Source organism: Rhizobium sp. AC27/96 (assembly GCF_001692325.1).
Lineage (GTDB): Bacteria > Pseudomonadota > Alphaproteobacteria > Rhizobiales > Rhizobiaceae > Rhizobium.
Genome location: NZ_LXKN01000033.1, coordinates 1 through 43,053 on the forward strand (window position 1 = coordinate 1; position 43,053 = coordinate 43,053).

The 43,053-nt window shown below is 60.3% G+C and carries 41 protein-coding genes; 22 read left to right on the forward strand and 19 right to left on the reverse strand.

Going from position 1 to position 43,053, the window contains the following annotated elements; genetic code table 11:
• Positions 1 to 257: 257 nt before the first annotated feature.
• A complete protein-coding gene (locus A6U86_RS23865; RefSeq protein ID WP_068396142.1) occupies positions 258 to 1,025 on the reverse strand; it encodes a metallophosphoesterase in 768 nt (255 codons plus the stop codon).
• Positions 1,026 to 1,153: 128 nt separating this feature from the next.
• On the opposite strand from A6U86_RS23865, the gene A6U86_RS23870 reads away from it, so the two are divergent.
• Positions 1,154 to 1,936 (forward strand): helix-turn-helix transcriptional regulator, encoded by a 783-nt coding sequence (locus A6U86_RS23870; protein ID WP_068396146.1) that lies wholly within the window; start codon positions 1,154 to 1,156, stop codon positions 1,934 to 1,936.
• On the opposite strand, the gene A6U86_RS34865 is transcribed toward A6U86_RS23870, so the two are convergent.
• On the reverse strand, positions 1,897 to 2,157 hold the full coding sequence (locus A6U86_RS34865; RefSeq protein ID WP_083196967.1) for a hypothetical protein: 261 nt from the start codon (positions 2,155 to 2,157) through the stop codon (positions 1,897 to 1,899). The two genes, A6U86_RS23870 and A6U86_RS34865, sit on opposite strands and share 40 nt — an antisense overlap.
• The gene (locus A6U86_RS23875; protein ID WP_068396148.1) at positions 2,157 to 2,954 is read right to left on the reverse strand and encodes a thioredoxin family protein; all 798 of its coding nucleotides are present in this window, start codon (positions 2,952 to 2,954) and stop codon (positions 2,157 to 2,159) included. The genes A6U86_RS34865 and A6U86_RS23875 overlap by 1 nt, the downstream gene beginning before the upstream one ends.
• A 119-nt stretch (positions 2,955 to 3,073) precedes the next feature.
• Here A6U86_RS23875 and A6U86_RS23880 point away from each other — a divergent pair, with 119 nt between their 5' ends.
• Positions 3,074 to 4,294 (forward strand): DNA-binding protein, encoded by a 1,221-nt coding sequence (locus tag A6U86_RS23880; protein ID WP_068396150.1) that lies wholly within the window; start codon positions 3,074 to 3,076, stop codon positions 4,292 to 4,294.
• 46 nt (positions 4,295 to 4,340) lie between these two features.
• Positions 4,341 to 4,973 carry a PQQ-binding-like beta-propeller repeat protein gene (locus A6U86_RS23885; RefSeq protein ID WP_068396221.1) on the forward strand — a complete coding sequence of 211 codons (633 nt, stop codon included), beginning with the start codon at positions 4,341 to 4,343 and terminating at the stop codon, positions 4,971 to 4,973.
• A 90-nt stretch (positions 4,974 to 5,063) separates the two neighbouring features.
• Here the strand turns inward: A6U86_RS23885 and A6U86_RS23890 are convergent, their stop codons facing one another.
• Positions 5,064 to 5,945: a MurR/RpiR family transcriptional regulator gene (locus tag A6U86_RS23890; protein ID WP_068396151.1), complete on the reverse strand. Its 882-nt coding sequence runs from the start codon at positions 5,943 to 5,945 to the stop codon at positions 5,064 to 5,066.
• Between the two features lie 122 nt (positions 5,946 to 6,067).
• Positions 6,068 to 6,796, reverse strand: a complete 729-nt coding sequence (locus A6U86_RS23895; protein ID WP_068396152.1) for an HAD-IIA family hydrolase — start codon at positions 6,794 to 6,796, stop codon at positions 6,068 to 6,070.
• Between the two features lie 159 nt (positions 6,797 to 6,955).
• Here A6U86_RS23895 and A6U86_RS23900 point away from each other — a divergent pair, with 159 nt between their 5' ends.
• The 5 genes from A6U86_RS23900 (at position 6,956) to A6U86_RS23920 (ending at position 13,201) form a co-directional block, all read left to right on the forward strand.
• Positions 6,956 to 7,825, forward strand: coding sequence for a metallophosphoesterase (locus tag A6U86_RS23900; protein ID WP_068396156.1), 870 nt, complete (start codon positions 6,956 to 6,958; stop codon positions 7,823 to 7,825).
• The gene (locus A6U86_RS23905; RefSeq protein ID WP_068396159.1) at positions 7,818 to 8,741 is read left to right on the forward strand and encodes an ABC transporter permease; all 924 of its coding nucleotides are present in this window, start codon (positions 7,818 to 7,820) and stop codon (positions 8,739 to 8,741) included. Before A6U86_RS23900 ends, A6U86_RS23905 begins: the two co-directional genes overlap by 8 nt.
• Positions 8,738 to 9,658: an ABC transporter permease gene (locus A6U86_RS23910; RefSeq protein WP_068396161.1), complete on the forward strand. Its 921-nt coding sequence runs from the start codon at positions 8,738 to 8,740 to the stop codon at positions 9,656 to 9,658. The genes A6U86_RS23905 and A6U86_RS23910 overlap by 4 nt, the downstream gene beginning before the upstream one ends.
• A 112-nt stretch (positions 9,659 to 9,770) precedes the next feature.
• Positions 9,771 to 11,324 carry an ABC transporter substrate-binding protein gene (locus A6U86_RS23915; RefSeq protein WP_068396163.1) on the forward strand — a complete coding sequence of 518 codons (1,554 nt, stop codon included), beginning with the start codon at positions 9,771 to 9,773 and terminating at the stop codon, positions 11,322 to 11,324.
• Positions 11,325 to 11,392: 68 nt separating this feature from the next.
• Positions 11,393 to 13,201, forward strand: coding sequence for an ABC transporter ATP-binding protein (locus A6U86_RS23920; protein WP_068396166.1), 1,809 nt, complete (start codon positions 11,393 to 11,395; stop codon positions 13,199 to 13,201).
• Between the two features lie 153 nt (positions 13,202 to 13,354).
• Here A6U86_RS23920 and A6U86_RS23925 read toward each other — a convergent pair whose 3' ends face one another.
• The gene (locus tag A6U86_RS23925) at positions 13,355 to 13,558 is read right to left on the reverse strand and encodes a cold-shock protein (protein ID WP_068396169.1); all 204 of its coding nucleotides are present in this window, start codon (positions 13,556 to 13,558) and stop codon (positions 13,355 to 13,357) included.
• A gap of 369 nt (positions 13,559 to 13,927) precedes the next feature.
• Here A6U86_RS23925 and A6U86_RS34870 point away from each other — a divergent pair, with 369 nt between their 5' ends.
• Complete coding sequence (locus A6U86_RS34870; protein WP_077467589.1) at positions 13,928 to 14,074, forward strand: DUF1127 domain-containing protein; 147 nt, start codon at positions 13,928 to 13,930, stop codon at positions 14,072 to 14,074.
• Positions 14,075 to 14,267: 193 nt separating this feature from the next.
• Here A6U86_RS34870 and A6U86_RS23935 read toward each other — a convergent pair whose 3' ends face one another.
• A complete protein-coding gene (locus A6U86_RS23935) occupies positions 14,268 to 14,834 on the reverse strand; it encodes a response regulator (protein WP_244510075.1) in 567 nt (188 codons plus the stop codon).
• Between the two features lie 227 nt (positions 14,835 to 15,061).
• Between A6U86_RS23935 and glgX the strand changes: the two genes are divergently transcribed.
• The gene (glgX, locus tag A6U86_RS23940; protein ID WP_068396223.1) at positions 15,062 to 17,137 is read left to right on the forward strand and encodes a glycogen debranching protein GlgX; all 2,076 of its coding nucleotides are present in this window, start codon (positions 15,062 to 15,064) and stop codon (positions 17,135 to 17,137) included.
• Positions 17,138 to 17,207: 70 nt separating this feature from the next.
• Here the strand turns inward: glgX and A6U86_RS23945 are convergent, their stop codons facing one another.
• The 6 genes from A6U86_RS23945 to A6U86_RS23970 form a co-directional block, all read right to left on the reverse strand.
• Positions 17,208 to 17,468: a DUF2188 domain-containing protein gene (locus A6U86_RS23945; protein ID WP_068396179.1), complete on the reverse strand. Its 261-nt coding sequence runs from the start codon at positions 17,466 to 17,468 to the stop codon at positions 17,208 to 17,210.
• 380 nt (positions 17,469 to 17,848) lie between these two features.
• Positions 17,849 to 18,610 carry an SDR family NAD(P)-dependent oxidoreductase gene (locus A6U86_RS23950; protein ID WP_068396182.1) on the reverse strand — a complete coding sequence of 254 codons (762 nt, stop codon included), beginning with the start codon at positions 18,608 to 18,610 and terminating at the stop codon, positions 17,849 to 17,851.
• Between the two features lie 13 nt (positions 18,611 to 18,623).
• Positions 18,624 to 19,436, reverse strand: coding sequence for an ABC transporter permease (locus tag A6U86_RS23955; RefSeq protein ID WP_068396184.1), 813 nt, complete (start codon positions 19,434 to 19,436; stop codon positions 18,624 to 18,626).
• Positions 19,436 to 20,302, reverse strand: a complete 867-nt coding sequence (locus A6U86_RS23960) for an ABC transporter permease (protein ID WP_068396186.1) — start codon at positions 20,300 to 20,302, stop codon at positions 19,436 to 19,438. The genes A6U86_RS23955 and A6U86_RS23960 overlap by 1 nt, the downstream gene beginning before the upstream one ends.
• 85 nt (positions 20,303 to 20,387) lie before the next feature.
• Positions 20,388 to 21,551, reverse strand: coding sequence for a PotD/PotF family extracellular solute-binding protein (locus A6U86_RS23965; RefSeq protein WP_068396187.1), 1,164 nt, complete (start codon positions 21,549 to 21,551; stop codon positions 20,388 to 20,390).
• Positions 21,552 to 21,573: 22 nt separating this feature from the next.
• Positions 21,574 to 22,665, reverse strand: coding sequence for an ABC transporter ATP-binding protein (locus tag A6U86_RS23970; RefSeq protein WP_068396188.1), 1,092 nt, complete (start codon positions 22,663 to 22,665; stop codon positions 21,574 to 21,576).
• A gap of 192 nt (positions 22,666 to 22,857) precedes the next feature.
• On the opposite strand from A6U86_RS23970, the gene A6U86_RS23975 reads away from it, so the two are divergent.
• The 5 genes from A6U86_RS23975 to A6U86_RS23995 all read left to right on the forward strand — a co-directional run bounded on the left by A6U86_RS23975 (position 22,858) and on the right by A6U86_RS23995 (position 26,030).
• Positions 22,858 to 23,670: a helix-turn-helix transcriptional regulator gene (locus A6U86_RS23975; protein ID WP_068396189.1), complete on the forward strand. Its 813-nt coding sequence runs from the start codon at positions 22,858 to 22,860 to the stop codon at positions 23,668 to 23,670.
• A gap of 221 nt (positions 23,671 to 23,891) precedes the next feature.
• Positions 23,892 to 24,536 (forward strand): YdcF family protein, encoded by a 645-nt coding sequence (locus tag A6U86_RS23980; RefSeq protein WP_198929087.1) that lies wholly within the window; start codon positions 23,892 to 23,894, stop codon positions 24,534 to 24,536.
• Positions 24,537 to 24,819: 283 nt separating this feature from the next.
• The gene (locus tag A6U86_RS23985; protein WP_068396191.1) at positions 24,820 to 25,185 is read left to right on the forward strand and encodes a response regulator; all 366 of its coding nucleotides are present in this window, start codon (positions 24,820 to 24,822) and stop codon (positions 25,183 to 25,185) included.
• Between the two features lie 197 nt (positions 25,186 to 25,382).
• A complete protein-coding gene (locus tag A6U86_RS34875; RefSeq protein WP_083196973.1) occupies positions 25,383 to 25,478 on the forward strand; it encodes a DUF2934 domain-containing protein in 96 nt (31 codons plus the stop codon).
• A gap of 303 nt (positions 25,479 to 25,781) precedes the next feature.
• Positions 25,782 to 26,030: a hypothetical protein gene (locus A6U86_RS23995; protein WP_068396194.1), complete on the forward strand. Its 249-nt coding sequence runs from the start codon at positions 25,782 to 25,784 to the stop codon at positions 26,028 to 26,030.
• A gap of 122 nt (positions 26,031 to 26,152) precedes the next feature.
• On the opposite strand, the gene A6U86_RS24000 is transcribed toward A6U86_RS23995, so the two are convergent.
• On the reverse strand, positions 26,153 to 27,442 hold the full coding sequence (locus A6U86_RS24000) for an ROK family transcriptional regulator (protein ID WP_068396196.1): 1,290 nt from the start codon (positions 27,440 to 27,442) through the stop codon (positions 26,153 to 26,155).
• A 649-nt stretch (positions 27,443 to 28,091) separates the two neighbouring features.
• Between A6U86_RS24000 and A6U86_RS24005 the strand changes: the two genes are divergently transcribed.
• The 7 genes from A6U86_RS24005 to A6U86_RS24035 all read left to right on the forward strand — a co-directional run bounded on the left by A6U86_RS24005 (position 28,092) and on the right by A6U86_RS24035 (position 36,120).
• Positions 28,092 to 29,093, forward strand: coding sequence for an ABC transporter ATP-binding protein (locus A6U86_RS24005; protein ID WP_068396199.1), 1,002 nt, complete (start codon positions 28,092 to 28,094; stop codon positions 29,091 to 29,093).
• A gap of 14 nt (positions 29,094 to 29,107) precedes the next feature.
• Positions 29,108 to 29,980, forward strand: coding sequence for an ABC transporter permease (locus A6U86_RS24010; RefSeq protein ID WP_068396202.1), 873 nt, complete (start codon positions 29,108 to 29,110; stop codon positions 29,978 to 29,980).
• The gene (locus tag A6U86_RS24015; protein WP_068396205.1) at positions 29,977 to 30,786 is read left to right on the forward strand and encodes an ABC transporter permease; all 810 of its coding nucleotides are present in this window, start codon (positions 29,977 to 29,979) and stop codon (positions 30,784 to 30,786) included. The genes A6U86_RS24010 and A6U86_RS24015 overlap by 4 nt, the downstream gene beginning before the upstream one ends.
• Positions 30,787 to 30,825: 39 nt before the next feature.
• Positions 30,826 to 31,863 carry an extracellular solute-binding protein gene (locus tag A6U86_RS24020; RefSeq protein ID WP_068396226.1) on the forward strand — a complete coding sequence of 346 codons (1,038 nt, stop codon included), beginning with the start codon at positions 30,826 to 30,828 and terminating at the stop codon, positions 31,861 to 31,863.
• 107 nt (positions 31,864 to 31,970) lie between these two features.
• The gene (locus A6U86_RS24025) at positions 31,971 to 33,947 is read left to right on the forward strand and encodes a primary-amine oxidase (protein WP_068396208.1); all 1,977 of its coding nucleotides are present in this window, start codon (positions 31,971 to 31,973) and stop codon (positions 33,945 to 33,947) included.
• A gap of 26 nt (positions 33,948 to 33,973) precedes the next feature.
• Entirely contained in the window at positions 33,974 to 34,780 is an 807-nt protein-coding gene (locus A6U86_RS24030) for a DUF2182 domain-containing protein (RefSeq protein WP_083196971.1), read from the forward strand.
• Positions 34,781 to 34,902: 122 nt separating this feature from the next.
• Positions 34,903 to 36,120, forward strand: coding sequence for an MFS transporter (locus A6U86_RS24035; RefSeq protein WP_068396228.1), 1,218 nt, complete (start codon positions 34,903 to 34,905; stop codon positions 36,118 to 36,120).
• A gap of 26 nt (positions 36,121 to 36,146) precedes the next feature.
• Here the strand turns inward: A6U86_RS24035 and A6U86_RS24040 are convergent, their stop codons facing one another.
• From A6U86_RS24040 to A6U86_RS24060, 5 genes are all read right to left on the reverse strand, one after another.
• Positions 36,147 to 37,892 (reverse strand): GMC family oxidoreductase, encoded by a 1,746-nt coding sequence (locus A6U86_RS24040; protein WP_068396213.1) that lies wholly within the window; start codon positions 37,890 to 37,892, stop codon positions 36,147 to 36,149.
• Positions 37,893 to 37,951: 59 nt separating this feature from the next.
• On the reverse strand, positions 37,952 to 39,100 hold the full coding sequence (locus A6U86_RS24045) for a substrate-binding domain-containing protein (RefSeq protein WP_244510076.1): 1,149 nt from the start codon (positions 39,098 to 39,100) through the stop codon (positions 37,952 to 37,954).
• 64 nt (positions 39,101 to 39,164) lie between these two features.
• The gene (locus A6U86_RS24050; RefSeq protein WP_244510078.1) at positions 39,165 to 40,163 is read right to left on the reverse strand and encodes an ABC transporter permease; all 999 of its coding nucleotides are present in this window, start codon (positions 40,161 to 40,163) and stop codon (positions 39,165 to 39,167) included.
• Positions 40,160 to 41,104 carry an ABC transporter permease gene (locus tag A6U86_RS24055; RefSeq protein WP_068396233.1) on the reverse strand — a complete coding sequence of 315 codons (945 nt, stop codon included), beginning with the start codon at positions 41,102 to 41,104 and terminating at the stop codon, positions 40,160 to 40,162. Before A6U86_RS24055 ends, A6U86_RS24050 begins: the two co-directional genes overlap by 4 nt.
• A gap of 41 nt (positions 41,105 to 41,145) precedes the next feature.
• A complete protein-coding gene (locus A6U86_RS24060) occupies positions 41,146 to 42,705 on the reverse strand; it encodes a sugar ABC transporter ATP-binding protein (RefSeq protein ID WP_068396218.1) in 1,560 nt (519 codons plus the stop codon).
• Positions 42,706 to 43,053 lie beyond the last annotated feature (348 nt).

Genomic DNA, 43,053 nt, shown 5'->3' on the forward strand with positions numbered 1-43,053 from the left:
GATCGGCATCGGCGTCATGGGCGGCATGATCTCCGCCACCGTCCTCGGCGTCTTCTTCATCCCGCTGCTCTTCGTCTCCGTGCGCCGAATCTTCAAGGGGAAGAAGACGCCAGAGGCTACAAACCAACAGTCGGAGATTGTTGCTGCGACCCCCGATATCGCGCAGTGACAATTCGGTCGCCGGCGCAGCAACATTGCTGCGCCGGCGCGAAGGACATGGATGGCTCTGGGGGCGTCGAACTATCTTGGAACGAAGCCTAAGTTCTGGCCAGGGATACCACCCGGGTTCCAATCTCGGTGCCGTCTATCTCCAGGATGCGATAGCCGGATGTTCCCGTATCGACGCGAAGCTCATTGGACTGTTTGACAATCTGATAGGAAACCGCCGGCGTGGTGAATTGGCGGATATTGGCGTCGCTGAGATCGTCGATCATGTGATAATGGCCGCAAAATACCGATATCTCGCAATTGAAGCCAAGCAGTAGCGACCGGGCTTCATCCCGGTCGCGCAGGGCAGCGCCGGCTTGATCCACGGGCGTGTCGATCGTCAGGATCGGATGGTGCACGAAGAGTATGGCCTTGCCCACGCCATCCAGCTCGCTTGCGAGCCACGCACGCTGGCCAGCGCCCAGCTCGTTAGCGGACGAGTCGAGGAAGATGTGCTTCAGATCTCCGTCGGTATGTGAGAAACACAGCTTTCCGCTCACGGCATTGTCGCCGGCGTTCCAATATTGCGTGACATCGGCATAGTCATCGTGGTTGCCGAGGATGACGCTTACAGCGAAATCATACTCCTTCAGAAGCGCGAAGAAGCCTCGAACCGATTGCGCCGTGCCGATGTCGCCGCCAAAGACCACGCTCGAGACACCCTTGGCCGCAATGTCATCGAGGACCAGCCGCAGGCGGTCCTCGTGTTCTTTGGGCGCATTGTCGTAGCGCATCTTGCTGCCGGCTATTTCACTCTTCATGACCAGCTTCTGGCCGAGATGGGTATCGGTGAAATAGGCAATCGTGGTCTTCGTCATTTACTGGCTCCATGGCATGCATCCACCACCGCACCTTAGCGTGCTGGCCGGAAGGGATGTTTCGATGCGTGTCGAAACATGCGAACATCTTTCGTGCTATTCTCGGCCTGAAACAGGGAGCCAGACACATGGGTTCGCAGCCGAACATCGCCTCCGCAGCTGCTTTGATTGCCGATCCTGCCCGAGCCATGATGCTCGTGGCTCTGCTTGATGGTCGAGCGAGACCGGCCGGGGAGCTCGCCTATTGTGCAGGCGTGACTGCGCAGACGGCCAGCTCCCATCTCGGCAAGCTGTTGGCGGGCGGCCTGCTGGCGGTCGAAACCGAGGGAAGGCATCGTTATTATCGCCTTGCCGGCCCGCATGTCGCGCTGGCGCTCGAAAACCTCGCGTCGATAGGTCCGGTCGAAATCGTGCGCAGGAAGGCGTTGACGCGTGAGGCGCAGAAACTGCAATTCGCCCGCTGCTGCTACGATCATCTGGCGGGTCGCCTCGGCGTCGCGGTTACGAAGGGACTGCTTGATAAGGGATGTCTCTTGGCCACTGACAACAAGCGGTTCGAAGTTACCTCGGTCGGTGCCGAGTGGTTTGCAGGCATCGGTCTTGACGTCGCGAAAATCAAACCCGCCCGCGCGGGACTTGCCCGCCAGTGCCTCGATTGGACGGAGCGGCAGCATCATCTCGCCGGTCCGCTTGGCGTGCAATTCACCCATCTGCTCTGTACGGAGGGATGGATACGGCGGGAAAAAGCGTCGCGCAGTGTCGAGGTGACGCCGAAGGGCTGGCGGAATTTCAAAGAGCATTTCGGCATCGAGGAGCGAGTGTTGATGGAGCCGGTTCCATTGGACGCGCCGGCTCAACGCTCGCTCGCCTCTCAATCCCTTGAAAACAATCGCAGCCACGGGCCCAGGTGAAACAGGCTCATCAACAGATACATCGGCACCATGCCGCCTAGCATCGAGCCGCCCTGCGCCGAGCACATCATGTCGGCCGCGGGATCGTGTGCCGTGAGCAATGCCATGCCGGCAAAGACGGGCGCTGCGGCGAGTTGAAGCCAGCGAGCGGCGCTTACTGATTGAAGCAGGCCGGCGGCATGCGCGCCGGCCCTTGCACGTGTTTCGGACAATCTGGACATCAGGCCACTCCGTAGCGATCGTGATGGCGCCACCAGACACCTGTTTCGTTGCGGCCGAGCGGTGCCCGGTCGAGCCATTGATACATGCCCCAAAGGCCGTCGAGCCCGCGGGCATAGGATGAATAGGTGTGATAGATTTCACCGTCCTGGATCGCGAAGGCGCTAACGCCCGGCCGGTCGCGCGTATAGGTTGCGACATCCGTTCCCGTCATCGAGGCGATCTGGGCGACGGGGCCTTCGCTGCCGCGCAGCTCCCATTGCTGCACCGTCTTGCCGGCCAGCGGCTCGGGCATTGGCGGCTCGCGGCGGTAGTTGTATTCGATGCTGCCGTCGCGTTGTTCTTCCGGCGTGAACCAGACATTGAAGTCGTGATTGAAATCGCTGTCTGCCGACGAAGCCCAGTCGAAGGTCCAGCCCATGCGGTTTTTGAATTCCTGCAGTTTTTCGAGCGGTGCCCGGGAGACTGCTGAAAAGGCGACGTCATGGTTTTCGAGATGGACGGCAATGCCGTCGAAACCGTCGGCAATCGACGAGCACGATGGGCAGCCGGCCGTATACTCCGGGCCGAACATGAAGTGATAGACGAGAAGCTGCGAACGTCCCTTGAAGAGCGCCGAGAGCGGAACCGTCCCCTCTTCGGTCTCGAGCCGATAGTCCTTCTCTACCCTGACCCAAGGCAATTCCCGGCGGTGTTCGGCAATTTCATCGCTGCGCCGTGTCAGCTCCTTTTCCTGCTCCAGCAGGGAAAGCCGGGCCGAAAGCCACTCCTTGCGCGCTCCTGTCCTGTGCGTTGTCATGGATCTTCTCCTTCGTCTGCGGGTTGGGTTACGGCGGGGGCAGCATCTTGCCGCCCGATGAGGAATAACTTACCGCTAGGGGTCGGACGGGTGGGAGTTACAAGTGTGACGGGATTTCGATGGACTCGCTGATCGTCGCGGCCGCACAGGCGCTTGCATCAGGCGATGCGCTGGGAGCCATGAAGCGCGTGGCGCTGCGCGACGATGCTCCGGCGCTGGCGCTTCGCGGCATTGCCATGGCCCAGCTCGGTGATTTTGACCGGGCCAAGGCGCTGCTGAAGAGTGCCGCGCGTGCTTTCGGCCCCCGCGAGACCGTAGCCCGTGCCCGTTGCATCGTGGCCGAAGCGGAGATTGCCCTCGTCTCGCGCGATCTCGGCTGGCCCGAAAAAGTGCTGGAGACGGCGCGCGCCGTTCTCGACAGGCATGGCGATCGCATCAATGCCGCCCATGCCCGCAACCTGCAGATCCGCCGCCTGCTGCTTGTCGGCCATCTCGACGAAGCAGAGCGGCTGGTCGCCAAGTTTGACTCCTCACCGCTACCGCCGGCTGCAAGGGCAAGCCATGAGCTCGCGGTTGCCGGCATTGCCATCCGCCGCATTCGCACAGCGCCGGCCCGTGCTGCTCTGGTGCGTGCAGCCGAAGCGGCGCGGAAGGCCGGTATTCCGGCCCTCAGCGTCGAAGTACGCGACGCAACGCATGCTCTCGAGGTGCCAGTCGCGCGGTTGCTTACGAGGGGCACGGAACGTTTGCTGTCACTCGGCGAGGTGGAGGTGCTATTATCGTCCGGCGCATTGGTCGTCGACGCCAGCCGCAACGTCGTGCGCCGCGGCAATGACATCGTTTCCTTGGCAAGCCGGCCGGTTCTATTTGCGCTGGCGCGCGTGCTCGCCGAAGCGGCCCCGGCCGATGCATCGCGCGAGACGCTGCTCTCCCATGCCTTCCGTGCCCGTCACGCCGACGAATCCCACAGGGCGCGGTTGAGGGTCGAGATCGGGAGGCTGCGTGCAGCGCTGGAGCCGCTGGCCGATATCGGCGCGACGGCGCGCGGCTTTGCACTGACCGCGCATGGGAAACGCGATATCGTGGTGCTGGCGCCACCCATAGAGGCGGAGCATGCACCGGTACTGGCCTTGCTGGCGGATGGCGAGGCCTGGTCAAGCTCGGCGCTGGCGATTGCACTTGGGATAAGCCCGCGCACGGTGCAGCGCGCGCTTGATGGCTTAGCGAACAGCGGCAAGGTGCAAGGTGTTGGCAATGGCCGCGCCCGCCGCTGGATGATGCCGCCGGTCGTCGGCTTCCCGACGACATTGTTACTCCCGGGACCTCTGCCGAGCGACTAGGATTGGGCCATCGAATTCAACAGCTTCTGAGTGGAGGATGGATACAATGAAAAAGTCTCAAGCCGAGGTCATTCGCGAATATGGCCCCTTCGACAATGCGCCCCGCGTCAATGGCGTCACCTTCGATGGCCGGCACGTCTGGTTCGCCTCCGGCGAAAAGCTGCATGCCCTTGACCCGGAAACCGGTGCGCAACTGCGCTCGATCGACGTCGCCTCGCATGCAGGCACTGCTTTCGATGGGCGCTATCTCTATCAGATCGCCGAAGACCGGATCCACAAGCTCGACCCGGAAACCGGAAAGATAGTCTCGACCATTCCTGCGCCCGGCAATGGCGGCGATTCAGGCCTCGCCTGGTGCGAGGGCAGCCTGTGGGTCGGCCAGCATCGCGGCCGCAAGATCATCGAGATCGATCCCGACACCGGCGCTATCAGGCGCACAATCGAATCCAACCGCATTGTCACTGGTGTTACATGGGTCGATGGCGAGTTGTGGCATGGCACCTGGGAGGGCGATGAAAGCGATGTCCGCCGCATCGATCCTGTCACCGGCGAAGTACTGGAGCGGTTGGAAATGCCCGAAGGTGCCGGCGTTTCAGGCTTGGAATCCAACGGCGGGGATCGCTTCTTCGCCGGTGGCGGCGGCAGCGGCAAGGTGCGGGCAATCCGCCGTCCACGCTGAAGCAGCCTTGGGGTGACCTGCTGGAGAACGCAAAGTCTTTCCTGCCACAAGCTGCATGAGGCTCGACAAGGGTTGGTCGTGGTCTTTCACTCAAACGCGTTTTGTCGAGAGCACGTCGAATGTCTTTGCGATGGTCTGGGTGGCCCGCTCATAGTCGGCAAGGGCAAGACAGGCGATGAGGGCGTCGACGATGGCGAGCTGTGCGATACGGCTGGTCATGGCCTCTGTGCGGAACTGGGTCTCGCGGGCGAGTGTGTTCAGGACGATATCGGTATGAGCTAAGAGGGGGGATTTGCCGAAATTGGTGATGGCGATGGTGGTTGCGCCGGCCTCCTTGGCAAGGCGCGTTGCCGTCAGGGTTTCCACCGTGCTGCCGGAATGGGAGATGGTGATGACGGCGGTCGAGGTGTCCGCCAGGGATCCGACAATGGCCTGCACATGGCTGTCGACGCTTGCGCGGGAGAGAATGCCGATGCGCAGCAGACGATAATTCATGTCCTCGGCGATCGGAGCGGCGCTGCCGATCCCGAACACCTCGACGCGGCTTGCCTTGCGGATGGCGTCGACCGCGCGCGATAGGGCAGCAATGTCGAGGGCCTTTTGCGTGTCTTGAAGCGCCTGCAGGTCGGACTGAAATACTTTCTCGACGACCGAGGCGATGTTGTCACTCGGGGTCAGGTCCTCATGGATGAACTGGACCGGCTGAACGAGATCGCGGGCGAGCGAGATCTTGATCTGCTGAAAGCCCCTGGCGCCTATCGTCTGACAGAAGCCAATGACGCTCCCCTCGCTGGCACCGGCCTTTTCGGCGACTTCCGTGACGGACATATGGATCACGTCCGAGGCGTGCTGCGTGATGAAGTCGGCAATCCGGCCGGCCGTCGGCGCCAGATCCTTGCGCACCGCGCGGATACGATCGATGACGCCGGAAAACTCCTGCGTGCTGGGTGCCTTGTCTCGTTCCACCGCCATGCGAAAACTACCTCACCTTATCTTGGAGCATGTCCGTTCTAAATGGAGAGACGGAAATGCTCTATTCCTTTGCTTTCACACAATTCCCTATACAAAACGCTGCGCATTTTGCTGGAATTGTCCTAGACCACCGCAAGCTGCGGCGTATGTCTTATGCTGCCATCATGCACCTGCCAGAAGCGCATGCCGAGGCGTCGGGCGCCTAGCCCATCGGTCTGGGGATTGTCGCCGATCATGACGGCATCGGAAAAGTCGATGCCGAGGCGGCGGCATCCCATCTCGAACAGCGCCCGTTCCGGTTTGCCGATGACGGTGTAGTCGCGCGTGCCGGCGCAAGCAATGATGGCGGCGGCCAATGCTCCGGTTTCCGGAACAGGCCGGCCGTCGGCGCCAGGGTGGCTGAGATCCGGCGCGGCGACGACAAGTCGAGCGCCATCCGCAAGTGCCGAGACCGCAGCTGCGAGTTTCGCATAGGAGAACTGCCGGTCGCGGGCAACGAGCACGACGTCCGGACGAGCGGCGTCCAGATAGAAGCCCTTGCGCCTTGCGTAAGAACGAAGTGCCGGACTGGCAAGCAACAGCAAAGAGGCGCCGGGTTGCTCGGCAGCGATCCTGTCGATCGCGCTTGTTCCCGCGAGAATAATGCTGTCGGCATCGACAGCAAGACCGATGGTCTGCAGCATCCTGGAAAGCTGAGCCGGCGTGTGTTCGGCGTTGTTGGAAACGAGAACGAACCGGCCGGCGACGGCATTCAGCAGCCACCGCGCGTCTTGCAAGACGGTTTGGCCGCTTATCAAAGTTCCATCGAGATCAATAAGATAACCTCTTGCATCGATATCGAGATCAGGCACGTCCGCTCCTCTGTTGTCATCGATATGTGAATTGAGGAAAACTCAATGTCAATGATAAATAATATTGAGATTAGTTCATGAAACTGTCATCGATCCAGCGTACTCCTGCTGTCGAAGACGGGGTCGAAAGCCCCAAACGACCAGCGCAGGAGCATCTCCATGAAGATCGCAATCATCACCGATATCCATCACGGCCCCCAGTCTCACACGAAGGAAGCCGGTTGGGATGGCCTGCCTGTGGTGAGGCAGTTCATTGATCGTGCCATCGAGCGGAATGTCGATCTGGTCCTCGATCTCGGCGACCACATCTCTGATACGACGTATGAAAACGACTATCGTTTCGCCTCGGAACTTGCCGCGATCTTCTCCACTTTTCCCGGCAAGCGCGTCCATGTGCTCGGCAATCACGACGTCAACAATCTGAGCATTACCGATAATGAAGCGATCTTCGGTCAATCGATGCAGAGCAGCGTCCACGATCTCGGCGAATTCCGGCTGATCGCCTGGCAGCCGGACGTGAAGATCGACATGGAGACAGGTTTCAACAGCACCGGTGCTCATCTGGAATGGCTGGTGGAAGCTCTCAAGGCGGATGAGCGCTCAGCCATTATCGCGACACATGTCCCGCTCTCCGGCCATTCGCAGATCGGCAATTATTATTTCGAACGCAATGCCGGATATTCGACCTATCCCGACCATGCGGCTGTCCGCAAAGCGGTGGAGGAAACCGGTAATGCCGCACTCTGGCTCGCAGGCCATGTTCACTGGAACACCATCACCAATGTCGGCAACATCCAGCACGTGACGATCCAGTCGCTGAGCGAGCGCTTTACCACCATGCCATTGACGGCAGCTGCCTATGCCGATCTCGAGATCAAGGATGGCGAGCTCACCATCGACGTCCATGGCAACGATCCGTTCCACGTTCGCGTCCCCTTCCGTAAATCTGGCGAGCGCCCGTGGGTTGCGCCGATGCAGCCTTTCTCCGAGATCGATTGGGCGGAGAGAAGGAAGCAGGCTCGTGCTTGATTTCCTGACCCGGCGCACGATCGGGGCGATCATCACGCTGTGCGTCGTGATCGCTGCCGTTTTCGCGGCAACCCGGCTTTCGGGCGATGCGATGGACTATCTGCTCCCGCCCGGAACCGATGCGGCAACCCGCGCGGCGATGGTTCAACAGCTGGGTCTCGACCAGCCGATCTGGGTGCAGTTCTTCCAGTTCGTGCGCGGGTTGCTGTCGGGCGATTTCGGCCTTAGTCTCTACGAGCGGCGGCCGGTCGCCGACATCTATGCCGAACGCCTGCCCAATACGCTGATCCTGTTTGCCTATGCGCTGTTCTTCTCCATCGCCGTTGGCGTGCCGCTCGGCATCGTCGCTGCGTTGAAACGGGGAAAGGGGATCGGGTCTATCATCATGGGGGTGGCCTTTATCGGCTATGCGACGCCGAATTTCGTCCTCGCTATCCTGATGATCCTGGTCTTTTCGCTGAGGCTGCATTGGTTTCCAAGCTCGGGCTCGGCAACGCCGCTGCATTTCGTCATGCCGGCGCTCGTGCTGTCGGCGCTCATGGTGGCCGAAATCCTGCGCTTTACCCGCAACGCCATGCTCGACGTGATGAGCCAGGACTATATCCGCACTGCCCGTGCCAAAGGCCTGCCGAAGTTGCTGGTCATCGGCAAGCATGCGCTGCGCAATGCCGCGATCCCTGTCGTCACCATCATCAGCCTGCAGGTGGCCGGCATGGTCGGGCGCTGCGTGCTGGTCGAGGCAGTCTTTGCCACCAAGGGCATCGGTGACCTCGTCGTCTATGCGGCCATCGGCCGTGATTATCCGGTGCTGCAGTTCGGCGTCATCTTCATTGCCAGCCTGGTGGTCATCACCTCCGTCGTCATCGACGTCATTTATGCCCTGATCGATCCTCGTGTGAAGGTAGCCGCATCATGAGCGACATCGCCACATCCCCGAAAACGATAGCGTTGAAACCAGCCGCCAAGGCGCCGCGACGCACGGCCAAGAGCGGTGTCGGGCGTCTCTTGGCGAAAGCCGGGCTGATGCCGTGCGTTTATCTCGCCGCCCTTGCCGTTGTTCTTGCTTTGGCGCTCGCAGGCCCCGCGATTGCACCATTCGATCCCAATGCGCAGACGCTGCTTGCCCGTCTTCGTCCGCCTGTTGGTTTCGACCGGGCGATGGCAACCCACCTGCTCGGCACGGATGAGCTCGGACGCGACGTTCTTTCGCGTACCCTGTCCGGCCTGCAATTGACGATGCTGATCGCGCTTGCCGGCAGCTTCATCAGCCTCCTCGTCGGTGTCGCTTTCGGGGTGGTCGCCGGATATTTCCGCGGCCGGCTCGGTGCCTTCCTGATCGCCATCGTCGATGTTCAGATGGCCGTTCCCTTCACGCTGATCGCGCTTCTGACGATTGCCATGCTTGGGAACTCGCTGGCGGTGCTGATTTCCGTCATCGGGCTTTCCGGCTGGGAAGTCTATGCCCGTGTCGTGCGCGCTCAGGTGCTGTCTGTCTCGCGGCAGCCTTTCATCGAAGCGTCGAGGGCAGCCGGTGCCTCGCATGCGCGCATCCTCTTCCGTCACATTCTCCCGAATGTGACGTCGCCGATCATCGTTATCTGGACCATGACCTTCTCCGCCTTGATCCTCCTGGAATCGTCGCTGTCGTTCCTCGGTCTCGGCGTCCAGCCGCCGACCGCGACGCTGGGTTCGATGGTGGGGGCTGGCCGAGATTATCTTGCCACAGCTCCCTGGGTCGCTTTGGCGCCATCGCTGATGATCATGGTCGTGTCGTTGCTGGTGCTGTTGATCGGCGACTGGCTGCGCGATGCGCTCGACGTAAAACTGAAATAGGTCGCCCGCGGCCGGGCCGCTGGCGACCTCGCATTCAAGCCCCTTTATCTCATGCCCTGCCGCGCCGCGCGCCGGACGGAAGGGGAAACCTTGCTCTCAAGAGGGACACGTCATGACATCGAAAACAACGCTCGCGCTGACCGCGGCGCTGCTGTTCTCCACCTCGGCCATGGCCGCCGATCTGCGGGTCGGCGTTCAGAACCTTCCGCCATTCCTGGATCCCGGCAAGGACTTCAGCAATACGGGCTCGCAAATGTACTACAACGCCTTCGATCCGCTGATCGAGAAGGATTATTCCAAGCCGGAAGCAGCCTTCAAGCCGGGGATTGCAACTTCGTGGAAGCAGGTCTCTCCGACCGTATTCGAAGTCAAGATCCGCAACGACGTCAAGTTTCAGAACGGTGACCCGCTGACGGTCGACGATGTCGTCTTCACCTTCGAGCGCCTGCTCAAGGACATGACGCCGGAGTTTGCCGGCATCCATCGCCAGTTTTTCGCCAATTTCGTCAAGGTCGAAGCCATTGACGAGAGCACCGTCCGTTTCACGACGGAGAAGCCGGAACCGCTCTTCGAGACGCTCCTCAACACCTCGGAAGGATCGATCGTTCCGAAGAAGTACATTATGGGCCTTTCGGGCGATCCGAATGCGCTTGAGAAATCCGACTTCGACGCTTTCGCGCTGAAGCCGATCGGCACCGGCCCCTACAAGATTACCCAATACACGCCGAATGAAAGCCTGACCTACACGCGCTTCGACGGCTTCTTCGGTGAGAAGGCGCCGTTTGAAACGGTCTCCATCCGTCGTGTCCCGGAAATGGCCGCGCGCACAACGGCGCTTGCCAATGGTGAAGTCGATCTCATCACCAACGTACCGCCGGACCAGCTCGACGCGATCGCCTCCAATCCGCAGCTCAAGATCGAAGGCGCCGTCACGCCGCTCTTCCACGTCGTCATCTTCAACACGAAGAACGGCGTGCTGAAGGACAAGCGGATCCGCGAGGCGCTGAGTCTGGCGATCGACCGCGACCTGCTCAACGAGTCGCTGTGGCTCGGCAAGGCCGTCGTTCCCAGCACCCATACCTATCCGCAGTATGGTGCGCTTTACATGCCGGAGCTGAAGACCTTTGAATACAATCCGGAGAAGGCAAAGCAGCTCTTGAAAGAGGCCGGCTATGACGGCTCGCCCGTGCGCTACGATACCGACGCCACCTACTATACCAACGGGCTTTTGGCGGCGCAGGCGATCAAGGAAATGTGGGCAGCCGTCGGTGTTCCGATGAACATCAACGTCACGCCAAAGTGGACGGCCGCCAATCCCGACATGGACGCGCGTAACTGGTCGAACCCGATGTACTTTGCCGACCCAGCCGGCTCCTTCGGCACGATGTGGGCTCCCAAGGGCGCAGGTACGGAAGCCTCATGGTCGTCCACGCCAGCCTATGATGCCATGTGGGAGCGGTTCCGCTATTCCACTGACGTCAACGAGCGCAAGAAGGCCTATGCCGAAATGATGGAGCATGTGAAGGACGAAGCGCCGTTCATCCCGCTCTATCGGCCGTACGAGTCTTACGGCATGAGCCGGAAGATCGACTGGAAGCCGCTGCCCGGACATATTCCCTATGTTCTCGACTTCCGCGCCGGCGCCGTCTCAATCGCCACCAATTGATCGCATTGTGCCACCGGGTTGTTCCGCAACCCGGTGGCCTCCTCCCATTCGTCCATTTGAGGCCCACGATGGCTACGGCACCGCTTCTTTCCGTCGAAAATCTCCGCGTCAGCTTTCAGACTGACAATGGCAAGCTCATTGCGGTCGACGATCTTTCGTTTGGTATCGAAGCGGGCGAGTGTGTTGCCGTCGTGGGGGAGTCCGGATCAGGGAAGTCAGTGACCGCGATGGCGATCCTCGGCCTCACCGCCTTCAACGGCGGTCATATCGACCATGGCGCCTTGAAATTCTCAAGGCGCCATGGAAGCGTCAGCGATCTCGCAACCCTGCCCGAGGTGGAGCTTGAGAGGGTACGCGGCGACGAGATCGCCATGATCTTCCAGGAGCCGATGACCAGCCTGAACCCCGTCTTCACCATCGGCGAGCAAATCGCCGAAGTCGTCAGGCATCATAGGAACCTCGGCAGCAAGGAGGCCGCGGCGCGAGCGCTCGAACTGCTGAAGCGCGTCCGCATTCCAGAAGCCGAGACCCGCTTTCGGCAATTTCCGCATGAGCTATCGGGCGGCATGCGTCAGCGCGTCGTCATTGCCATGGCGCTTGCCTGTTCGCCGCGGCTTCTGATTGCCGATGAACCGACGACGGCGCTGGACGTGACCATCCAGGCGCAGATCCTCGATCTGTTGAAGGAGCTCGCCCGGCAGGACGGAATGTCGCTGCTGTTCATTACCCATGACATGGGCGTCGTCGCCGAAATTGCCGATCGGGTCGTCGTCATGCGCCAGGGGCGTAAGGTCGAGGAGAACCTCACGGCTGATTTGTTTGCAGCACCGACAGAAGCCTACACACGCCAACTGCTGAATGCTGTTCCAAAACTTGGCTCGATGGCCGCCTTTACCGGACCCCGCGCCTTTGGCGACGAGACGCCGGATTTACCGGTGGGCCAGGAAGGAACCAAAGCGGAGAAACAGCCGCTTCTGCGCGTACGCGATCTGGTGACCCGTTTTCCGGTCCGAAAGGGGGTATTCCAGCGGCACGTCGCCAATATTCATGCCGTCGAGAATGTCTCGTTCGACCTGCGTGAAGGTGAAACGCTGGCTCTGGTCGGCGAGTCCGGTTGCGGTAAATCGACGACCGGCCGCTCCATCCTGCGTCTGATTGAGCCGACATCCGGGAATGTCGAGCTTGCCGGGGAAGATCTTCTTTCTCTTTCAGGGCCGAGGCTGCAGGCGCGCCGGCGCGACATGCAGATCGTCTTTCAGGATCCCTATGCGGCTCTCGATCCGCGCTTGACGGCATTCGACCAGGTGGCGGAGCCGCTGATCGTCCACCGCGTCGAAATGGGCACGGCGTTGCGTGACAGGGTGGTGAATCTGTTGGAAAGAGTCGGTCTGTCAGCCGACCATCTCGACCGCTACCCACATGAATTCTCCGGCGGCCAGCGCCAGCGCCTATGTATCGCTCGCGCCTTGACGCTCTCACCGAAGATCATCGTTGCCGACGAGCCCGTCTCGGCACTTGACGTCTCCATCCAGGCGCAGGTGGTCAACCTGATGATCGAGCTTCAACAGGAGTTCGGCCTCTCCTATCTGTTCATCTCGCATGATATGGCGGTGGTGGAACGAATGAGCCATCGGGTGGCGGTCATGTGCATGGGCCGGATCGTCGAGATCGGCACGCGCGCCGATGTCTTCGGCAATCCCAGTCACGCCTATACACGTGCGCTGTTGTCGGCTGTGCCGAATCCGGATCCGGCGAGAAGGCGGGTCAATGCGGTTGTTGCCGATCCGTCAGGATCTCCGCTGAAGCCGGTCGGACATGTAGCCCCTGAGGCAATCTACCAAAAGGTTTCAGACGACCACTATGTGCTCTCGGATTGAGGCTCGCTGGAGCTCCGCCAGCGCAAATAAGTCAATCGTCGGCTGCGCCGACGCCCACGGTCCCAATCCCATGAGACATGGGATTGGTTTAGCCCGGCCCAATTTCTTATATTGAATCAGGCTAATCCGTAGACATTCGTCTAACCGATACGATCAGAGTACGCTGACGTTTTCGGCCTTCGACTTGCCGGTCTTGCGATCCTGGCCCAATTCGTAGCTGACCTTTTCACCTTCTCTGAGCGAACCGCCCCGCTGCAAGGCAGACACATGAACGAACACATCCGCTCCCCCGTTCTCGGGGGTAATGAAGCCAAAACCCTTGTCTTCATTGAAAAACTTTACGGTCCCTGTAGGCATAACACTTCCTCTTAATCTTCGACGGCCATCTAGCTCGCCCGACGACCTTATAGCTCGTAAGCTTCATGATCAACAATACGCCATGTTTCTGTAGTTTCGGCATTCACCGGAAATCTGGGCATTGAGCCGGACTTTGGCGAGCGACCGCCTCGAACACCAGTCTCAAGGTGGATCGGTAGCGTCGGTCACCCGGAGCCTAAAAAACGATCACCTCTTTCTGATCCACGAGAACCCATGCATTCAATGCATGGGTGGAATGATGGATTGTCTCTGTTTTAAATCGATTGAAATGGCTATATCTCAATCATCGAAACGACGCCGGAGCCAAGCAAGGTTGCTGACGTCATAGCCCTCAGAAAGGGGATTATCATGAACGTAGCACGCTCTTTCAACAACTGGCGCCGGTTCCGTCAGACCGTTAACGAACTTGGTCGCATGTCCAGCCGCGAGCTGGAAGACCTTGGCATCGACCGGGCTGATATCCGCACCGTCGCCCGCGCATCGCTTGCGCGTTAATTGCATAGCATTTAATCTTCCTGATTGCTCAACGCCCGCTCATGACGCGGGCGTTTTTGCGTTTCGGCTTCGGATCGAAGCCGGTTTGCACGGCAAGCCGTTGCCGAGCGGCGACCTCAATCCAAGCCCGATAATTGCGGTCGATATCGCTTTGGGTTCGAAATTCGAATAGTTTGGCTGGTCGCACCTCCCATTATGGAGAGGCATCCGCCGTTCCGCGTGCTGATACCAACCTCACGAGCGTTGCCGCCGAAACAGGTTTTGCGACGAAGGCCATCCCCCGGGCAAGGTCCGAACGGGCCATCCGGACAAACCCCGATACGATGATGATCCTGGTCTTCGGCCACAGAGACAAAACTCTCCTGGCAAGGCCGAGACCATCCATCGATCCCGACATGTTGATATCCGTGTAGAGGGTATCGATCCGGTTTTGCTTAAAGAGCACCAGGGCTTCATCGGCATTGGTTGCTTCAAGTGTGTCGAAACCGGCCCCCTTGAGAATATCGATAGCGTCAAGACGCAGAATTGGCTCGTCCTCGACGATCAGCACTCGATGGCGTCGGTTCGTTTCCCGCGCATCGGCCTGGTTGCGCGCCAAGATTTCGGCGCCGTCATGGGATGCCCGCGTCTGTTCCATCAAATCGCGTTCCGCGACAGCCTGCAGCCAATGCTCATGGTCCTTGCCCTGAGGTCGCCCCGCGTGCTGCCACAGGTCATAGGCGCGCGCGTTGATCCAAGCCATTCTTTCATCCGTCATCATATTCCTCCGTTATCGCCTCTAACGTCGACGGACGGGCGCGGTTCCGGGCCAATATGAAAGTTTCGAAAAAGTGACCGGACGGTGCGAGTTCACTGCTCGTTGGTCCCATCGCGCCCCTCATCGCTAGTGGCTGAGTGGCGGCCGCGCTATTGGCAGAAGTGTCCCGATCCGACGGAACAAAGCGCGCCATTACCGTGTTTCTGGTGCGCATTAACGATGAGGGTTCCATGACAGACGAGGCAAGGCGGCATTCGGTAGAGCCGGGTGATTTCACGCGGCTCGGCGCCAATTACGATGGACTTGGCGTCAATTTCGCACTCTTCAGCGCCCATGCCGAGAGGGTTGAGCTGTGCCTCCTCGATGAGACCGGCAGCCGGGAAATAGAGCGGATCGAATTGCCCGAATATACCAACGAGATCTGGCATGGCTATATTCCGGGATTAAAACCCGGCGCCTTGTACGGCTACCGTATCCACGGGCCATTCGATCCGGAGAAGGGTCATCGTTTCAATCCGAACAAGTTGCTGATTGATCCCTACGCTCGCGAGCTGGTGGGCGATATCAAGTGGTCGCAGGCGCAGTTCGGCTACAGGCTGGATGACGACCAGAAAGATCTCTCCTTCGACGAGACCGATAGCGCCGCGCAGATGCCGAAGTGCCGTGTCATCGACCTTGGTGAGGAAGGGAAATCGGCCCGCCAAAAGCCATCCGTGCCATGGTCGCAGACGATCTTCTATGAAGCCCACGTCAAGGGAATGACGATGCTTCATCCTGCAATTCCCGAGGACCTGCGCGGGACGTTCGACGGACTGGGTCAGAAAGCGATCGTCGACTACGTCAAAAGCCTTGGGATCACCTCGATCGAGCTGTTGCCGATCCACTTCTTTCCCGATGACAGCCATTTGCTGGACAAAGGCCTGCGCAATTATTGGGGCTACAATTCGCTTGCCTTTTTCGCACCGGTCTCGCGCTATTACGGGCCGAAGGGGCTTTCGGGTTTCCGTGAGATGGTGCGCGCTTTCCACGATGCCGGCATCGAGGTGATCCTCGACGTCGTCTATAACCACACGGCCGAGGGCAACGAGCTCGGTCCGACTTTGTCGTTCAAGGGCATCGACAATTTCTCATACTATCGAACCATGCCGGACGAGCCCCGTTACTACATCAACGATACCGGCACGGGTAATACCATCAACACGTCGCATCCGCGCGTGCTGCAGCTGGTGACGGATTCGCTTCGCTACTGGACTGAGGAAATGCATGTAGACGGCTTCCGCTTTGACCTCGGCACCATTCTCGGCCGCGAGCCGAACGGCTTCGATCAGCGTGGCGGCTTTTTCGATGCGGTGGGGCAAGATCCGGTGCTTTCCAAGGTCAAGCTCATCGGCGAACCTTGGGATATCGGCCCCGGCGGCTATCAGGTCGGCGGCTTTCCGCCGGGCTGGGCGGAATGGAATGACAAGTATCGCGATACGATACGTGATTATTGGAAGGGCACACCCGGCACAACAGGAGATTTCGCGGCGCGGGTTCTGGGCTCGGGAGATGTCTATGACCTGCGCGGGCGCAGGCCATGGGCGAGCGTCAACTTCATCACGGCCCATGACGGGTTTACGCTCAACGACCTCGTCTCCTACAACGACAAGCATAATGAGGCGAACGGTGAAGGCGGCGAGGACGGCCACAACGACAACCGCAGTTTCAACTACGGGGCCGAGGGTCCGACCGAGGATGAGGGCATCATCCGGACGCGGGATCGGCAGCGGAGGAACCTGCTGGCGACCCTGTTCCTGTCGCATGGGACGCCGATGCTGCTTGCCGGCGATGAATTCGGACGCAGTCAGATGGGCAACAATAACGGCTATTGCCAGGACACCGAACTAAGCTGGCTGAATTGGCAGCATCCTTATGAGAGCACGGAGGCCTTGCAGGCATTCACCAGGCGCCTGATCGCACTGCGCCAGGACCATTCCATTTTCAGACGGGAGAGCTGGCGCGATGGCCTGAGGGTCGTTTGGCTCAATCCCGATGGCGGCGAGCAGACGGAAGAACGCTGGAAAGACGATGAGAGCACGACCATAGCGCTGCGTTTATCGCGCGAGCAGCCCTTCGAGGCGGGATGGGACGACGTATTACTTCTATTTAATCCGCGGGAAGAAGAGACCAGTTTCAATCTTCCTGGCGACAAGCGCTGGATCGTGGAGCTCACGACATCGGATTCGGCAGCCACGACAGACGACGCAACTAGCGAGCAAGGCCTGCGGGTCGAGGGCCGGAGCCTGACGGTTTTGCGTGTCGGCTAGACCCTCTGGAGGGTCGAGTAGCTAGTCGTTCTCATGTTCCCGTTCATTTCCGGGGCGCAGCGCTGTCAGCCTATCTATGATGCCGGTCCTTTTCGTCGTCGATCACTTCGGTATCAGGACGATCTCCTCCGCCGACATGTTCCGTCTGCCAATGCCCATCGGGAAGCTGGTACGATATCTCGGCATCGCGCCCTTCGACATGCTGCCGCTGTGCGGCAGACTTGGCTGCAGCGAGTGCACTGTCGTGGTTCGGAAATGTCTCCGACCAAACATCGCCAAGCCGATATGCGTATCCGCCGTCATGCTTGCCCACATGATAGGTAACCGTCATCCCATTTCCTCCTGCAAGTAATAGGAAGGTAGGGCGTGGCGGCTCCATTCCAATATGCCTGCGAGCATCAGCGCGATGATGAACCATATAGGGCGCACTTGCGCGCCCTTCGCGGAGGCAGCCGCCGATCAGCGAAGCCAGCTCCTGGCCGGATGAACGGCATTGAATAGGTCGTGCTACCTTGAGATCGGCTTGCACAGCGACAGGGTTCCGATCGAGCCGAAAGGCGCCCGTGATGGTTTTGATTGTCGTGAGGTGGGCCGCGGTATGGGTAGTCCTACCTATGCGTCTGTTAGATTGGATGGTTTGTGCTATCGCAGCCGTTCACCCGCCATGGAAAGCGCCTTGGCTTTATTTCAGCGGATCGCTTGCGGCGTCGCCTAGACGACCGTTTCGCCGCCATCGACGACGAGGATCTGGCCCGTCATGTAGGAGGATCGGTCTGAGACGAGGAAGAGGATCGGCTCGGCAATTTCCGAAACGTCGGCCCATCGTCCGAGCGGCACTTTCTCGGCGATATAGCTTTCGATCGCGCCACGGCCACCCATCTGCGCGATGAACGGCGCATTGAACGGCGTGTCGACCCAGCCGGGGCAGAGCGCGTTCACGCGCACGCCGAACCGGGCGTAATCGCCGGCCATCTGGCGGGTCATGGCGATGACGGCATGTTTGCTCGTCGTATAGGCGATCATCTCGCGGTCATAGAGTACGCCCGATGAGGACGAGGTGTTGAGAATGACCCCTTTACCCGCTTTCTTCATGACCGGCATGACGAAGCGGGACGCCATGAAATGAGAGCGGACGTTCAGGTTCCAGGAGGTGTCGAAGCCTGCGACTGCAACGTCTTCGAGACTGCCCGCCACCTGCGATCCCGCGTGATTGTGCAGGATATCGATGCGGCCGTGACGGGCGGCAATCGCAGCAATTCCCGCCTCGAGCGCGGTGTCGTCGGTCACGTCGACGACGAAGACTTCTCCACGGCCGCCCGTAGCCGCAATCTGGCTGGCGGTCTCCTCGGCATTGTCCAAATCAATGTCGGCGACAACCACATGCGCGCCTTCGCGCGCCATGATGAGCGCGCCAGCGCGACCGATGCCGGAGCCAGCTCCGGTGACGATTGCGACCCGGTCCTTGAGTATCATGATGTTTCCCCGGTCAGTTTGTCGTTGTCTTTTCGCGCATCAGGAAGCGCGCGATGAAAATGAGGATGAGTGAGGCGATCAGCACCATTGTCGCGATCGCATTGATCTCCGGTGTCACGCCACGGCGGATGGAGGCGAACACATAGATCGGCAGCGTCGTGTTCGATCCGGCGACGAAGAAGGCGATGATGAAATCGTCGAAGGAAAAGGTGAAGGCGAGCAGGAAGCCGGCGAGGATCGACGGCATGATCTGTGGCAGGACGATCTGCCGGAACGTGGTCAGCGGCGTGGCATAGAGATCGCTGGATGCCTCAACGATGTCGCGTCCGAGGCCGGCAATGCGCGCCTTCACGATCATCGTCACCAGCGCCATGGTGAAGAGACCGTGTGCCGCGATGATCGAGCCATAGCCGAGCGCGAATTTTGGCGGCTGGTCGCCGGGCCACACCGCCGCGATCAGCGGATTGATGACGCCGAAGACTTCCACCAGCGCCACCAGCGTCGCGATGCCGATGACGACGCCCGGCACGACGATCGCGGCGGCAAAGAGCCCGTCGAAAATGGCGCGGGTGCGGGCGCCGAGCCGTTCCATGCCGATTGCCGCCATCGTGCCGAAGATCGCCGCCAGCGCCGCGCTGGTGAAGGCGATGATCAGGCTGTTGCGCAGGGCTTCCATCAGGAAGGTGTTGGAGAGCGCCCGTCCATACCATTGCGTCGAGAAGCCGGTGAACTCGCTCGCGTTGCGGCCCGCATTGAAGGAAAACAGCACGACGAGCGCGATCGGCGTATAGAGAAACAGATAGACGAAAGTAACGAGCGCGCGCATCAGACGAGATCCACCTGGCGGGTGCCCGCAACGCGCCAGGCGATGCGCATGGCGACAAGCAAGACGATGACGACGACGGCAACGAGGGTCACGGCGATCGCCGATCCGAACGGCCAGTTGCGCGACTGCAGGAAGAGATCGACCAGCGCATTGCCGATAAAGAACACCTTGCCGCCGCCGAGAAGCTGCGGAATGAGGTATTCGCCGAGCAGCAGGATTGTGACCAGGGCAACGCCGGTCATGACACCCGGCAATGATAGCGGCAGCGTAATGCCGAAGAAGGTCGAGATAGGCTTGGCGCCGAGATCGGCAGACGCTTCCAGCAGCCGGCGGTCGAGTTTTTCGAGGCTGACATAGATCGGCATGATCATCAGCGGCAAATAGCCATAGACAATGCCGAGCAGCACTGCGCCGGGTGTGTTGATGAGCCTGACGTTTTCGATGCCAACGAATTCGAGCAGGTGCGGAATGCCACGTGCGCCGAGCAGATACATCCAGGCGTATGTGCGCACAAGGAGACTGGTCCAGAAGGGAACGACGACAAGCGAAACCAGCAGCAGCCGGCGTTGCGGACTTGCCTTGACGGCGAGGTAATAGGCGACCGGATAGGCAACCAGCAAACAGGCAGCAGCACCGATCGGCGCCAGGATCAGTGTATTGACGAAGGCTGTCGCCCGAGCGCCGAGATTGGCGAATTGCTCAAAGGTAAATGCCGCCTGATATCCGCCTTCCGGGGCACGCTCGCCGAAGGCAAAGACGATGATGGCGATGAAGGGCAGCACCAGGAAGACGAACAGCCAGATACTTGCCGGGCCGACAAGGGCAGCAGTGACGAGGCGCCGTTTTGTGGCAGAGGTGAGGGGCATCGAGAGGTTCTTTATCCGCCGGTTCGGAAGGCGAGCCCGGTCCCTTGCCGCCGAGGCAGCAGGGACCGGAGTTGGGCGAAGGCGATCAGGCCGACTTGAAACGTGCCATCAGTTCGGCGCGGTTCGGATCGGTCAGCGTTGCCGCGGCACCAAATTCCAGCGGCGTCAGCGCGGCCTCGTCCGGATAGACGATCTTGTTTGAGGTGATCTCCTTCGGCAGCAGTGCGATGACACGGCTGTCGGTCGTCGGCGCACCGTTGGCGATGTGCTCCTTCACGGCATTCTTCGGATCCATGAGGTAGTTGAGCAGCGCGTAGCCGGCCGCCTTGTTCGGCGCATCCTTCGGGATCGCGTAATAGTCGGTCCAGATCTCGCCGCCATCCTTGCCGAGCACATAGGCAAGTTCGGGCATATCGCGGTTCAGTTGTGCGCCGTCATTGGTCCAGCACATGGTCAGCCAGGCATCCGTCGAGCGCATCGACGGCTGATAGTCGGAGTTGATCGCGAAGAGATGAGGCTTGACCTTGATGAGCAGCTCTTCGGCCTTGGCGAGTTCTTCCGGCTTGATCGAATTGAAGTCGTAGCCGAGGGAAACGAGCGCGCTGCCGATAGTGGTCAACTGATAGTCATGCACCATGGCGCGGCCATCGGCTTCGGTCTGGGCAATCTCGAAGAAGTCCTTCCAGCTTGAAAGCTTCGTCTTGAGCTTGTTGGTGTTCACGGAGAAGCCGGTCGTGCCCCAGTTCTTCGGCACGGCATAGGTCTTGCCGTCGATCTGCCCTTCCTTGGTAAAGCGCGGGCTTTCGGTCGCCTGGCTGAAGTTGGGGATCTTCGAAAGATCGAGTTCGTCGATGAGGCCAAGCTTGTGATGGGTCGAAATCGTGTAATTCGTCGGCACGAAGAGCGACCAGCCGGACGCGCCTGCCTGCAATTTCGCGAGCATTTCCTCGTTCGAGCCGAAGACGTTGACCTCAACGGCGACACCGGTTGCCGCCTTGAAATTCTCGAAAGTGGCGGGGTCGTGATAGTTCGGCCAGGTCGCGATCGACATCTGCGTGCCGAGCTCACCGGCGGCATAGGCCGGTGTCGAAAGCGCACCAGGGAAGCGCGAGAGCACCGCCGCCGCAAGGCCGAGGCCAGTGATGTTCAGGAAGTGGCGGCGGCTGACGGAGCCGCGTTTCAGGCGCATGAATTCATCCATGAAGCCTTCGGCGGAAATGGGGAGATTGTCCTTGTAATCCTTGCTCATGATGCTGTTCCCTTGTTTTGGCTTATGCATTCGATGCTGGAAAGACATGTATGGCTGTGGGGTCGAAGCCGAGGAAAACCTCCTCGCCCGGCGCCACGAGATCGCTGTCGCTCATGCTGCGGCGATCGGCCGTGATGAGGAAATCGCCAAGCCCCGGAACGGTGACGGCATATTCCGCCGACGAGCCGAGGAAGATGCGATGCGTAACCGTGCCCTTGAACGACGCGCCCGTTGTCGCCTGGGTGCGGGTGAGGTGAATCGCTTCCGGCCGAAGGGCGGCAATTGCCGCACCGGGAGAGAGGGGCTTGCCGGCGGCAATGGCCGAGCCGTCCGCGAGGCGAAGCGTCGCGCCGTCCGCTTCCATCGTCGCGGCAATCCGGTTGGTCTTGCCGACGAAATCGGCGACGAAGAGATCGGCCGGCCGATCGTAGACTTCCTGCGGCGTCCCAAGCTGGCGGATACGGCCGGCGCTCATGACGCAGACGATATCGGCCATCGAGAGCGCCTCTTCCTGGTCATGCGTGACGAGCACGAAGGTGATGCCGAGCTCGCGCTGGAGCGTCTGCAATTCGATCTGCATGGCCGAGCGCAGCTTCTTGTCGAGCGCGGCCAGCGGTTCGTCGAGCAGAAGAACAGAGGGGCGATTGACGATGGCGCGCGCCAGCGCCACGCGCTGCTGCTGCCCGCCTGACATCTCGTGAATCCGCCGTTTGGCAAAGCCGCCGAGCCGAACCATGTCCAGCGCCTCGGCAACGCGGCGGTCGATCTCCGCGGACCTGATTTTCGGGCGCATCTGCTTCAGCCCATAGGCGACGTTCTGCTCGACGTTGAAATGCGGAAACAGCGCGTAATGCTGAAACACCATGTTGACGGGACGGCGGAAGGCCGGAACGCCATTCATCTCGCGCCCGTCGATCAGCACCGTGCCTTCGCTCGGCTGCTCGAAGCCGCCGATCATGCGCAGGCATGTTGTCTTGCCGCAGCCTGATGGACCGAGCAGCGCCAGGAAGGCGCCCTTGGGCACATTGAGGTTGATGTCCGTCACGGCGGTCACGGCGCCATAGGCCTTGGTGACCGAACGGAATTCGATATCGTTCGTCGAAGCGGATGCCACGTCTGTTCCCTGCGGTTGGTCTGGAATTGGCAGTCTTTACTGCTCTAATGCCACCGTCGTTAAGGAAAGAGTAAGCCTGAGCTTCCTGCAAGGTATATACCCCGAAAGAGGTATTTCCGTGCAAAATGCTTCGTGGGAGGTGTATATGGAAACTGCGCTGTATTGCGCAGGGCGGCAGAGGGGATCCGTCAGATGAGCACCGACCTAGAGGGCCTTTTTGCTGCCTTCAGCGCCACGATCGGCAGACCGGCGATGGCGGATGCCGAGTTCGGAGAGACCTTTCGTCAGATGATGGCGGCGCTGGTGCGCTTCGACTATGTCGTCGTCTTCGCCTATCGCGGCAAGGAGCGGCCGATCGATCTTTACAGCACCTTCGACCCTGAAGAGCATATCGTCTTCGTGACGCTCTATCAGGCCGGCCCCTATCTGCTCGACCCCTTCTATCATACGGCGCGCGAGCGCCGTGAAGGCGTTCTCCGGATGCGGGAACTGGCGCCGGACCGCTTCTTTTCCAGCGAATATTACCGCACCTACTATGTCCAGACCGGTCTTGCCGAGGAGATCGGCTTCTTTGTGAATGCCGGTGAAGATGTCACGATCGTGCTGTCGCTGATGCGGCGCGAAACGACCGGTATTTTTCCGCCGGCCGAATTCATGACGCTCAGGAAAGTCGAGCCACTCGTGACCGACATGGTGAGGCATTATTGGTCCGGCCTTGCGCCGCGCTTCGATGCGCAATTGGCGGCCGGCGGCAGGAGCAGGCGCAAGCCGGGCCAGACCGGAAATATTCCGCCTGCGGATGCCGTCTGGCGAGACCTCAACCTGACGAGCCGCGAGACTGCTATCGTCGAGCTGGTATTGCAGGGGCATTCATCGGAATCGATCGGGCTCAAGCTCAATATCTCGACGGGTACGGTGAAGGTTCACCGGCGCAACGTCTACCGCAAGCTCGGCATTTCCTCGCAGACGCAGCTGCTATCGCTGTATCTGAAGAACCTCTCATAGGGTTGGTCAAAAGCATCCCTTCCTGCGGTGATGCCTCGACACGGTCGAGCGCCGCCACTGCATGCGGACCTTCAATCGCCTGAATGGCGAGATCGGTGCCGGTTGCCGAAATAATCTCGGGGTGTCGTAAGCTTGGCGTTTACGATAGCGGGATATAGGTGTCGAATTCAGACAGATGATCCGGCTTGCCAAGGCGGATTTGCAGAGGGATTGCCGCAAGAGTGCGTCTTATATTTCGCTACCTCAAGTTCGCGGTTTTTACGGTGGCTATCGTGTGGATCGTGGCTGCTGCCATCATCTGTTTGCGCGGCGTAACCATGCGCTATGACACGGCCGATATTGCCGTGGTCTTCGGCAATGCGCTTTACGGCGATGGAACCCCGAAGCCGATCTTGGCATCTCGACTGGATGTCGCCGTGAATTGCTATCAGACGGGATATTGCGCAAAACTTTTTGTCAGCGGCAGTATCGACGGCCCGGGCCTCGATGAAGCAGCCGCGATGCAGACCTATCTATTGGCACGCGGCATTCCGGCCGATCGCATCATCGTCGACAACAAGGGCGACAACACGCTGGCAACGGCTCGCAATGCGATCGACTACATGCGGGAGCATCAGATTTCCCGCGTCATGCTGGTAAGCCAGTACTATCATCTCGCAAGGGCGCAGCTGGCATTCGAGCGGGTGGGTGCCTCCGAGGTGTATGGGGCGTTTCCACATGCATTTCAGATTCGCGATCTCTATTCGAGCTGGAGAGAGGTGCCCGCATTTGCAATTTACAGCGTCAGGCTGGCGTTGAACCCGGATTCAAAGCCCATTTCCTTCAGGCCGATGCAATTCATTTTGAGCATCTTCGCCGCGCAATAGCGGCTCCCGATTCCATCTTGGTATTCACTCCGCATACAAGCGATGAGGGTCAATGCTGCTTTCGATTTCACGCAATAGTGAATCGACGCCACATTTCGCGTTTCGAAATAATGATGCCTTCTCTATATTTGGAGCATTTCCAGCAAAAGTGCGTAGCGGTTTTTCGTCCAGAAATGCGTAAAAACAAAGAGATAGAGCCCTTTCGCGATTCGAAGAAAAGCGAAATGGCTCTAGATGGAACCAGATGAAGTTTTCGGGGTTGGTAGCGACCCAGGGGGATTGCATGACACAAGTGAACCCGAAGGTACTCGTCGTCGAAGACGAACCTTTGCTACTGATGACGGCGATCGATATCGTCGAGGGTGCCGGTTTTGAAGCTGTTTCCGCTCGCAATGCGGACGAAGCCATCCGCCTCCTCGAGAGCACTCCGGACATACGGATATTGTTTACCGACATCCATATGCCGGGATCCATGGACGGCCTGAAACTGGCAGCCGCAGTGCGCGAGCGTTGGCCCCCGATCGAGATCATCGTCGCCTCCGGCATGACACGGCCCGAGGTGACGGAGATGCCGGAGCGCAGCGTTTTCTTTTCAAAGCCGTACGATCCCCGCAATGTCTCGGATGCGCTCCTCAAGTTCAGCGCATGACGGCATCGGTTGCCGTGTGAGCGAATAGTCGCCCTCACCTCCTTCACTCGGCTCATCGCTAGCCCAATGCATTTCCAACACGGCCGCTACGCTGGACAGGCTAAACTCAAGGCTGCCTTCTCAAACCATCACCTCCCGCTCGGAACAAAAGCTCGCTGCCAGAGTTCGAGATAGCAGTGGTATTGATGGAGAAAGACATGAATGAGGACGATATCAGGAAGGCTGCCTATGCCCGCTGGCAAGCGGAAGGTGAGCCGGAAGGCCAGCACGAACGCCATTGGCGCGAAGCCTAGGAAGAGTTGACGTCAGGCAGCGATGAGCACACCTCGGCACCCTCCAGGAATCATGCAGATGATTCAATATCCTCGCCTTCCGCAGAGGCTGGCGAGACGAGTTCAGAAGCCATTCCCGCGCGCGGGAATGGGCAAAGAGGCTTCAAGCCCGGTGAGCTTGCCTCAGAGAACAAATAGGGCTGGTGCAAATACCGAAAGGCGGCGTCTGCTTCTTGCGGTCACGCGCCGGAAGAGCCGGCGCAATTATGCTCCCATCAAGCGGACAGCTGACCACCGGAAAACATACAATCGAAGGAGCCTACCATGACAAAGCGTCAGCCGGTGTCGGCGACAGTACATGTTGCGAGTGCTTCAAAGACACCAAAAAGCAATAGAATTCGCTCCGACAAAGGCGACAAAACCGCCTATGAGCGCGGTGCAGATGCGGGCAGAAAGACGGACTCGCAACCGGCCAACCCCTATCCGGACGGCAGCGATGCCGCCAAGACATTCGAACATGGGCAGCTGGATGCTCAAAAGGTCAGGAGCAACGACAAGCCGCCTGGGAGGTAAGCCCGTCTTCATCGGATTGCCCGGCTGCGGAGATGATCTTCATGGCCGCACGTGCCCCGCGACCTCTGATGCAAGATTATTCAAACGCTGTTTGATAATTAATGCCTCGAAAGCGGCTGTCGTTACCCCAGGGCAGAATCGATTCCCAGGGCGGCGAGCGCCGGATTGGCGGCCATGGGCGTCTTGCTGATGGTCGCGCGCCAGGAGGCGCCTGACGTGCCGGGCTGCATGACGATGGCGATCGGCAGGGCGGCGGCGCCGAGCGCCGGCAGTTCGGCGGCATGTTCCGCCCGCATCAGGCGCGGATGGCTGTTGGAGTGCCGGTGCGTCATCGTGGGTAGCAGCGGCGTTGCGGCAGCGATGATTCCATCCAGCAATTCCAAGGGCAGGCCGCCGCCGATGACGATGGTATCGGGGTCGAGCATGGCTTCGACATTGCGGATGGCGATCTTCAAATATTGGCCGGCCTCCTGTTGCCAGGCGAGCAATCGAGCATCGCCGGCGCGAAAACAGGCGGCCAGCTCTTCGGCGGGCACCTCGTCCGGCGTGCGCGTCGGACCGCAAATGGTTTCAGCCGCAGAATAGAACGAGACATATTGCTCCAGGCAACCGCGGCTGCCGCAGGGGCAAAGCCGGCCGCCGGGCTTGACGATCATGTGGCCGATTTCCCCGGCGCCCCCGAAGGCACCGCGATAATGATGGCCGTCCATGACAAGGCCGCCACCGACGCCCAGATTGAAATGCAGATAGAAGAAGCTGCGGGCGACGCGGCCAATGCCGTAGAGGCGTTCGCCGATGGCTGCCACGGTCGCGTCGTTTTCGACGAAGGTTCGCACGCCGGTCAGTTCTTCAAGCTTTGCCGCCAGCGGAAATTTGGTCCATTCGTCGGCTTCCTGAACCTTGTCATACCAGAATGTGCCGTTCTCAACTGTCCCCGGAACGCTGCAGCCGATGCCCCAGATTTTCTGCCGCTGTATTCCCGACGTCTCGACAAGCCGGTTCACCAGGGTGCCGAGCGCCTGGGCGATCAAGGCGGGCTCGCGCTCGATCAGATCCTGCGCCTCGCTGGCGACCACCGTGCCGGTGAGGTCGACGAGTACGCCGGAAACCCGGCGATAGGCGAGAGACAGACCAATCGTATAGCCGCCCGCCGGATCAAGTGACAGCTCGACGGCGGGTTGCCCGCGCTGTCCCAAACGCTTGCCCTGCTGGCGAATCAAGCCGGCAACTTCCAGTTCCGACGCAATGTTGGAGATCGCCTGAACGGTAAGGCCAATGGTCTTTGCCAGTTCCGTGCGCGTGATTGGTCCACCACGACGCACGGCATCGAAGACCGCACGGCGATTGAGTGTTCGGGTCTGCGCCAGATTGGTGCCCGGCATTGCGCCGTCGTGATCTGCTGAAGTGGCCATACCTGTTCTCTCATCAAAGCTCCGGTTGCAAGATATTCAAAAACCGTTTAATTAAAAAGTGTTGTGTTATTAGTCGTGTGACGCCTCGTTGCGGGCAAACGTGCCGGCCTGCCTTGGTCGGCATGAAAGGGCTTTCGGTTGACCGGAATGGCGGCGCCGGGCGTTCCTGTCCGGCAAGCTCCGGTCATGTCGGCTGCAAACACGAAGAGCATGCATCAGCCGAATATTCGAAGAGGCGGAGCTCACCAAAGGCTCAATTTCTTTCGAATAATTAGTAACCATATAGTTATGTAGTGACTGAGCTTGACCTTTGCCTCGCTCCTGAGGCCGGCTCTTGTCGCTGTTGAAAAATTGCTGAGATGGGCACTCCCCACGTTCTTGAATAGAACGTTGCTGGAGGATGAGCCCTTACTATCTCATTTAATAAATATAAATAAAATCAACATTTTAATAAGATTGTTGAGCCGTTTCATGCCCTTAGGATAGATGGCGAGAAATCATGCGTCACCGGTTCTCAATTTCCTGACGCCGATGCTGTCGATTTTTAAGTTTGGCTGGACCTACGCCGCTTGACAGGAGAATTTTGCCGCTGTTAGCTATTCACCAAATGGTTATTTATAAAAATCTGAGGGGCTAAAACGTGCAGGCTATGATCGGTATAGAGGGTGTCTCGAAGTCCTTCTCCACGAAGGGCGCCGGTCTCGTCACCGCCTTGAACACGGTTGATCTCACAATCCAGGACAATGAGTTCTTCACCCTGCTCGGCCCCTCGGGCTGCGGAAAGACGACGCTGCTGCGTCTGATCGGCGGGTTTGAGGCGCCGACGACGGGCAAGATCCGCATCGGCGATATCGACGCAGCCTCGCTGCCGCCGCAGAAGCGGCCCGTCAATACGGTCTTCCAGAGCTATGCACTGTTCCCGCATATGACGATTGCCGAGAACGTAGCCTTCGGTCTGCAAATGCTCAAAGTGCCGAAGGCCGATATCGATCAGCGGGTGCGCGCTGCGTTGAGCATGGTGCGGCTCGACAATTATGCCTCTCGCAGCCCTCGTCAGCTCTCCGGCGGTCAGCAACAACGCGTCGCGCTCGCAAGGGCGCTTGCTCCGCGCCCGAAGGTGCTGCTGCTCGACGAGCCGCTGTCGGCGCTGGATCTGAAGCTCCGCAAGGAAATGCAATCGGAGTTAAAGCGCCTGCAGCGCGAGACCGGCATCACCTTCATTCTGGTCACGCATGATCAGGAGGAGGCGCTGGCAATGTCGGATCGCATCGCCGTCATGTCGGCAGGCAACATCCTCCAGGTGGGTGAGCCCAGGGAGATCTACGATAATCCGCAAAGCCATTTCGTGGCGGATTTCATCGGCGAGTCCAATGTTATTCCCGGCACTGTTCTCGGTCGCGACCCCGCGATCATGGTTGCGGTGCGTCCAGAGCGGGTTGCCGTTTCTCCCGCCATGAATTCGGGGCAGGGGCGGGCCAGAGGCACGATCGCGTCAGTCACCTTCCTTGGCCTCGATACGCTCTATGAGGTCACGCTCGACGGCGGCAGCAAGGTGCGCAGCCGCTGCCGCGATGCGGAACTTTCCCTGACCGCCGGGCAATCCGTCGTCGTCGATTGGCCGAGTGGCGTCGAACGCCACCTGCTGAATTGAGTGGAGGCGGTCTCGTGAACGAAAATCGCACTCTGGCTCTTATCGCCCCGGCCTTCCTGGTCATCGGCATCTTCATGGTGCTGCCGCTCTGCATCGCCGTCGTCTATTCCTTCATGACCGCCAACCCCTATGGCGGCGTGACCATGCCGCTGACCTTCGATGCCTATGTGCAGTTCCTGTTCCGGCGCGATTTCGACGACAGCCTGATGTTCTCGTGGAGCTACGTGATCATCATCCTGCGCTCCATCTATCTGGCGGCAGCAACGACGGTCATCTGTCTCGCACTTGGCTTGCCCGTTGCCTGGTATATCGTTTGCCAGGCGCCGGAGCGCCGTCGAATCCTGCTGTTCTTCGTCACGCTGCCGTTCTGGATCAACACGCTGATCCGCACCTATTGCTGGGTGTTGATCCTGCGCGACGAAGGGCTGGCGAACGGTCTTTTGAAGTCGTTGGGTGTGATCAACGGTCCGCTGCCACTGCTCTACAATGATGGCTCGATCCTGCTGGGCCTGGTCTATACGTTCCTGCCCTTCATGATCCTACCTGTCTATTCGACGCTGGAGCGCATCGACCCCCGGCTGATCGAAGTGGCCTATGATCTCTATGCCAATCGTTATGCCGTCTTCCGCCGCGTGATCTGGCCTCTGGCCAAGCCCGGCGCGCTGGTTGGCGCCAGCCTCGTGTTCGCTCCTGCCCTCGGTTCATTCCTGGCGCCGGACCTGCTTGGTGGCGGCAAGAAGCTTCTCATCGGCAGTCTCGTGCAGATGCAGTTCACCACCTCGCGCAACTGGCCCTTCGGTGCGGCGCTGTCGATCGTCGTGACGGTGGGCGTGTTGCTGATCTTCCTCGCCCGTGCCCGCAAGGTGCCTGAGGAGGGTCGCTCATGAAGACCGCGCGACCCTTCGATTGGCGTCATACGCCCGGCCTTTCGGCCTTCACGGCCGTCATCATGCTGTTCTTCTACGCGCCGCTGGCGATCCTGGTGATCTACTCCTTCAATGCCAACCAGTTGGTGACGGTTTGGAGCGGCTTCAGCTTCCATTGGTTCGTCGATGTTGCCGCCAACACCGATATCCGCCGCGCTGCCTTCAACAGCATTATTATTGCTATCGCTGCGACGGTCGCTTCGACCCTGATCGCGACGGCCGGAGCCCTGGCGCTAGAGCGCGGCAAGCTGCGCTTCGGACGGGCGACGGTGACGGCGATGATCGCGCTGCCGCTGATCGTGCCGGAGATCATTGTGGCGATCATGACGCTGATCTTCTTCTCGATGGTCGGCATGCATAACGGGCTGGTCAATCTCATCATCGCCCATACCGTCTTCTGCATCCCGTTTGCGCTGCTACCGGTGCAGGCCCGCCTGCGTGATATGGGTGGCGCGCTGGAAGAGGCGGCGCGCGATCTCTACGCCAGCGAGTGGCAGCTTTTTCGGCGCGTGACACTGCCGCTCTTGATGCCGGCGATTTCGGCCGGCGCCTTGATGGCCTTCGTCGTCTCGCTCGACGATTTCCTGATCAGCCTGATGGTGTCCGGAGCCGGGTCCACGACGCTGCCGGTCTATGTCTACGGTATGATGCGGCTTGGCGTGACGCCGGAGGTCAATGCCATCTCCACCATTCTGCTTGCGGTCTCGCTGGTCTTCGTCACGGCATCGCTTTTGCTCGGACGACGAAGCCAGAAGGCAGAACAATAATCTCCAGGCAAAAATAACAGAGAGGGAACCATGACCAAAATGAAGAAACTGCTCCTGAGTGCCAGCCTGCTTGCAGGCGTTGCCTGCGCCATGCCGCATGCGGCTTTTGCCGATGCCGGCGTGCTGCATATCTACAATTGGACCGACTATACCTCCGACGAGATGGTCAAGAAATTCGAGGCGGAAACCGGCATCAAGGTGACGATCGACACCTATGATTCCAACGAGACTGCCCTTGCCAAGATCAGCTCCGGCGCATCCGGCTATGACGTGATGATCATCAGCAACGACTTCGTGCCGATCTTCGCAAGCCAGGGCCTGTTACAGGATGTCGGCGTCGCCTCGATGCCGAACTTCAAGAACCTGGAGCCGAAATGGCAGAAGCGTCCGTGGGACGTCGATGCGAAATATTCGGTTCCGTGGGTGTGGGGAACGACGTCCTATTCGGTGGATACCGCGATCTACAAGGGCCCGACCGATAGCTTAAAGGCGCTGTTCGAACCATCCGCCGACCTCAAGGGCAAGATCGGCATGTTCGGCTCGCCAAGCGAAGTCATGTCGCTGGCATTGCTCTACCTCGGCAAGGACCAGTGCAACGTCAACCCGGCAGATCTGAAGCAGCTCGACGCATTGCTGCAGGCGCAGAAACCTTTCGTGAAGGTCTATAATTCCGACGGAACGACGGAGCGCCAGGTGTCCGGCGAAACCGTCATGCATGAGCAATGGTCGGGCAAGGCGCTGGCCGCACGCCAGCAGAAATCGACCATCAAATACGTCATTCCAAAGGAAGGCGTGATCGGCTGGATGGACAATGTTGCTGTTCCGAAGGGCGCTCCCGATCTGGAGAACGCCAAGAAGTTTCTGAACTTCCTGATGGACCCCGAGAACATTGCCCTGCAGCAGAAGTCGACCGGCTATCAGAGCGCGGTCGCCGGATCGAACAAATATCTGCCGCCAGAAGTTGGCAACTCGCCGGAGTTCAATCCGCCGTCCGATCTCAAGATCGTCTTCGCACCCTCCTGCCCGGAAAAGGCGACGCGCGCCTATGACCGGATCTGGACGGACCTGCGCCAATAATACCGACCATCAGACAGGCCGCGCGTGGCGGCCTGTCGACAACGACGAACCGCGTGGGATGGCCGTTCAGCCGGCCGCCACCGCAATAGAATAGGGAACAGAGTGCCATGAATCAGACCGTTCACCCCGCTACGGCGCAAGCCGGCGTTGCTGCACCGCCGCCGCCAACCTACCTGAAGGCTCTTTCGCCGCTGACCGCGGATGAAATCCGCATCGTTGCCGATGTGGTCAAGGCCGATCCGGAGCTGGGGCCGGCTGCGCTCTTCGAGAACATCGATCTTCGCGAGCCGACGCCGGCAGAATATCGCGCCCATCTGGAAGGCAAGACCTTGCCCCGCGAGGCACGCGTCAACGTCAACCATATCGACAAGCCGGGCGTCTGGCAGTTGATCATCTCGCTGGCCGACAAGTCGATCGTCGGCCGCAAGCATTTCCCGACGGCGCGCGCCGGCTTCATGGTCGAACAGATGCTGAGCGTCGAGGTCAACGTCAAGAACGATCCGCGCTTCATCGAAGCCTGCCGCAAGCGTGGCATCGAGGATATGACCGGCGTCATCGTCGACTCCTGGTCCGGCGGCAATTTCGGCCACAAGGATGAAGAGGGCCGACTGATCTCTCATACCTTCTCATGGCTGCGCGTTCACGAATTCGGAAATTATTATGCGCATCCGATCGAAGGTCTGAATGCCGTCATCGACGTCAAGACCGGGGAAGTTCTGCGTGTCGACGATCATCCGGATCATCCGCCGATCCCCATGGCGCGCTATGACTACGATCCCGAATTTCTGCCCGCTCCGTCGGCGCCGCTCAAGACACTCGATGTCGTGCAGCCAGAAGGCGTGAGCTTCACCATCGACGGCCATGCGATTTCCTGGGACAAGTGGACGCTGGCGATCGGCTTCACCCCTCGCGAAGGTCTGGTGCTGCACGATATCCGCTACGACGGACGTTCGGTCGTCCGCCGGGCCGCAATCGCCGAGCTCGTGGTGCCCTATGGTTCGCCGCTCTTCGGCCATGCCCGCCAGAATATTTTCGACGTTGGCGAATACGGCTTTGGCAAGCTCACCAATTCGCTCAAGCTCGGCTGCGATTGCCTGGGCACCATCCACTATCTCGATGCGCATGTGAACGGCATCAAGGGCGAAGCCGTTACCATCGAAAAGGCGGTCTGCATCCATGAAGAGGATACCGGTATCCTCTGGAAGCATTGGGACTTCCGCACTGGCCGCACCGTGCTGAAGCGCGGCCGCAAGCTGGTGATCTCCTCGATCTGCACGGTCGGCAATTACGAGTATGCGCAATACTGGTATCTGGACCTGGCGGGCGAGATCGAATTCGAAATGAAGGCGACCGGCATCGTCAACACCAATGCTTGCCATCCTGGCCAGCCGGACAAATACTCGGTCGAAATCCAGCCCGGTCTCGGCGCGCCGATCCACCAGCATGTCTTCTGCGCCCGTCTCGATATGGCTGTGGACGGTTCGGGCAATAGCGTCGTCGAGACCAACTCCTACATGGAGCCGACGAGCGCCACGAACCCCTTCGGCAATGCCTTCTATGCCGAGGATACCGTCCTGAAGACAGAGCTTGCGGCTGCCCGCAGGGCCGATCTTTCCACGCATCGCAGCTGGAAGGTCGTCAATCCCAACAAGCTCAATCATGTCGGCAAGCCCGTGGGCTACAAGCTGCATGCGCCCAACTGCGTCACGCCGATGATCCAGGATGACGGCGCTTCCGGCACGCGGTCAAACTTCATCCGCAATCACATCTGGGTCACGCCGTTCAATGAGAACGAGCGCTATCCGGCCGGCGAGTTCGTCGCCAATTCCGACGGGTCTGATGGTCTCGCCGAACTCGTCAAGCAGGATCGTTCGGTCGAGAACACCGACATCGTGCTCTGGCACTCCTTCGGCCTGCATCATGTCGTCCGCCCGGAGGACTTTCCGGTGCAGCCCTGCATATCCTGCGGCTTCTCGCTGGCGCCTGCCGGTTTCTTCGAGATGAATCCGTCGAACAACCTGCCGGATACGGTCAACAAGGCGAGCGTCCTTGCTGGCGACGGCTCGAAGGGATGCTGCTGCTGATCTCCTCAAATTAGGCAGCAGCTCACATGGCGGCTTCGCTGGCCGGGGCCGCCATGTGCTCTCCATCAACATTCCAGTCGGTACTTGCGATGAGTTCGACCATCATGCTTCGCGACACACAGATGCAGGCGATCCTTCTGGGGATTGCCTTTGTCAGTGCGCTTTGCTGGTGGCTTCTCGTTTCGACCATGCCGATGGCAGGCATCATGGTGTGCGGCGTCGAGGGGATCGGGTCGAGCATACCTGCCTGGAACACGGGCCGGGCATTCAGCCTGCTCTCGATGTGGATTGTCATGACACCGGCCATGATGCTGCCGGGGGCGGCACCCGCGATCATGCAGGCGTCCTGGGATCATCGCGGCCGCCTCGATGTCTATACCGCGGCCATGTCGGCCGCCGCTGGCTATCTCCTTATAATCCTGTTCGGAAGCATCATCGCCGCACTGGCACAATGGGCGATGGAATCCCACGGTGTCCTGATCGGCGGCGTGACCATGGGCAATCCGCAATGGATTGGCCTTCTTTTCATCGCTGCAGGCCTTAATCAGGTCCTGCCGTTCACGCGCTCGCCGAAGCCATTTTGCGTAACGGGGACTTGCGGCGGGGGTACAGGAGTAAAAGCGGGGCTGCGACACGGCAGAGCATGTTTTAGCAGCTGCGCCGGCATGATCTGCCTGCAATTTGCCGGTGGCGTGATGAATGTCGGCTGGATGGCGCTTTTGACCGCATGGATGCTGGCGGATGCGATCTTGCCCTGGAAAAGGCATGTCGCCGTCCTGGGAGGGGTAGCCTTGCTTGTGAACGGCGCTCTGTGCCTGGCAATGACGTCCTGAGCCAGATCACATTTGAGCGATCTGCCCATTTTCCATCTTCTGATTAGTCATGGGCCGGCCTAAAAACCACTTCGCATTTCCTTGAGATCATGCTCAAGTTGCCGCCGAATCCGGAGATCTCCATGCAAGATGATGAAACATTGGCGACCGATAGGGTCGAGCAGGAACCCTCGCGCGCCTTTGTGACCGTCGTGGCGGTTGCGACGGGTGCGCTTGTCGCCAATCTCTATTATGCCCAGCCGCTGGTTGCCTCCATCGGCGCCGAGCTTGGCATCAGCGATCGCCTGGCAGGTTCGATCACCAGCATCACCCAGATCGGCTATGGCGCCGGTCTGTTTCTGCTGGTCTCGCTTGCCGACATCGTCGAGAACAGGCGGCTGGTGCTGGTGACCCTTTCGCTCACCATCATTGCGCTGATCGGGGCGGCCGTCTCGACGGTTGCAGTTCCGTTTTTCATCGCCTCATTCGTCGTCGGGGTCTGTTCCACCGGCGCGCAGGTGCTGATCCCCTTCATCTCCCACATGGTGCCGCCCGAGCGGCGCGGCCGCACCGTCGGCAACATCATGGGCGGATTGTTGACCGGCATCATGCTGGCGCGTCCGGCTTCGCTGTTCATCGCCGCGAGCTTCGGCTGGCGCGCTGTCTTCTGGTGCTCGGCAGTCCTGATGGTGCTCATCCTCGTGGCACTGGTGCGAATGATGCCGAAACATGCAGTCAAGGGCAGTCTGCACTACGGCCAGATCCTCACTTCGATGGCGGGGCTTTGGCTGGCTATGCCGGCTCTGCGCTGGCGCGCAGCCTTCCAATTTCTGATGTTTGCCGCCTTCAACATGTTCTGGACGGCCGCACCGCTGATGCTTGCGGAGCAACTCGGCCTCAGCCAGCGCGCGATCGGATTTTTCGCGCTTGCCGGTGCGGGCGGCGCTCTTGCCGCACCTCTGGCCGGACGCCTTGCCGATCATGGTCACTCCACCATGGTCACCCTCGGTTCGATGCTGCTGGTCGGCGTCGGATTCCTGGCCACCGGTTGGGCGGCGGCAATCTCGACCGTGGTTGGCCTGGCGATCCTTGCATTCCTCATCGATGCCGGCGTGCAGGGCAATCAGGTGGTCAGCCAGCGCATCATCTTCTCCGCAGCCGGGCAGGAAAATCGCGGCCGCATCAATGCGCTATACATGACCGTAACCTTCATCGGCGGCGCACTCGGCTCGCTGCTTGGCACCGTCACCTATCATTGGGGTGGATGGACCACCTCGGCCTTGGCGGGCGGCGCGCTGGGCCTGCTGCTTCTCATCCTTTTCGGCCTGCAACAGGCGACCGCATCCCGCCAGCCGGCGTGATGCGGGATTGAATGCCGTGCCTATGCCTATGCCGATGGCGAGGCGCCGCGCGCCGGTGATGAAGCGCTCTGCCGTGCGGCCTTGATATCGTCGGCGATCTTCTCCGCCATCATGATCACGGGCGTGTTCGTGTTGGCGCGCGGGATGGTCGGCATCAGCGAGGCGTCGCAGATGCGCAAACCGGCGATGCCGTAGATCTCGCCGCTGCCACTCGTCACGGCAAGCGGGTCGCTCTCCGCGCCCATCTTGCAGGTTCCCGAAGCATGCCAGACGCCGCCGACGGCACTGCTGACGAATGCGGTCAACGCCTTGTCGTCGGCAAGCAGGTTCTCGATCTTCACGCCGAGCGTTACCACGGAATTGATGAGCCAGGGGCGCAGGGCATAGGAATGATCGAGCATGGCACCGAACAGGCCGCGCTGGATCTGGTTGAGCATGCCCGGACCGCCAAGCTTCGCGACCCGCGGCGAATAGCTGGTTGGAAATACCGGGCCGCGATGTCCGTCCATATGCTTGTCGAGCAATGTCTGTGCTCCGAGACGGAAGGCGGATTTCAACCGCTCGAGATCGCGTTCGTCCGACAGCATGCGGAAATCGACCAGCGGCTCTTCACGCGCATCGATGCTTTTCAGCTGCACATGTCCGCGCGAATAGGCTTTGTTGACCCAGATGAACAGCGTGCCCACCCGCTGGCCGACGCTGTGCCAGCCGGAACGCGCGATCATCGCCGCGTGCATGTCGCCTTCTGGTGTGCCTGGCAGGCCCGACGAAAACCGCAGGATGGCGTGATCATGATGTTCATCGAGATCCCGCAGTCGCGATTGCGGCGGCAGATATGTGGAGACGGCGGTCGATGGATGTTCCATCAGATTGCGGCCGATGCCGGCCTTGTCGAGGGCAACCGCGATGCCGAGCTTGTTCAACTGCTCGCCGGGACCAATGCCGCTGCGCATCAGCAATGCCGGTGTATGGATGGCGCCGCAGCTGACGATGGTCTCGTGGGCGAGCAGCGTTTCAGTCCTTGAGCGGTCCCGTGCATCGGAAATGACCGCTCCGGTAACGCGGCCTGCTTCGAGCACAAGCTTGTCGGCGAAGCGGTCGGTCAGGATGCGCAGATTGGGCCGTGCCCTGACCTCGGGCGAGAGATAGGCGACGGAGGTCGGCACACGCTCGCCCTTGTCGCTGACGGCGATCGCGCCGACATAGATGCCGTCCTTCCATTCGCCATTCTGGTCCGGCCGGCGTTGATGGCCGCGCGCGACCATGGTGTCGATGACGCTCTTGACGAAGGGCGACATCTTGGCCTGCTTGATGCGGCGGATCGGGATCGGGCCATCCTGTCCGTGATAGTCGTCGTTGAAATCGAAATCATGTTCCAGCTTGCGGAAATAGGGCAGGGCTGTTTCCCAGGACCATCCCTTCGCACCCTCGGCGCCCCATTCGTCATAATCGCCCGGTGCGCCGCGATTGGCGACCATGGCGTTGACGGCCGAGCCGCCGCCAAGCACGCGGCCCTGCTCGTAGCGGCGCGGGCTACGCCCGGTGGTCTCGCCTTTCGGCGCACCGATATAGGCCTTGAGATCAGCCCAGATATTGCCTTCGTCGATATAGGCGCGACCGGGATAACGGCTGCGGATATTGTCGGGAAGGCTGCCGGCCGCAATGTTGCGGCCGGCTTCGACGAGAACGACCTCAACGCCGGGATTTTCGGAAAGACGGGCGGCAAGAACGCAGCCTGCGCTGCCACCACCAAGAATGAGATAGTCGATCATGGAATACGTCCTGTTATTATCGGCAGAGTGGTCGTTGTGTGGTCATTGGTCGAAACGGGTCAGCGTTTGCCGCCGAAGCGCTCGGGGTAGCCCGGCAGGTCCTCGCAGCCGCAGAGTGCATAGTGCAGCGGCGGCATTTTCAGGTTCACATAGTGGTCGAGATTCTCGTTGGTGATGACAGGTTGCGGCAGCACCCATTTCGGGCCTGGAACCTGCTTGCCATCGAGGATTTTCACGGCCGCCTGTAGTGCGGTGCGCCACTGATAGGCGGGGTAGGTCGGGGCAACGCCCTTGAAGCCGGTATTCTTCCACTTCTGCAGATAGTCTTCCTGATCCTCGCCGGTGATGATCGGGTATGGCTGGCCGGCATCTTCGAAGGCTTCGGCGACGGCGACGGACATGGCGCCGAGATCGACCCATACCGCATCCAGTTGGCCCAAGCGGCTCAGATAGTCTGATACGACCGCCTTGGTCTTGGCATTGTCGCCGCCGGTGAATTCGCTGCCGACAGGTGTGATGCCCGCTTCCTTGAAGATGCGCATGGCGGCATCCGAGCGGGTTTCGAACAGGTCGATGCCGGGTGCGGTGCGCAGCATCAGCACTTTGCCGCCCTTCGGCAGGTTCTCGGCAATATAGCGCGCGCCGGCGATGCCCCAGGCATTGCCGCCGATGCTGCTGATCGAGGTGACCGGGCAGCTCGTATTAACGCTACGGTCGAAAACGATGACCGGCATGGTCTTGCAGGCTTCCTCGACGACGGGCGTCAGTGCGTTCGATGTTGTCGGCGAAACGATCAATGCATCGCACTGGCCGCCATTGATGAAGGCGCGGATATCGGAGATCTGCTTGTCGTCGCTATCCTTGGCATCGGCATATTGCAGCGAGGCGACGGAGCTTTTCTCGGCGTCGGCTTCGGCCTGCATGACCTTCCAGCCGACGACGCGCCACGGGTTGCTGACGCTGGCGTTCGAGAAGCACAGCTTGTGCGGACCGGCCTTCTTGTATTTCGAGGTATCGACCAGGCCGCCGCCAATATACTGCTCCCACGGCTTGTCCGCAGGGCCGGTCGGCGTCACCTTCAGCAGCGCCTGCTCGGCGGTGAAGGCGTCATCCGCCATGGCCGGTGGGGCGAAAAGTGCCACTGATGCCGAAAGCATGCAGAGGCTGACGGCTATGGATAGAGGCTTCGTTTTATTGAATGCTTTCATGTTACCCTCCCATTGTTGAACCGGTATTGCCCGGTAAGGCGTCCTCTCCCAAGGACCGCGATCGTCAACTCATCATCTGCCGCCGCGATGTGATCGCGGCTGCGACGATCAGAATGATGCCCTGCACCGCTACGCGCATCGGCTCGGGAAAGCCGATGAGGTTGAGCAATGTGAACAAAGCGTAGAGCGAAAGAGCGCCGCAAGCGGCGCCGAAAATGCTGCCGCGACCGCCGAGCAGCACGATACCGCCGATGACGGCAGCCGATGTTCCCTGCAATTCGAGGCCGGTGCCGACATCGACTGACACGCCCGAGAAGCCGCCCAGCAAAATGCCGGCAATGACGGCCGAAAGGGATGAGATCACGAAGGCCGCGAAGCGGATTCTGCGGACCGGCGCGCCGGCGAGTTCCGCGGCGCGTGGATTGTCGCCGATCATGGTCAGCAACTTGCCGTATTGGGTTGAATGCAGCAGGAAAGCGAGCAGGGCGACGACGACGATAAGGACGATGACGGCGACAGGCAGGCTGCCGATGACCGGCACGGGGCGGATGACCATACGGCCGAACATGCGCAGATTGTCAGGCAGATAACCCTGCGGTGCCCCACCCGACCACATCATCGCCGCGCCCTTCACCGACAGGAGCGCGCCGAGCGTTGCGATGATGGAGGGCACTTTCAGATAGGACACGACAAAGCCGTTGACCGAGCCGACAACAAGCCCGAGTACGACGGCAATTCCGATCGCTTCCGGCGTCAACGCCGCATCGCCGCCGGTGATCAGTGCGCAGGCAATCACGACGAGGGTGACGAGCGAACCCTGGGCGAGATCGAAGCCGCCGGAGATCAGCACGAAAGCCTGACCGCAAGTGAGAATGACCAGAGGGGCCGCGCGTTGCAGCAGGCTCATCATGCCGGCAGGCGTGCGATAGAGCGGGCTCAGGATCGCGATGCCCACAAGCAGAACGAGAAGCATGATCAGGGCGGGATTGACCCGCCTTATTGACGCCAGCATGGGAAACCGCCCCTGTGGAATGTTGAGCCTGGCCGCGAGGGACGACATCATGCGATGTGCCCCTTCTGCCTGACGCTGCGATAGGCGACGGCGAGCACGACGACGGCGCCGCGCAGCACCTGTCCGAGGAACGGGTCGATCTGCAGCATGTTGAAGACGGCGTCGATGGTGCAGAAAAGAAAGACGCCGGCAAGCGTGCCGCCGACGCCACCCTTGCCGCCGGCAAGCAATGTGCCACCGATGACGACGACGGCGATGGAATCGAGATCGTAGCCGCCATTGCGGCCGACCCAGGGTGTCGCCGTTCCGAGCCGGCTCGCCAGATAAAGACCGGCGACGGTGGCGCATGCCCCCGAGACGATATGAGCCGCGAGGACTACCCTGTCCGTGTGAATGCCGGCGAGACGAGCGCTGATCGGATTGCCGCCGACGCTGTAGATACGGGCGCCGGCGATGGTGCGGCGAAGAACGAAGGCGGCGACGATGCCGATGGCGGCCAACAGCAGCAGCGCATAGGGGACTTCGGCGATCGAGTCATAGGCAAGCGTCCGGTAGCCGGCAGGTGCTGTCGCCTGCATCGTTCCGTAGCTTGTCGTCAGGATACCCTGCAAAATAAGGCCGGTTCCGAGTGTCGCGATCAGCGGATTGACCTTCAGAAGTGTCACGAGCAAGCCGTTCACGCCCCCGACGACAATGCCGAGGAGGATTGCCGCAAGGATGCCGAGCCAGATCAACGTGGGATCGCCCTGCATGACGAAGGTTGAGATGATTGCCCCGAGGCTGATCAGATGCGCCACCGAGAGGTCGATCGAACCGGCGAGGATGACGAAGGTCTGGCCGACCGCCACGACACCGAGCGCGACCATGCGCTGCAGCAGCCCCATGACCCCGTCCCAGCTCAATTGCGCGATCTGACCGGTCATGAACGCGACGATCGCATAGGCAAGGGCCGAGCCGGCGACGAGAACGAGCGGGAGCGCCGAGTTCCGCATTCTGCTTCTTCCGGCCCGGCTGCTTTCGATTGGCATATCGGTCATGTTGTCGCCCCCGGCGCGCCTGATAGTGGCCGATGTGACAGGACCGCATGTTTCATGATGTCTTCCTCACTGGCGCCGGCCGGGCATTCCGCGGCGATCCGCCCTTCGCTCATCACCAGGATGCGGTCGCTGAGGCCGATGACCTCGGCGAGATCGGAGCTGACAACCAGCACGCTGCCGCCCGCATCGGCAAAGGATCGCAGGATCGAATAGATGCTGGATTTTGCGCCGACATCGACGCCGCGCGTGGGTTCGCACAGCACCCAGAGGCGAGGATTGACGGCAAGCCATCGGGCGACGACCACCTTCTGCTGATTGCCACCCGACAAAGCGCCCACGGGCATCGTGTGGTTTGCCGCCCGGACATCGAGCTGGCGCAGCAGCGCATCGAGCGCCGGCGCTGAACAGCCGCCGCGCGAAACGAGCGACAGCGAAGGCGACAAGGCGCGCCGGGTCAAGGCTGCGTTTTCGCGCAACGACTGGCGAAGACCGAGACCTTCGCTTTTCCGATCGTCGGGAACGTAGGCAATCTTTCGTCGAACACCCTCGCGTGGACTGGATGCCGCGCCTTTGCCATCCCAGAGACGGATATTGCCGGCCTTGAAGGGCTCATCGCCGGTGATGGCACGCGCAAGTGCCGTCTTGCCGGATCCCTCTAACCCGGCGACGCCAGTGATTTCGCCCGCTCGTAAGGTCAGCGCGATATCGTGAAGATGGCGGTTTCCTCCACCGGCGATGGAGAGAACCGCTTCGCCAGACGCGACGCGAGACCGCGGCGGGAAAAGAGCGCCGATCTCGCGACCGACCATGAGCCGGACGATGGCGTCGGAATTGGTATCGCTTCTCTCGAGGTCGCCGACGAGCCGTCCATCCTTGATGACGCAGATGCGGTCGGCAAGCGCGAAGACCTCGCCCATCCTGTGCGAGATATAGAGGATGGCGGCGCCGTCCCGCCGCAACTCCTCGATCAGGCGGAAAAGCTTCGCGGCCTCGGCATTGTCGAGAGCCGCCGTCGGCTCGTCGAAAACCAGAATGCGGGCGTCGAGCGTCAGTGCCTTGGCGATCTCCACCACCTGTTGGTCGGCAATGGGTAACGTGCCGGCCAAGGTGTCGGGATCGATGGTGGACTGCAGGCGGGCCAGCACGCGCAAGGCCGCCGCACGCATACGCTTGTGGTCGACAATGCCGAACCGCGTCGGCTCGCGTCCGAGGAATATGTTCTGCGCAACCGTACGGTGGGGCAGGAGGCTGAGCTCCTGGTGGATGATGGCAACGCCTTCGCGCTGGCTGTCGAGCGGGTGCCTGAAATGAACGAGATTTTCGTCGATGCGGACCTCGCCCGCATCTGGCCGATAGAAACCGGCCAGAACTTTCATGAGAGTGGATTTGCCTGCACCATTCTCGCCACAAATGGCCAGCACTTCGCCGGCCCGGCATGTCAACGAAATCTCGTCCAGCACGGTAACCGCGCCGAAATGCTTTGAAATATCACGCATATCGAGGCGTAGCGGAAGGTTCGTGCCTTCATTGGCACTTATACCGGCGGCCGTCTCCATCCCATGCTTCCTCCAGGCACCCGATCAGCCTTGCAGTCTCTCCCAAAACCGCAAACACAAAATTCGAAAATATTGTAACCGATCGGTTACTAGAATGCATAAGCCCCAAGAAGCTGTCAAGTAGTCGCGAGGAGCGTGTATCCATCGGCCAGATCGCGTCGCATGGACCTAGTGGTTATGCAGCCTGACGTTTTTTCGCAACTGCTCAGCAATCAGAGATGATGGACCTGTTCCCTTCCGGTTGAAGTCCGTTGACAGGTGCGCTTTGCCATGTCAGTTATGTAACTATATGGTTATTTACGGGAGGAATGGCTTATGGCGACAAGGCCAATCGGGATCATCATGCAC

Excerpts from the sequence above, each read along its gene's own strand:
- A6U86_RS23865 (WP_068396142.1), bottom strand. The coding sequence starts at position 1,025 with ATGACGAAGACCACGATTGCCTATTTCACCGATACCCATCTCGGCCAG.
- A6U86_RS23870 (WP_068396146.1), top strand. The coding sequence starts at position 1,154 with ATGGGTTCGCAGCCGAACATCGCCTCCGCAGCTGCTTTGATTGCCGAT.
- A6U86_RS34865 (WP_083196967.1), bottom strand. The coding sequence starts at position 2,157 with ATGTCCAGATTGTCCGAAACACGTGCAAGGGCCGGCGCGCATGCCGCC.
- A6U86_RS23875 (WP_068396148.1), bottom strand. The coding sequence starts at position 2,954 with ATGACAACGCACAGGACAGGAGCGCGCAAGGAGTGGCTTTCGGCCCGG.
- A6U86_RS23880 (WP_068396150.1), top strand. The coding sequence starts at position 3,074 with ATGGACTCGCTGATCGTCGCGGCCGCACAGGCGCTTGCATCAGGCGAT.
- A6U86_RS23885 (WP_068396221.1), top strand. The coding sequence starts at position 4,341 with ATGAAAAAGTCTCAAGCCGAGGTCATTCGCGAATATGGCCCCTTCGAC.
- A6U86_RS23890 (WP_068396151.1), bottom strand. The coding sequence starts at position 5,945 with ATGGCGGTGGAACGAGACAAGGCACCCAGCACGCAGGAGTTTTCCGGC.
- A6U86_RS23900 (WP_068396156.1), top strand. The coding sequence starts at position 6,956 with ATGAAGATCGCAATCATCACCGATATCCATCACGGCCCCCAGTCTCAC.
- A6U86_RS23910 (WP_068396161.1), top strand. The coding sequence starts at position 8,738 with ATGAGCGACATCGCCACATCCCCGAAAACGATAGCGTTGAAACCAGCC.
- A6U86_RS23915 (WP_068396163.1), top strand. The coding sequence starts at position 9,771 with ATGACATCGAAAACAACGCTCGCGCTGACCGCGGCGCTGCTGTTCTCC.
- A6U86_RS23920 (WP_068396166.1), top strand. The coding sequence starts at position 11,393 with ATGGCTACGGCACCGCTTCTTTCCGTCGAAAATCTCCGCGTCAGCTTT.
- A6U86_RS23925 (WP_068396169.1), bottom strand. The coding sequence starts at position 13,558 with ATGCCTACAGGGACCGTAAAGTTTTTCAATGAAGACAAGGGTTTTGGC.
- A6U86_RS34870 (WP_077467589.1), top strand. The coding sequence starts at position 13,928 with ATGAACGTAGCACGCTCTTTCAACAACTGGCGCCGGTTCCGTCAGACC.
- A6U86_RS23935 (WP_244510075.1), bottom strand. The coding sequence starts at position 14,834 with ATGATGACGGATGAAAGAATGGCTTGGATCAACGCGCGCGCCTATGAC.
- glgX (WP_068396223.1), top strand. The coding sequence starts at position 15,062 with ATGACAGACGAGGCAAGGCGGCATTCGGTAGAGCCGGGTGATTTCACG.
- A6U86_RS23945 (WP_068396179.1), bottom strand. The coding sequence starts at position 17,468 with ATGACGGTTACCTATCATGTGGGCAAGCATGACGGCGGATACGCATAT.
- A6U86_RS23950 (WP_068396182.1), bottom strand. The coding sequence starts at position 18,610 with ATGATACTCAAGGACCGGGTCGCAATCGTCACCGGAGCTGGCTCCGGC.
- A6U86_RS23955 (WP_068396184.1), bottom strand. The coding sequence starts at position 19,436 with ATGCGCGCGCTCGTTACTTTCGTCTATCTGTTTCTCTATACGCCGATC.
- A6U86_RS23960 (WP_068396186.1), bottom strand. The coding sequence starts at position 20,302 with ATGCCCCTCACCTCTGCCACAAAACGGCGCCTCGTCACTGCTGCCCTT.
- A6U86_RS23965 (WP_068396187.1), bottom strand. The coding sequence starts at position 21,551 with ATGAGCAAGGATTACAAGGACAATCTCCCCATTTCCGCCGAAGGCTTC.
- A6U86_RS23975 (WP_068396189.1), top strand. The coding sequence starts at position 22,858 with ATGAGCACCGACCTAGAGGGCCTTTTTGCTGCCTTCAGCGCCACGATC.
- A6U86_RS23985 (WP_068396191.1), top strand. The coding sequence starts at position 24,820 with ATGACACAAGTGAACCCGAAGGTACTCGTCGTCGAAGACGAACCTTTG.
- A6U86_RS34875 (WP_083196973.1), top strand. The coding sequence starts at position 25,383 with ATGAATGAGGACGATATCAGGAAGGCTGCCTATGCCCGCTGGCAAGCG.
- A6U86_RS23995 (WP_068396194.1), top strand. The coding sequence starts at position 25,782 with ATGACAAAGCGTCAGCCGGTGTCGGCGACAGTACATGTTGCGAGTGCT.
- A6U86_RS24000 (WP_068396196.1), bottom strand. The coding sequence starts at position 27,442 with ATGGCCACTTCAGCAGATCACGACGGCGCAATGCCGGGCACCAATCTG.
- A6U86_RS24005 (WP_068396199.1), top strand. The coding sequence starts at position 28,092 with ATGATCGGTATAGAGGGTGTCTCGAAGTCCTTCTCCACGAAGGGCGCC.
- A6U86_RS24015 (WP_068396205.1), top strand. The coding sequence starts at position 29,977 with ATGAAGACCGCGCGACCCTTCGATTGGCGTCATACGCCCGGCCTTTCG.
- A6U86_RS24020 (WP_068396226.1), top strand. The coding sequence starts at position 30,826 with ATGAAGAAACTGCTCCTGAGTGCCAGCCTGCTTGCAGGCGTTGCCTGC.
- A6U86_RS24025 (WP_068396208.1), top strand. The coding sequence starts at position 31,971 with ATGAATCAGACCGTTCACCCCGCTACGGCGCAAGCCGGCGTTGCTGCA.
- A6U86_RS24030 (WP_083196971.1), top strand. The coding sequence starts at position 33,974 with ATGGCGGCTTCGCTGGCCGGGGCCGCCATGTGCTCTCCATCAACATTC.
- A6U86_RS24035 (WP_068396228.1), top strand. The coding sequence starts at position 34,903 with ATGCAAGATGATGAAACATTGGCGACCGATAGGGTCGAGCAGGAACCC.
- A6U86_RS24040 (WP_068396213.1), bottom strand. The coding sequence starts at position 37,892 with ATGATCGACTATCTCATTCTTGGTGGTGGCAGCGCAGGCTGCGTTCTT.
- A6U86_RS24045 (WP_244510076.1), bottom strand. The coding sequence starts at position 39,100 with ATGAAAGCATTCAATAAAACGAAGCCTCTATCCATAGCCGTCAGCCTC.
- A6U86_RS24050 (WP_244510078.1), bottom strand. The coding sequence starts at position 40,163 with ATGATGTCGTCCCTCGCGGCCAGGCTCAACATTCCACAGGGGCGGTTT.
- A6U86_RS24055 (WP_068396233.1), bottom strand. The coding sequence starts at position 41,104 with ATGCGGAACTCGGCGCTCCCGCTCGTTCTCGTCGCCGGCTCGGCCCTT.
- A6U86_RS24060 (WP_068396218.1), bottom strand. The coding sequence starts at position 42,705 with ATGGAGACGGCCGCCGGTATAAGTGCCAATGAAGGCACGAACCTTCCG.